Origin of the sequence: Streptomyces sp. GESEQ-35, assembly GCF_017948485.1 — a bacterium.
Lineage (GTDB): Bacteria > Actinomycetota > Actinomycetes > Streptomycetales > Streptomycetaceae > Streptomyces.
Genome location: NZ_JAFFSX010000022.1, coordinates 112785 through 170455, shown reverse-complemented (window position 1 = coordinate 170455; position 57671 = coordinate 112785). Strand labels below are relative to the sequence as shown.

Sequence of the window (57671 nt, the reverse complement as noted above, 5' to 3'; positions counted from 1 at the left end):
GTCGGGGTCGGGCAGCTGCGGGTAGGTGACGTGGTGGCCGAGTGCGGTGAGGCGGTCGGCGAGCCAGTGCTGCCAGTGGTCCTTGGGGCGGTGGTTCTGCCAGCCGTGGAGGATGAGGAAAGAGTGCGTGGTCATGGCGTTGATGGTTTCCGATCACGGGTCTGCTGGTCCAGTAAAGGGGCTGAGGGAGATCCCCCGCGGCTCCGCTCAGGACGCCAACGCCCTGGCCAGCCGGCCCTCCAGCCGTGCCCTGCACTCCGGCCACTCGTCCGCCGTGATCGAGTAGATCGCCGAGTCCCGCAACCGCCCCTCCTCCCCCGGCGCCGACGAGCGGGACCAGTTCCTCAGTACGCCCTCGAAGTGGGCGCCGGTCGCTGCGATGGCCGCCCGGGAGCGGGTGTTGCGGGCGTCGGTCTTCAGGTCCACCCGGGACACGTCCCACTCCTCGAAGGCGTGCCGGAAGAGGAGGAGTTTGGACTCTGTGTTCATCCCCGTGCCCTGAGCGGACGCGGCCAGCCAGGTGAAGCCGACCTCGATGGCGTCCAGTCGGTCGTCGGAGAGCCATGATCGTGGTTCCCAGTACGACGTCGTACCGACCGCTCGTCCCGAGGCGACCGACACCTGGGCATACGGGGCGAGCTTCCCTGCCGCCGCGCGGGCGAGCTGCGCGTCGACGTACGCGCCGACCTCCTCCGCCCGCGGCACCCACGTGAACTCGTACGTGCCCCGGTCCTCCTCGGCCGCCACAGCCAAGTCGACGGCGTGCCGGTGCTCCAGCGGCTCCAGACGCACCAACTCGCCCTCCAGAACCGGCCCTTCCAGCTTGAAGCTCAACGCGCGGTACCCCTCGATCTCTAGAGATTGAGCTCTGCGAACGCCTCATGGAAACCCGGGAAAGTCTTCCGTACGCAGCCGGGGTCGTCGAACGAAATACCCGGCACCCGCAACCCCGTCACCGCGAAGGACATGACGATGCGGTGGTCACCGTACGACTTGATCTCCGCGGGGACGGGCGATGAACCCGGCCTGATCTCGATCCAGTCCGGGCCCGTATCCACGTCCACCCCCAACCGCCGCAGATTCTCCGCGCACGCCTCCAGCCGGTCGCACTCCTTCACCCGCGTGTTCGCCACGTCCTCGATCCGCACCGGTCCGGAGGCGAAGGGTGCGATCGCGGCCAGGGTCGGCATGGTGTCGGAGATGTCCCGCATGTTGACCGTCAGGCCCTGGAGACCGGCCGTTCCGGTGACCGTCGTGCCGGACGGGCCCACCTCCACCTGTGCGCCCATCCGACGGAGAACGTCGACGAAGCCCAGGTCGCCCTGAAGCGCCCCCGCCCCCAGCCCGGGGACCGTCACCTCGCCGCCGGTCACCGCGGCCGCCGCGAAGAAGTAGCTCGCGGTCGAGGCGTCCGGTTCGATCGCGTAGGTCGTGGCGCGGTAGCCGCCCGGCGGGACCACGAAGACGTTCCCCTCCCGGCCGACCTCCACGCCGAACGCCCGCATCATCGCGATCGTGATCTCCACGTACGGCGCCGAGACCAGATCCGTGACCTTGATCCGCAGGCCCTTACGAGTGAGCGGCCCCAGCAACAGCAACGCGGTCAGGTACTGCGACGACTGGCCAGCGTCCAGCGTCACCTCGCCGCCCTCGACCCCCGCCGCCCGGACGGTCAGCGGATGGTGGCCCTCCGCCTCCTCGTGCCGCAGGTCGACGCCGAGGTCACGCAGGGCCCGGGTCAGCGGCAGCAGGGGGCGGCGGCGCATCTGTGCGGAGGCATCGAAGCGGTACGTCCCACGCCCCGTCGCCGCCAGCGTCGGCAGGAAACGGGCCGTCGTCGCGCCGTCCCGGCAGTACACGTCCGCCTCGCTCACCGTCGGGCCCTGCGGGCGGCCGTCGATCTGCCAGGTGTCCCGGGTCCGGCCCACGCGGTAGCCGAGGCGGGTCAGGCCTTCCGCGAAGCCTTCCGTGTCGTCGGAGCGGAGCGGGCGGACGAGGGTCGTGACCCCGTCGGCGGCCGCCGCCAGGAAGAGGGCACGGGCGGTGATGGACTTGGAGCCGGGGATGTCGACAACAGGCATGGCCTCATGATCGCCCGACCTTCACCTTCGGTGTCGTCGCGTCCACGGGATGGACCCGTACGCACGCCGCAACAGCATTGGCCCAAGGTCGCGGCCCACACGTCCCGTTGAACCCTGGGTCACCAACTTCCGGGAATCGGGCCGAACCGGGGAACCCGGCCACACCCCCGCCCGTCCAACCCGCATGCTGCCGGAGAGTCACCGTGGTCCGGTGTCGGCCTCGCTGCTGGCTGCGAACGCTGACGTACCCTCTCCGCCGAACCGCGGCCGGCAGCACGCCGCCATCGGCGCGCCCCCCTCCAACAGCGCCGATGGCGGCCCCTCGCTCCGCGGGTTGGCCGTCGGTCGTCTGCGGGTCCGTCGTGGCTGGTCGCGCAGTTCCCCGCGCCCCTTCGGGGCGCTGCCGACTTCACCCGACCTGCTTAACGTGCATGCCCTTGACTGGCAGAAACTTCCCGGATATTGGTGAATCTTCGGAAGTTTCCTTCAGCGGACCTCCTCCGGAAGGAGCGCACGTGCACAACATGAGCACGGCAGGCACGGGAAACACCGCCGCCCCCTCCAGACGCACCGTCCTCGCCGCCACCGCAGGTGTCAGCGCCTCGCTCGCGGTCGGGACCACAGCGCGTGCCGCCGTCGACGACGGGCTCAAGCGCCTCATCTCCCGTATGAGCCTGGAGGAGAAGGTCGGTCAGCTCTTCGTCTCGCGGGTCTACGGCCATTCCGCCACCGCCCCCGACCAGGCCGACATCGACGCCAACCTCGAGGAACTCGGCGTCCGCACCGCCGCCGAGCTGATCGCCAAGTACCGGCTCGGCGGCATCATCTACTTCGCCTGGGCGCACAACACCCGTGACCCGCACCAGATCGCCGCCCTCTCCAACGGCATCCAGCGGGCCTCCCTCGACCTCCCCCGCGGCCTGCCCATGCTCATCTCCACCGACCAGGAGCACGGCATCGTCGCCCGCGTCGGCAGGCCCGCGACCCTCTTCCCGGGCGCGATGGCGATCGGCGCCGGGGGATCCGGGACGGACGCCCGCACCCTCGGCCGTATCGCGGGCCGGGAGCTGCGTGCCATGGGCATCCGGCAGGACTACACGCCGGTGGCCGACGTGAACGTCAACCCGGCCAACCCGGTGATCGGCGTACGTTCCTTCGGCTCCGATCCGGACGCGGTGGCCGCGCTGGTCGCGGCGGAGACCCAGGGCTACGAGGCGTCCGGCGTCGCGGCGACCGCCAAGCACTTCCCGGGCCACGGCGACACCGAGGTGGACAGCCACTACGGCTTCCCGACCATCACGCACACCCGGGCGCAGTGGGAGACGCTGGACGCACCGCCATTCCGCGCCGCGATCGCCGCCGGCATCGACTCGATCATGACCGCGCACATCCTGGTCCCGGCCCTCGACGACTCCGGCGACCCGGCCACCCTCTCCCGCCCCATCCTCACCGGCATCCTGCGCGAGCGGCTCGGCTACGACGGGGTCGTGGTCACCGACGCCCTCGACATGGCGGGCGTCCGCCAGAAGTACGGCGACGACCGTGTGCCGGTGCTCGCGCTCAAGGCGGGCGTGGACCAGCTCCTGAACGCGCCCGAGCTGGACGTCGCGTGGAACGCGGTCCTGAAGGCCGTACAGGACGGTGAGCTGACCGAGGCGCGGCTCGAGGAATCCATCCTGCGGGTGCTGCGGCTGAAGGCGAAGCTGGGGTTGTTCGACGAGCCCTACGTCAGCGGGGGCGGCGTCGACCGCACCGTCGGCGTCAAGGGGCACCTGGCCGCCGCCGACCGTATCGCCGAGCGGACGACCACGCTCCTGGTCAATGAGGGCGACCTGCTGCCGCTGTCCCGCCGCACGCACCCCCGGCTGCTCGTCGTCGGCGCCGACCCCGCCTCCCCGTCGGGCACCACCGGACCGCCCACCGGCGTCCTCGCCGCCGCCCTCGCCGAGCTCGGCTTCACGACCACCGCCCTGTCCACCGGTACGGCACCCTCCGCGGCGACCGTCGCGGGCGCCGTCGCCGCGACCCGGGACGCGGATGCGGTGGTGGTCGGGACCTACAACGTCTCCGCGACGAGCACACAGAAGACGCTCGTCCAGCAACTGCTGGCGACCGGGAAGCCGGTGGTCGCCCTCGCCATCCGCAATCCGTACGACGTGGCCCAACTCCCTTCCGTACCGGCCTACTTGGCGTCGTACTCCTGGACGGACGTCGAACTGCGCGCCGCGGCACGTGTGATCGCCGGGCGGGTGCGGCCGCGCGGGAGGCTGCCGGTGCCGGTGCAGCGGGCCGACGATCCGGCGCGCGCGCTGTATCCGGTCGGTCACGGGCTGTCGTACCGGACGTAGCGCGCATACGTCATACGCCCGGCGTACGCCCGCCAACTGGCGCAAAGCACCACGCATGTCTGGCGTGCACCCGCCACGGCGGGTCACGCTGGGCAGGGGTGCCGGGGGGATGACGATGCGTGCGAGAGGTTCCGTGGGGGTGGTGTGCGCACTGGCGGTGCTGCTTGCCGCCCTGCTGACGGCATGTCAGGGCGATCCGCCCGCGACGGATGAGGAGACACCGGCCGGCAGCGGACGGGCGACCTCCACACAGCCCTCCGGCTATGGCGCGGTGTTCCTCGCCGTCGACGAGTGCAGCTCCTTCGGTACGACGACCTTCACCGAGGTGTCGTGCACCGGTGAGCGGGCGGCGGCCCGGGTCGTGGCGCGGTACGACAGCAAGGTGGACCAAGGGCCACTGTGCCCCGGGACCACGGACTTCGTCCTCCACATCAGCGAACAGGCACGGTCCTCCGACGAGGACGGCGACGGTGCCGTCCCGCAGGGCTACGCCTGTATGCGCAACCTCTCCCCGCCGCACCCGGGCGACCCCGGCGGCGGGGGCGGTCCCCGCACCATCGTCGGCGACTGCGTCTACAGCTCCGGCAACGGCGAGGTGCGTGAGACGTCATGCGAAGGCGAGGGGGAGGGGAAGAGCGAGCCCGAGTACGAGGTGACGAAGGCCGTCGGCAAGCGCACCCAGTGCCCGCCGTCGACCGCGCTGTACGTCCAGCTCGGCGGCGCGGATCCGGTGGGCTGCGCGCGGCCGTTGTGAGTGCGCCGGCCCGTGTGATCCGCCGTCGGGAAATGTGACCCATGCCAAACAGAAGGCTTCCCTTTCTCCGGAAGGCTTCATTCCGAATTCGCGGTCACCGCGGGATACTTGAACCCGGATAACGATGACCTGGGACTATCCGAGGACCAGGCCAATTGCCGATCACCGGGCGTGAGACCGCGCGTTCGCCGTCGCCGGAATCAGGCGCGCTCATCAGGACGAACCAGTCTTGAGATCATTTGTGCAGTCGGTAGGCTCCTGCTGTCATGACGCGGACCCTGCTTCCGGGCAGTCCGTCATCACTCACCGGCGGGGACTTCTGTGGCACTCCACGCACGAACCGCACGACAGCGGGCAGAGCAAGAGACGGGACACCGGCAGGCCGTCCAAGAGGCTGCCCCGGAGCGCCGGTTGTCGCTCCGGACGATTCTGCTCGTCCTGGCCCTGGTGCCCTGTGTCGCCCTGGTCGGTCTGGGAGCGATGAACTCGGCCCAGCTCTATGGAGACTGGAACCACGTCCACGACCGGAACGAGTCGGCGAAACGCTTCGGCGGGCCCCTTCTCGGCATTTTCGCCGAAGTGCAGGCGGAGCGGCGGCTGACTGCGGTGGCCCTCGCGGACCCTGATGGGGACCGGTCCGGGCTGACGCGTCAGCGGCAACTCACCGACAAGTCCGTACAGACCCTCGAAACGCTCTCCGACTCCGCCCCGGCAGATCTCTCCGTGGCATTCCGGGACCTCGACCGGGGCCTGAAGAAACTGCCCGAGTACCGGACCGCCGTGGACCGGCGCTCCGCCGACCCGCAGCAGACGTTCGACGGCTACACCGCGGTCATCGCCTCGGACATGGAGTTGTTCGAGGACTTCAGCAACATCGGCTTCGGCGAACAGACCGTCCTCGCCCGGCCCCTGCTCGACGCGCAGTGGGGCCTGGAGATGATCTCGCGCGAGGACGCGATCATCGCGGCAGGGGTGGCGAGCGGCCACCTCACCGGTGGGCAGCACTTCCAGCTCTCCGGGGCGATCGGCGCTCAGAACCACATCTACGACGACAAGGTCCTGCCGCAGCTGGCCGACGCACGGGCCAAGGACTATCAGAGCGTGCTGTCCGGCACCGCCTGGAAGCAGAAGGCCGGCATCGAGCAGAAGCTCCTCGGCACCCAGAAGACCGACAGCGCCGGCCGGACCGCCGTGGCCGCCGGTGTCGGCAAGGAGTGGCAGCAGAGCCTGACCGCGATCACCCCCGCGCTGGGGCAGGCCGCCGCCGCCTACTCCGACGACCTCGTCGCCTCCACCGAGGACGTACTCGGCGGCCTGATGACGAACATGCTCCTCAACACCGCCGTGAGCGCGGCGGCCGTCCTGCTGATGCTCTTCATCACGCTGCGCCTGACCGGCATCCTGCGCCGCCGGATCTTCGCCCTGCGCTCCGAGGCCCTGGAACTCCAGACCCGGCTGCCCGATCTGGTGGACCGGCTGCGCCAGGGCGAGAAGGTCGACACCGACGCCGAACTGCCCGAGATCCGCCACGGCGACGACGAACTCGGCCAGCTCGGCCAGGCCCTCAACCAGGCCCGCGGCACGTCCCTGGAGACCGCCGTGCGAGAGGTCGAGCTGTACCGCGGCTTCGAGCGGCTGCTGCAACGCATCGCCAGGCGCACCCAGTTGCTCATTGGCATGCAGATGAAGCGGCTCGGTGAGATGCAGCGGCAGCACGAGGACCCCGCGGTCCTGGAGGGGCTGTTCGACCTCGACCACCTGGCGGCCCGGCTGCGCCGCTACGAGGAGAACCTGGTGATCCTCGGCAACGGACAGCCGCAGCGCCGCTGGCGCAGACCCGTGCTCCTCATGGACGTCATGCGCTCCGCGCAGGGTGAGGTGCAGGACTACCGGCGCATCCGGATCGACACCGACGGCGAGACCTGGCTCTCCGAGCGCGCCGTCGGTCCCATGGTGCACGTCCTGGCGGAACTGATGGAGAACGCGGTGTCGTTCTCCCGGCCGCCGACCCCGGTCGAGGTGACCGCGTCCCAGGTGGGGCGTGGCGTCGCGATCGAGATCGAGGACCGCGGCATGGGCATGGACCCCGAGCAGTACGCCGAGGCCAACGCGCTGATGGCCGACCCGCCCCGCATGGACGTGATGTCCCGCGCCGACGACGCCCGTCTCGGCCTGTACGTCGTGGCCCGGCTGTCCGCCAACCTGGGTCTGCAAGTGGAGCTGCGGCCCTCGTCCTTCGGCGGCACCCGGGTGGTCGTCCTGGTGCCCGGGGAGCTGATAGCCGACGGCGGACCGCTCCCCGAGGAGCTCCCCGTCCCCTCCTTCCCCGACCAGCTCGCACTGCACGGCGCGCCCCGCTCGGACCGGACGGACGATCACTCCGGTCCCCGGACGTACCCCGGCGAGCAGGAGACGTTCACGCGTCCGCTCATCGGCCCCTGGATCGAGCCGCCGGCCCGCCCCGCCCCTGCCACCGGGCCGCCGAGCACCGGCCCACTGCCCCGGCGGGTACGGCAGGCCAGTCTCGCCAGCGAACTCCGGCAGCCTCCGCCCGCGTACCCGGATGCACCCGGCACGGACCCGGCCGAGGCGCAGCGGCCACTACCCCGGCGTACCGGGGCGCGCTCCGGCGCCACCGTCGGCGCCTTCCAGCGCCAGTCCCGGACGGCCCGGCTCAGGCCCGCCCCCGACCACCAACCCGACGAACCCGCACCGGGCCCCGACCGGACCCGGAAGGAAGACGGACGATGACTCTGCGAACCACGGCCACCAACTCCGACCTCGACTGGCTGCTCGACCGTCTGGTCGACCAGGTTCCGGGCACCCGGCACGCCGTCGTGCTGTCCGACGACGGGCTGGTCGTCAGCCAGTCCGGCAGCATCGTCCGGGTCGACGCCGAACGCCTGGCAGCCATCGCCACCGGCCACCAGAGCCTGGCCCGCGGAGTCGGCGAGGTCTTCGGCGGTGGCGCGGTCCACCAGGTCATCATCGAACTGGACGAGCTGTGGCTGTTCATCAGCTCCGCCGGCCGCGGGACCCATCTGGCGGTCGTCGCGGACCAGGAGGTGGACGCCGAGGTGATGGCCGTCGCGATGGACACCCTCGTACAGCAGGTGGGGCAGCATCTGGGTACCGAGATGCGGGTCGTCCAGGGGCATACGGAGGGCGGTGTACGTGAGTGAGGCACTGGGCCGACGCGGCGGCGGACGACGATGACGCGGAGGAGAGCCTCGTCAGGCCGTACACGATCACTCAGGGGCGTACGGCCTCGGCGCGGGACGACCTCACCCTCATCACCGTGATCGCCACCGTCAGCGCGCCCGGCGACCAGCACGCCGACCGCGGCCTGCAACCCGAGCACCGGCTGATCCTGAGGCAGTGCCGCACACCCGTGGCGCTCGCCGAGGTCGCCGCCGGGCTGCGGCTGCCCGTCGCGGTGACGAAGATCCTTGTCGACGACCTGCTCGTGCGGGGAAGGGTGACGGCGCGGCCGCCGCTCACGGTCGTGCTGGGCGAGGAACCGGACATGATTCTTCTTCAGGCGGTGAAGGATGCCCTACTCAGACTCTGACGACCAGCAGACCGGGGCACCCGCGTCCGCGGCGGACACCGCTTCTGCGCTCGCCGCCGTGAAGATACTGATCGCGGGCGGGTTCGGCGTCGGCAAGACCACCATGGTCGGGGCCGTGAGCGAGATACCGCCCCTGAACACGGAGGAGCAGCTGACCGTAGCGGGCCTCGGCGTGGACGACCTCGTCGGGGTGGAGGACAAGACCACCACGACCGTGGCGCTGGACTTCGGCCGGATCACGGTGAGTTCGCAGCTCGTCCTGTACCTCTTCGGCACCCCGGGTCAGGAACGCTTCTGGTTCATGTGGAACGACCTGGTGCACGGGGCCCTCGGTGCCGTCGTCCTCGCGGACACCCGGCGGCTGGAGAGCAGTTTCGCGTCCATCGACTTCTTCGAGAGCCGCGGCGTCCCGTTCGTCGTCGGCGTCAACTGCTTCCACGGTCTCCAGGACCGCACCGTGCCCGAGGTCAGGGACGCGCTGGACCTCGACCCGAACGTCCCCGTCCTCATGGGCGACCTGCGGGAACGCCGGGCGAGCCGGGACCTGCTGCTGGCGCTGGTCAACCGGCTGATGGGAGGCCGGGCACCGCTCCCGAGCCGCCGTTGAAAGCGGCACGGTCCGGTGGACGTCTGCCACCGGACCGCGCCGCGATCGTCCGCCCCGGCCGTTACGGCCGCAGCGTCGGCTCGCGCTCCACGTCACGCACGTCGAGCTTGGAGTCGAACTTGGCCAGCGGCTTGGCCGCCGCCGGGTCCGACTGGACGGCGCTGGAAGCGACGCCCGCCCACTTGAGGATCTTCGCCGTCGCGAGGGCCTTCTCGTCGGCGACGAGACCCGCGACGTTCGCGCCGTGGTTGAGGCCCGGCGCGGTGAAGACGTACGAGTCCTTCGCGCCCTTGCCGAGGCGGAACTGCTCGGCGCCCCACGGGTCGTTCTCGCCGTAGACGTAGAGCATCTGGTTCGCGTTGTGGCGGACCCAGTTGTCGACGTCCTTCATCGCGGACGGCTGGAACTTCATCGGGATCGACCGCGGCACGAAGTTCCGCGGCGGCAGGTAGCCGTAGCGGATGTACTTCTTCTCGATGTGCGGGAAGACGATCGTCGGCGCGCCCAGCTGGGTGCCCGCCTGGTAGAAGTACGGCGTGTACGGCTCCAGGCCCTGGTCCGTGTAGAAGGAGAACCCGGCGATCGTGTCGATCGAGCTCCAGATGTCGTCGTCGGTGGCGTTCTTGGCGTCGGCCGGGATCGTGTCGCAGTCGGAGAGCAGGCTGTACTGCCAGAAGCCCCAGACGTAGTCGAGCACGGTGGCCTCGTAGGCCTTGTCGAGGCTGCCGACGGTGTCGAAGGTGTAGCCGTTCTCGGCCGCGTACGCCTCGTACCGCTTCTCCATCGGCTCCCGGCGCACCAGGGCCTCGCGCTGCACGCCGTTCAGCCGGTCGCGGCACTCCTTGGTGCCGACGGTCGCGAAGAAGCGGTCGTACGCCGAGTCCTCGTTGTTCACCACGTCGTTGGGGGCGACGTAGGCGACGACGCCGTCCATGTCCCGCGGGTAGAAGCGCTCGTAGTAGGTGGCGGTCATGCCGCCCTTCGAACCGCCCGTGGAGACCCACTTCTCGGAGTAGATCTTCTTCAGCGCCTTGAAGATGCGGTGCTGGTCGCTGGCCGCCTGCCAGATGTCCAGCTTGGTCCAGTCGGCCGGGTCGGGCCGGGACGGGGTGAAGAAGCGGTACTCCATGGAGACCTGGTTGCCGTCCACGATCTGGGTCGGCTCGCTGCGGCGGGGCGTGGTGGAGACGTTGTAGCCGCCGGTGAAGAAGACCGTCGGGCGGGCTTCGTCCTTGTGCAGCACGGTGATCCGCTGCTGGAACGTGCCCTTGGACGGGTGCCGGTGGTCGACCGGCTGGGTGTAGTTGAGTACGAAGAAGCGGTAGCCGGTGTACGGCTTCTCCTCGACCAGGCTCATGCCCGGAACGGAGAGCAGCTTCTCCTTGATGTCAGTGGTGCCGGTGGCCTCCGGCCCGGCGGCGGTGGCCGCCCCAGCCGTGCTCAACGTGCCTATGAGCACGGTGAGCGCCAGCAACCATCTGAGCGCCTTGCGCATGCACCCTCCCGGTAATTACAGATGTGCGCCGGAAGCTAGCGCGGCAAGTCACCCGAGCACCAGGGGACATGACAGGTCGATGGGGAAAACCCTGTAGAAAACCTGTGGTTCAGTACGAGATCCAGCCGGTGCTGACCGATCCCCCGCCCACAGCACCCTTCACGCGCACGCTCCGGTGGCCCATGTGGACCAGCGGCGTGCTGATGCGGTGGGTGCGCTTGTCCTTGTAGGCGACCGGGCGGTGGCCGCGCACCTGCACACTCACCGACATCGTCCGTTTGGGGCCGGGGTTCTTGGCGAGCGTGACGGCGCAGATACGGCGCCCCTGCTTGAAGACCTGCACGGCGCCGGTGGAGAACGGGAGTGTCCTGACCTTGCGGCCGGCGCAGGGGGCGGCCGCGTGCGCCTCGGCGGGCACCGCGAGCGCGAGCAGTCCGGACGCGGTCAGCACGGCCATGCCGAGCGCGAGCCCCCGACGTATCGCACCACTGTCCACTGTCGCCCCTCCTGTACCCGGACCATGAGCGTACGGGTGTACGGACGCAGGACGTATGTCGGATGGTTGCACGACCGTCAGCGGGACGCGCCGACCGGTTCCTCCGGCTCGGACTGCCCGAGGAACGTCCGCCACAGCGCGGCGTACTGCCCGTCCCGCGCGAGGAGTTCCTCGTGTGTGCCGTCCTCGGCGACCCGGCCGTGTGCCATCAGCACGACCCGGTCCGCGCGGGCCGCGGTCGTCAGGCGGTGGGCGACGACGAGTGTCGTACGGCGGCCTGCGAGGCGGTCGGTGGCCTGGTTGACCAGGGCTTCGGAGGCCAGGTCCAGGGCGGCCGTCGCCTCGTCGAGGAGGAGGATGTCCGGGTCGACCAGCTCGGCGCGGGCCAGGGCGATCAGCTGACGCTGGCCCGCGGAGAGGTTGCGGCCGCGCTCGGCGACCTCGTGCAGATAGCCGCCGTCGAGCGTGGCGATCATGTCGTGCGCGCCGACCGCTCGGGCCGCCGCCTCCACCTCGGCGTCGGTGGCGTCCGGGCGGCCGTAGGCGATGGCGTCGCGGACGGTGCCCTGGAAGAGGTACGCCTCCTGCGGGACGACGCCCAGGCGGTGCCGGTACGAGGTGATGTCGAGGGCGCGGAGGTCCATGCCGTCGACGGTGACGCGGCCGCCCGTCGGGTCGTAGAAGCGGGCGACGAGCTTCACGAGCGTCGACTTGCCGGCGCCGGTCTCGCCGACGAAGGCGACGGTCTGGCCGGCGGGGATGGTCAACTCGATGCCGCCGAGGGCCTCTTCGTCATGGCCGTAGGCGAAGTGCACGTCCTCGAAGGCGACCTCTCCACGGAGCGAGAGGACGTCGAGCGGCTCGTCGGCGCTCTTCGTGGACGTCGGCTCCTGGAGCAGCTCCTGGATACGGCCCAGCGAGACGGTCGCCTGCTGGTAGCCGTCGAAGACCTGGGAGAGCTGCTGGACGGGGGCGAAGAACAGGTCGATGTACAGGAGGTACGCCACCAGCGCGCCGGTGGTGAGCGTCGCGTCGTCGATCCTTCCCGCGCCCGCGATCAGTACGGCCGCCGCGGCGACCGACGACAGCAGCTGCACGAACGGGAAGTAGATCGAGATCAGCCACTGGCCCCTTGTCCGGGCCTGCCGGTAGCTGTCACTCCGCTCCGCGAACCGCTGCCCGCCGTCCCGCTCGCGCCGGAAGGCCTGCACGATCCGCAGCCCGGACACCGACTCCTGGAGGTCGGCGTTGACCACCGAGACACGTTCACGGGCCAGTTCGTACGCCTTCACGCTCGCGCGGCGGAAGAAGACCGTGGCGATGATGAGGGGCGGGAGGGTCGCGAAGACGACCAGTGCGAGCTGGATGTCGATCACCAGCAGGGCGACCATGATGCCGAAGAAGGTGACGACCGAGACGAACGCCGTGACCAGGCCGGTCTGGAGGAAGGTCGACAGCGCGTCGACGTCCGTCGTCATCCTCGTCATGATCCGGCCGGTCAGCTCCCGCTCGTAGTAGTCGAGTCCGAGCCGCTGGAGCTGGGCGAAGATCTTCAGACGGAGTGAGTACAGAACCCGCTCCCCCGTCCGTCCGGTCATCCGGGTCTCGCCGATCTGCGCCGTCCACTGGACGAGCACGGCGAGCAGCCCGAGGAGCGAGGCCGCCCAGACCGCGCCGAGGGCGAGTTCCGAGACACCGCTGTCGATGCCGTGCCGGATCAGGACGGGCAGGAGCAGCCCCATCCCGGCGTCCACGGCGACGAGGCCGAGGCTGATGAGGAGGGGCAGACCGAAGCCGCGCAGCAGCCTGCGCAGGCCGTAGCTCTCCTCGGGTTTCACGGCCCGTGCCTCGTCGATCTCCGGGGTGTCGGTCGCCGGGGGCAGTGCGTCCACCTGGGCGAGGAGTTCGGGGGTGGCCGGGGTGCCCTCCATCGCGATGTCGCGCGGCGTCCGCTCCCCCGCCCACAGCCGGGGCGTGATGCCCCGCTCGGCGTCGAACTCGGCGTCCAGCTCGTCCCGTACGGACGTGTCCTCCCGTGGGCAGGCGGGCCGGGCGTGGCCGGGCGAGACGCCGCCGAGCTCGTCCGGGTCGGTGAGCAGACGGCGGTACAGCGGCGAGCGTTCCTGGAGTTCCTCGTGGGTGCCGATGTCGGCGAGCCGGCCGCCGTCGAGGACGGCGATGCGGTCGGCGAGGTTGAGGGTGGAGCGGCGGTGGGCGATGAGGAGGGTCGTCCGGCCCTCCATGACGTGCTTCAGCGCCTCGTGGATCTCGTGCTCTACGCGGGCGTCCACCGCGGAGGTCGCGTCGTCGAGGACGAGCAGCCGCGGGTCGGTGAGGATCGCGCGGGCGAGCGCGACGCGCTGGCGCTGGCCGCCGGAGAGGGTGAGGCCGTGCTCGCCGACCGTGGTGTCGTAGCCGTCGGGCAGTTCCCTGATGAAACGGTCAGCCTGGGCCGCGCGGGCAGCCGTCTCGATCTCGTCGTCCGTCGCGTCGGGACGGCCGTACGCGATGTTGCTGCGGACCGTGTCCGAGAAGAGGAAGGAGTCCTCGGGGACGAGCCCGATCGCGGCCCTCAGCGAGTCGAGGGTCAGCTCGCGGACGTCGTGGCCGCCGATGAGGACGGCGCCGTGGGTGACGTCGTAGAAGCGCGGGAGGAGGAGCGAGACCGTGGACTTGCCGGAGCCGGAGGAGCCGACGACGGCGAGGGTCTCGCCGGGGCGGATCTCGAAGGTCAGCCCGTCGAGGACGGGGCGGTCGTCCTCGTAACCGAAGGAGACGTCGTCGAACTCGACGGTGGCGGGCGCGTCCGCGGGAAGGGTCTTGTGGCCCTCCTCGATCGTCGGCTCGGTGTCGATCAGCTCCAGGACGCGTTCGGTGCCGGCGCGGGCCTGCTGGCCGACCGTGAGGACCACGGCGAGCATGCGGACCGGGCCGACGAGCTGGGCGAGGTAGGCGGAGAAGGCGACGAACGTGCCCAGCGTGATGTGGCCGCGCACGGCGAGCCAGCCGCCGAACGCCAGCATCGCGACCTGGCCGAGGGCGGGGACGGCCTGGAGGGCCGGGGTGTACTTGGAGTTGAACCGGACCGTGCGCAGCCGCCCCGCGAACAGCTTCCGGCCGACCTCCCTGAGCTTCCCGGTCTCCTGCTCCTCCTGCCCGAAGCCCTTCACCACGCGTACGCCGCTGACGGCGCCGTCGACGACGCCCGCGACGGCGGCGGCCTGGGCCTGGGCGTACCAGGTGGCGGGGTGCAGCCTGGCGCGGCTGCGCTTGGCGATGAACCAGATCGCGGGCGCGACCGCGACGGCGACCAGCGTGAGCGGCAGCGACAGCCACGCCATCACGACCAGGGAGATCAGGAAGAGCATGAAGTTCCCGATGGTCATCGGGAGCATGAAGAGCAGGCCCTGGATGAGCTGGAGGTCGCTGGTCGCCCGGCCGACGACCTGGCCGGTGGACAGCTCGTCCTGCCGGCGGCCGTCGAGCCGGGTGATCGTCCCGTACATCTCGGTCCGCAGGTCGTGCTGGACGTCGAGGGCGAGACGGCCGCCGTAGTAGCGGCGGATGAAGGTGAGGACGTAGACGATGACGGCCGCGCCCACCAGGGCGCCCGCCCACGTCGCCATGGACCGGCTGTTGTCGCCGACCACATCATCGATGATCACCTTGGTGATCAGCGGGACCAGCGCCATGACGGCCATGCCGACGAGGGAGGACCCGAGCGCCAGGACGACGTCCTGGGGGTGGCGCCAGGCGTACGCCCACAGTCTCCGCGCCCATCCCTGCCGCGCTGCCACGTCGGTGCCTCCCCGTTCTGTTGGATCTACGGAAGGCACCAACGCTGCGGCAAGCGGATTTCATCCCTCCGCAATGATCGCCGTAAAGGATCAGATACGTACGCGGAGGTCGTAGAACCGCGTCGTCTGCACCGCATTCTGGTTGTCGTCGCTCACCAGCAGCACCTTCAGGCGGCCCTTGCTCCAGCCCGTGACGGTCATGCCCTCGATGTTGTCGAGGAGGGGGTTGGGCTGGGGCTGCTTGGCGGTGGCGCCCAGTGACGGGCAGTTCACGATGTCGGCGAGGAGGGTCTTCTTGACCAGGCGTACGCCGTTCTGGCCGGTCAGGGTGTCGATGCCGCTGGTGTCGGTCGCGCGGCGCGGGTCGGCGAGATAGAGGCGGACCGTGTTGCCGACGCCGGCGGTGAAACCGCGCTCCAGGACGAGGATGCGGCCGTCGGGCAGCGCGGTGACCTCGGGGACGCCAAGGCCGGTGTCGGCCTGGTAGGCGTACTGGGCGCCGAGCTCGAAGGTGCCGTGGTGCCGCTGCCAGGTCTGCCAGCGGACGGTGCCCGTGGAGTCGCCGGAGAGCGCGTACTCCATCGACGCGAGCAGGGTGCGCCCGCCGGGCAGCAGGGTCAGGCCCTCGAAGGTGCCGTTGGAGACGCCCCGGCCGGCCGGAGCGACCTGGAGGGAGCCGGGCACGGGCAGACGGTCGAGGATCTTGCCGTCGCGCGAGTAGCGGCGTACGGACGGCTCGGTCTCGGAGCTGATCAGGCGGGTGCCGTCCCGGTCTGCGACCAGGCCCTCGGAGTCCAGCGCGGCGCCGCTCTCGTCGGCGAGCTGGACGACTGACTTCGGCTGGAGGGTCTCACCGTCCAGCGTGAACAGCGACGAGCGGTCCGACACCGCGGCGAGGTCGCCGTTCCGGTCCACGGCGAGCGCGGAGAAGTTGCCGACGTAAGTGCCCTGGTACGTCGTCTTGTCCAGGGCGTCGGAGAAGCCCTGGATGGCGACGGAGGGCGAACAGGCGTGGCCGGTCTGGATGTTGGTGCCCGCGCCGGCGGGCCCTGCGGCGGTGAGGCAGGTGGCCGCCGCCAGGCCGGCGGTGGCGGTCGCGAGCACGGTTCGTACGTTTCTCAGGCGCATGGGCGTCACCGTAGGGCGGGTCGGTGACGGACGGGAGACGGGCAGGCGTCAACTGCCGGACGCGGCCAGATCCCGGTGGATGACCTTGGCGACGCCCTGAATGGTCGTGATGCCGTAGTTCATGGTGCTGTTGCCGTGGGTGAGCACCGTGACCATGTAGTCGTGACCGCCGCCCTTGAACGTACCGACGCTGTGCACCCGCCAGCCGTGCGTGGCCCGCTGAAGCCAGCCGTTCTTGACGTGCACGGAGACGCCGGAGGGGACACCGTACGGAGTGCCCCAGCGCTGGGACGCGATGACCTGGCTCATCAACTTGACCATGTACGCACGCGCGTTGTCGCTCAGGACCGTGTTCTTGGCGGTGACGAGCTGGAGCAGCTTCTGCTCGTCGGTGACGGTGATCTGGGTGAGTCCCCAGTAGCCGCCCGTGCCCGGCTTGGTCTGCGTCATCTTGGCCGCGGTGAGGAAGCCCTTGATCTTCGTCAGGCCGAGCTGGCTCCAGAGGGTGCTGGTCGCCGCGTTGTCCGACTTGGTGATCATGGCCTTGGCGAGCGTGGCCTCGCGGTCGGTGAGATAGCGGTTGTGCTTCTTCGCGTCCCACAGCAGCGTGGCGAGCACGGTGACCTTGACGACGCTGGCGGAGTCGTAGGCGGTGGAGGGGCGAAGCGTGCACCTCGTCTTGGTGCTGCGGTCGTAGAGGCCGACGGCGACCGTCCCCGTGCGGTTCGTCACGGCCGCGGTGATGTCCTTCTGGAGCTTGACGGCAAGGCCCGCCTTCGCCGACGTACAGCTGACGGCGGGTGCGGTCGCCGCGGCGGCGGGCGAGACGGCGACCACGCACGGTATGAGGATTCCCGCGCCGAGAGCCAGCGACAGCGCTCTCGCACGTCCGAATGTCCGGTGAGTCATGCCCCTGTTGACTCATGAGTTCGAGGGAAAGGTTGTACGGCCAGGTAGGATCCCCACGTGAACATTTACTGGCACGCCGTCACTCCCCCTCCCTGCGCCTGACCGGGCGCAGACGCTGAGGGTTTGATCCTCGGATCCCCCGGCCCCCGACCGACCCGTACCGGGCGGTGAGGGGCCGTCGTCGTGCGCCCGTTTCGGACCCGGTCCCAGACGCAGACGCATTCGACGACGGAAGACCACGACTGTGCCGAACCGCACCACTTCCTTGATTTCCGCGCGCCCGGACGCGCGTCTCCTCAGCGGCCCCGCGCCCATCCTCATCTCCGCCGTGCTGTGGGGCACGACCGGAACCGCCAGTTCCCTGGCCCCGGCCGGCGCCCCGGCGGCGGCCATCGGCTGCGCCGGTCTCACCCTCGGCGGCCTCCTGCTGTTCCTCACCTCACGCGGCGCCCGCTCACTGCCCGCAGGCTGCACCCGCCGCGAACGGTGGCTGCTGGTGCTGGGCGCACTGGCGGTGGCCGGGTATCCGGTCACCTTCTATCCGGCGGTGGCCCGGACCGGCGTGGCGGTGACCACGGTGATCGCGCTCGGCAGCGCACCGGTCTTCGCCGGACTGCTGGCCTGGATCACCGGACAGGCCCGGCCCACGGCACGCTGGACCACCGCCACCGCGGCCGCCGTACTGGGCTGCACCCTGCTGGTGCTCGGTCCCGAACTCACCGGACACGCAACGCCGATGGATCTGACGGGCGTCGGGCTCGCCGCCGGAGCCGGACTGTCGTACGCCATCTACTCGTTGATCGGCGGCAGGCTCATCACCGACGGACACCCGTCCGACGCGGTGATGGGCGTGCTGTTCGGCGGGGCCGGGCTGCTCGTCCTGCCGCTCGTGCTGTTCCTGGACATGCAGTGGCTGACCGCGACGCGTGGCGCGGCGGTGGCCGGCTACCTCGCGCTGTTCACCGTCGCCCTGGCCTACCGGCTCTACGGGTACGGGCTACGCCACACGCCCGCGTCGACGGCCACGTCACTGACCCTCGCCGAGCCCGCCGTCGCCGCGGTCCTGGGCGTCGCCGTCCTCGGTGAACGCCTGCCGGCGGCCTCCTGGTGCGGGCTGGCCGTGCTCGCGCTGGGGCTGGTGTTCATCAGCGGTGACACCGACCGGTTGAAGAAGCACTGATTGAAGAAGCACTGATTGAAGGAACGCTGAACCAACCATGACCTGGCCCTTGGGCGATTCACAGCCCGGGGCCAGGTACGGCACAGCGCGCACCCACCCCCTCCATGCAGGCTGCCGCTCGTGACGTCTGCCACTGATCCACTCCCCCACACGACCGTGACCCCCGAAGAGCCGCCGCCGACACCTCCCGCGGCGCCCCCGGACACGGCACCCCGCTGGTCACTGCCCGCGCTCGTCGCGATCATGATCCTGGCGGGCGTGCTGTACTCCTGGAACCTGTCGTCGTCCAACCTCAACAGCTTCTACAGCGCGGCCGTGCTCAGCGGTACGCAGAGCTGGAAGGCGTGGTTCTTCGGCTCGTTGGACGCGGGCAACTTCCTCACCGTCGACAAGCCGCCGTTCGCGCTGATGGTCATGGGCCTGTCGTGCCGGATCTTCGGCTACGGCACCTGGCAGATGATGGCGCCGATGATCGCGGCGGCCCTCGGCACGATCTGGATCGTGCACTCCTCCGTGAAGCGGGTCTGGGGCCACGCCGCGGCGACCGTCGCCGCCCTCGTCCTGGCCCTCACCCCGATCACGGTCGCCATCAACCGGGACAACAACCCCGACACACTGCTCGTGCTCCTCATGGCCGCCGGGGCCGCACTCGCCCTCCGGGCCACCCGGGACGGCAAGCTGCTGCCGCTGCTCGGCTCCGCGGCCTGCTTCGGGCTCGCCTTCAACACCAAGATGCTCCAGGGCTACATCGCCCTCCCCGTCGTCTTCGCGGTCTACCTCTACGCGGCCAGGCCGAAGTTGGTGAAGCGGATCGTCAACCTGGCCCTCGCGGCCGTCGTCCTGGCGATCTCCAGCTTCTGGTGGGCGGCCGCGGTGTCGCTGGTGCCCGCGTCCGAAAGGCCCTACATCGGCGGCTCCACGGACGGCACCGCCTGGGACCTGATCATGGGCTACAACGGCCTCGGCCGGGTCCTCGGCGGCGAGGGCAACGGCGGAGGCGGCGGTGGCGGAGGCGGCGGCTTCTCCGGTACGGCGGGACTCGGCCGTCTCTTCAACGACATCCTCGGCGGCCAGATCTCCTGGCTGATCCCCTTCGCCGCGATCGCCTGCATCGGCGGCCTGGTGCTGTGCGGCCGCGCCCCGCGCACCGACATGACCCGCGCCGCGCTGGTGATGTGGGGCGGCTGGACCGCGCTGCACTATCTGACCTTCGCGATGGCCGAGGGCACCATGCACCCGTACTACACGACCGCGCTCGCACCCGGCATCGCGGCGCTCTGCGGAGGCGGCGGCGTGATGCTGCTGCGTGCCTTCCGCGCCGACAAGCGGTGGGTGTGGGTGCTGCCGGCCGGCCTGGCGGTCACCGGCATCTGGGCCGTCGTACTGCTGCGCCGTGCCTCCGACTGGAACACCTGGCTGTGGCCGACGGTCGCGGTCGTGATGGCTCTGGCGATCGTCGGCCTGTTCCTCTTCCGCTCAGGCAACCGCGCACGGCTGCTGGCAGCGTCCCTCACCGCGGCGATCGTCGCGGCGGTCGCGGGCCCGGCGGCGTACGCCTGGTCGGTGCCGTCCGGTTCGGGCGGCGGCATGGGCGGTACGAATCCGACGGCCGGTCCGTCGACGGGCGGCGGCATGGGCGGCGGCCCCGGCGGGGGTGGTGGCGGTGGTCGCGGCGGCTTCGGCGGCGGCGACATGCCGGGCGGCGGGCAGCAGGGCGGCCAGAACGGGCAGTCCGGACAGGCTGCCGGGGGCTTCCCGGGCGGAGGCACACCCAGCGGAGCGCCGAGTGGGGCGCCCAGCGGCGGTACGTCCGGCGGCACGCAGCAGGACGGCGCCCAGCAGGGCGGCGGCTTCCCCGGCGGCGACGCCCAGGCGGGCGGCACTCCTCCGAACGGCACCTCCCAGAGCGGCGGCCGCGGTGGCGGCATGGGCGGCGGTGGAGGCATGGGCGGCGGCGCCAGCACCGAGCTCATCTCCTACCTCAAGAAGCACCAGGACGGCGCCACGTGGCTGCTCGCCGTCTCCAGCTCGCAGAGCGCGGCCCAGCTCATCGTCAGCAGTGGCGAGCCCGTGATCTCGATGTGGGGCTGGTCGGGGTCCGACAAGGCGATGACCCTCGCCAAGCTCAAGGAGCTGGTGAAGAGCGGCAAGCTGCACTACATCCAGATCGGCGGCTCAGGGATGGGCGGCGGTGGCGGCATGGGCGGCGGCTCCACCCTCTCCACCGAGGTGACGGAGTGGGTGCAGAAGAACGGCACGGCGGTGAAGGAGAGCGAGTACAGCAACAGCTCGGCCTCCGACTCCGCGTCGGACACCAGCAGTACGTCCACCGAGTCGTCGATCTACCGTCTGGACCCGTCGGACGTCAGCTGACGATCCGGCCCCAACGGCCCCCGACCTTCCGGTCGGGGGCCGTTTCGCGTGTCAACTCGCGTAGACAAGGGGCGATTTGCCGGACTGGGCCACCTGATCGACATGTGCAGTTTATTTACAGGCACTCATGTCCATGTCACGCTCCCGTTTGCCCGCTCCATTCAACACGCGTAGAACGGACACCCCCACGATGCCCGTGACCCCCATACGCAAGCGCCATTGGAAGACCCTGGCGCTGACCGTCTCGGCCGTACTCGTAGGCCTCACCGCGCCGGCGCTGACCGCGACCCCCGCGGCCGCCACGACGACCGCGTACGACGACACGTACTACGCGGACGCGATCGGCAAGACCGGCACCGCCCTCAAGTCCTCGCTGCACACGATCATCAGCGACCAGAGCAAGATCTCGTACTCCGCGGTCTGGAACGCGCTCAAGGCCACCGACCAGGACCCGAACAACAGCAGCAACGTGGTCCTGCTGTACAGCGGTGCCTCGCGCAGCAAGTCCCTCAACGGCGGCGATGTCGGCGACTGGAACCGTGAGCACACCTGGGCCAAGTCGCACGGCGACTTCGGCGAGGCGACCGGCCCCGGCACGGACCTGCACCACCTGCGCCCCTGCGACGTGACGATCAACAGCACCCGGGGCAACCTGGACTTCGACAACGGCGGCAGCACGGTCACCAACGGCGGCGGCAGCCTCGTCGACTCCAACTCCTTCGAGCCGCGCGACGCGGACAAGGGCGACGTGGCCCGCATGATCCTCTACATGACCGTGCGCTACGAGGGCGGCGACGGCTGGGCCGACCTGGAGCCCAACGACTCGGTCGGCAACGGCAGCAACCCGTACATGGGCCGCCTCTCGGTCCTCAAGCAGTGGAACGACGAGGACCCGCCGAGCGCGTTCGAGGAGAACCGCAACGAGGTCATCTACGACACCTACCAGCACAACCGCAACCCGTTCATCGACCACCCGGAGTGGGTCGAGTCGATCTGGTAGTCCCGGTCGGCCCTACAGATGCGTAGGCGCGAACATCCGCAGCACAGCCGGGAGTACGACCACCGAGGGTCCCGGTGCCGCCAGCGCCTTCGCGAGGTCCGTCTCCAGGGTCTCGGGGGACGTGCGAACCCCCGGGACCCCGAACGACTCCGCCAGCGCCACATAGTCCGGCCGCGTCAGCTCCGTCGCCGTCGCCTCGCCGAAGGCGTCGTTCATGTACTCGCGGAGGATGCCGTAGCCGCCGTCGTCGACGATCAGCCAGGTGACCGGCAGGTCGTACTGCTTGGCCGTCGCCAGCTCGGCGATGGAGTAGAGGGCGCCGCCGTCGCCCGACACCGCCAGCACCGGGCGGGTCGGGTCGGCGGCGGCCGCGCCGAGCGCCGCCGGGAAGCCGTAGCCGAGGCCGCCGGCACCCTGGGCCGAGTGCAGGTGGTTGGGGCCCTTGGCGTCGAACGCCGACCAGGCCCAGTACGCGAGGATCGTCATGTCCCAGAAGGACGGGGAGTCGGCGGGCAGGGCCCTGCGCACCGAGGCCAACACGTCCTGTTCCAGGGTGAGTTCCTGGGCGGCGATACGCTCGGACACCTTCGCGAGCACCGTTCGTACGCGTTCCGGGGCCGAGGAGTCGGAACGCTCCTCCACCGTCTCCAGCAGCGCCTGAAGCGCAAGGCGCGCGTCCGCGTGGATGCCCAGCGCCGGATGGTTGGACTCCAGCTTGCCGAGGTCCGCCTCGATCTGGATCACCCGGCCGCGCGGCTTGAACGTGTGGTAGTTGGACGACACCTCGCCCAACCCCGAGCCCACCACCAGGAGTACGTCCGCGTCCTCCAGGAAGTCCGTGGTGTGCCGGTCCTCGATCCAGGACTGCAATGACAGCGGGTGCTTCCAGGGGAACGCGCCCTTGCCGCCGGGGGTCGTGACGACCGGCGCCTGGAGGACCTCCGCCAGCTGCTTCAGCTTGCCCGAGGCGTCCGCCCGTACCACTCCCCCGCCCGCGATGATCGCCGGGCGGGCCGCCTTCGACAGCAAGTCGGCTGCCACCGCCGTCAGTTCGGGGCGCGGAGGCAGCTCGTCGGGGAAGGCGTCGCCGCCCGTCACCACCGGGATCGAGGTCTCGGCCAGCAGCACGTCCTGCGGGATCTCCACCCATACCGGGCCGTGCGGAACCGTCAGCGCCGACTTCCAGGCCGCCTCGATCGCGGACGGGATCTGGGACTGCGTACGGACCGTGTGGACGGACTTGACCACGCCCCTGAACGAGGCCGCCTGGTCCGGGAGTTCATGCAGATACCCGTGCCGGCCGCCGCCCAGCCCCGCGGTCGGGATCTGGCTGCTGATCGCCAGCACGGGGGCGGAGGCCGCGGCCGCCTCCTGGAGCGCGGCCAGTGAGGTCAGCGCGCCCGGCCCCGTCGACAGCAGCAGCGGTGCCGCCTCGCCCGTGATCCGGCCGTACGCGTCGGCCGCGAACCCGGCGTTGTTCTCCACCCGCAGGCCGATGTACCGCAGGTCGCTGCGGCGCAGCGCGTCGAACATGCCCAGCGCGTGCTGGCCGGGCAGCCCGAACACCGTGGTCGCGCCGAGCCCGGCCAGCGTCTCCACGACCAGGTCCCCGCCGTTGCGGCCGGGGGGAGGGTTCAGCGCGGCCTCCGTCTGAGCGGCGGTGGGGCGGAGTACCAGGTCGTGGTCGTGAGTCACTTCGCGCGGGCCTCTGCAATCTGGCGGGACATGATCGTGGTCAGTTCGTACGCCGTGTGGGACGCGGCCACCGACGTGATCTCGGCGTGATCGTACGCGGGCGCCACCTCGACGACGTCGGCCGAGACCAGGTTGCAGGAGGCCAGCCCCCGCAGGATCTCCAGCAGCTCCCTCGACGTCATGCCGCCCGCCTCGGGCGTTCCGGTGCCGGGCGCGTGGGCCGGGTCCAGGCAGTCGATGTCGATGGAGATGTACAGCGGGCGGTCGCCGATGCGCTGCCGCAGCTGGTCGGCGACCTCGTCGACGCCGCGCCTCATGACGTCCGCCGACGTGACGATGCCGAAGCCCATCTTCTCGTCGTCGTCCAGATCCTGCTTGCCGTACAGCGGGCCGCGCGTACCGACGTGGGAGAGGGCGGCGGTGTCCAGGATCCCCTCCTCCACCGCCCGCCGGAAGGGCGTCCCGTGCGTGTACTCCGCGCCGAAGTACGTGTCCCAGGTGTCGAGGTGGGCATCGAAGTGCAGCAGCGCCACCGGCCCGTGCTTCTTGGCTACCGACCTCAGCAACGGCAGCGCGATCGTGTGGTCGCCGCCGAGGGTCATGAGCCTGGCCCCCGTCCCCAGCAGCTCGTCCGCCGCCGCCTCGACGGTCTCCACGGCCTCGTTGATGTTGAAGGGGTTCACCGCGATGTCCCCGCCGTCCGCGACCTGCGCCAGCGCGAACGGGGACGCGTCCTGCGCCGGGTTGTAGGGGCGCAGCAGCCGGGACGCCTCGCGGATCGCGTTGCCGCCGAAGCGGGCGCCCGGCCGGTACGAGACGCCCGAGTCGAACGGCACGCCGACCACGGCGACATCGGCACGGCCGACCTCGTCGAGTCGCGGCAGCCGGGCGAAGGTCGCGGGTCCGGCGTACCGCGGGACGCGGGAGGAGTCGACGGGGCCGCGGGGCGTCTCGTTGCTGCTCATGGACGTATGCCTTCTTTCCTGCACTTCATCACGTATGTACGACTCTACTGGTGGGCCGGAACCGGCTCGGAAGCGAGTTCGGGTGCCCGCCCGGCAAGTCGCTCGCGCCATGCGGCGAGTACGGCCGCATCGGTCGGCTTCGTCGCCAGGGACACGACGACGTAGGCGGCCAGGGAGGACAGCAGGCCGTAGTAGATGGGCTCGTTGGCGAGGATGCCGTACGTCGCCATCAGGCCGATGACGGAGAGACCGCCGACCGCGACGGAGGCGAGCGCGCCCGGGGCCGTGCCCCGCTTCCACAGCAGTCCGCCGAGGATCGGGACGAGGAGTCCGCCGACGAGCAGGTTGTACGCCACCGTCAGCGCCTCGACGACGTTGTTGAGCGCGATGGCCGTACCGATCACGGCGAGGCCCATGATGAGGATGAAGGCACGGTTGTCCTTGACCTCGTCACGGTCACCGGACGCGATCCTCCCCCGCAGCCGCGACCAGATGTCGTTGTTGGCGACGGTGGCACAGGCGATCAGCGCGCCGGAGGACGTCGACATCACCGCGGCCAGGGCGGCGGCCAGCACCAATCCCCTGACGCCGACCGGGAGTTCGTCCTTCACGATGGTCGCGAAGGCGTCGTCCGGGCTCCCCAGCTTCGGGTAGAGCACCTTGGCCGCCGTACCGATGACGGCACCGGCGAGGGCGTACGCGAGGCAGTAGGTGCCCGCGACCGTGCCGCCCCACTTCGCCGTCGTGTCGCTGCGCGCGGTGAAGACGCGCTGCCAGATGTCCTGACCGATGAGCATGCCGAAGGTGTAGATCAGCACGTAGGTGAAGATCGTCTCGCCGCCGATGCCCAGCGGGTCGAAGTACTCGGTGGGCAGCTGCGCCTTCATCTCGCTGAACCCGCCCGCCTTGACGACGGCGATGGGCAGCAGGAGCAGCAGCACGCCGATGGTCTTCACCACGAACTGCACCATGTCCGTCAGCGTGATCGACCACATGCCGCCGAGCGTCGAGTACGCGACGACGATCGAGCCGCCGAGGATGATCGCGACGGTCCGGTTCATGTCGAAGAGGACGTCGAAGATCGTGGCGTACGCGATGGTCGAGGTGACGGCGAGCATCAGGGTGTACGCCCACATGACCACGCCGGAGATGACGCCGGCCCGGCCGCCGTAGCGGAGATCCAGCATCTCGGAGACGGTGTAGACCTTCAGCCGGGCGATGCGGGCGGAGAAGAAGACGGACAGGGCGAGCAGGCCCAGCCCGATGGCGAACACCATCCACGCGCCCGACAGCCCGTACTGATACCCGAGCCCCACCCCACCGATGGTGGACGCGCCGCCGAGGACGATCGCGGCCATGGTGCCGGAGTACATGGTGGGTCCGAGACGGCGCCCGGCGACGAGGAACTCGCTCTTCGACCTGGCGCGGCGCATGCCCCACCAGCCCATGGCCAGCATGGCGGCCAGATAGACGACGATCACTGTGTAGTCGATGGCCACAGGGCCCTCCTTCGGTCGGTCTCGCCGGCGGGTGCTGAGGACTGACCCTAGGTGGCCGGAAAGCGACTGCGAAGTGTACGTTTCATCCATTCAAGGTGCTTCGAGTGGAGGGAACGCACACCATGCCGGACCCCGCCGTTCCCCCCACGCCACCCGTGCCCCTCGCGGCACTCCTGGCCCGCGAGGACCTCGCCCTGCGCCAGATCGCCGGGCCCACCGATCCGGACATCGTCATCCACTGGGCGCACACCTCGGAGATGGCGGACCCGTACCCGTATCTGCTGGGCGGCGAGCTGCTGCTGACCGCCGGGGTGCACATTCAGGACGCGGCGGGCTCGGGCACGTACTTCGACGACTATGTGTCCCGGATCGTCGCGGCGGGCGGCGCGGCCCTCGGCTTCGGTGTGGCACCGGTGCACGACACGGTGCCGCGGGCGCTGGTCGCGGCCTGCGAGGCGTACGAGCTGCCGCTGGTCGAGGTCCCGCCGCAGACCACCTTCTCCGGTGTGGCCCGCGCGGTCTGGCAGCTCATGGCCCAGGCCCGCCTGGCTGAGCTGCGCCGCGTGACGGAGGCCCAGCAGAGCCTGGCGGCCGCCGCGTCCCGCCCGGACCCGGTGCCGTCGGTCCTGCGACAGCTCGCCCAGCGGGTCGGCGGACGGGCCGTGCTGTACGGCCCGGACGGCGGGGAGATCGCGGAGGCGGGGCGGGGACCCGGGGCTGAGGTGAAGGAGGCGCTCGCGGATCTGGCGGGGGTGGTACGGCCGACGAGCGCGACCCGGCAGCCGACGGAGCCCGGAGCGACAGGCACGACTCGACAACCCGCGGGTCCCGACGCAACAGGCAAGGCTCGGCAACCCGCGGGTCCCGGCGCAACAGGCACAGCTCGACGACCGACAGAGCCCAGCGCGACAAACACGACTCGACAACCCGCGGGTCCCGGCCCGACAGGCACAGCTCGACGACCGACAGAGCCCGGCGCGACAGGCACGACTCGGCAACCCGCGGGTCCCGGCCCGACAGGCACAGCTCGGCAGCCACGTGAGCCCGGCGCGCCTGGCTCTCCCGTGCCCACCGAACGCCCACCCGCGAGCCGTCCCTCCCCCACCTCCGCCACCGACACCGTCGCCGGCACTCACCTCGCCGCCTACGCCCTCGGCTCCGGTCAGGGCTTCGTCCTCGGTATCGCGGCCCCGCAGCGCGACCCCGGTGACCACACCATCGCCTCCGTCGCCGCGGTGCTGCTCACCCTCCTCACCGGCGAACACCACAGCGGCGCGGGTGCGGCCCGGTCCTCCGCGCTGGTACGGCTGCTGCTGGGCAGCCCTCCCGAGGACGTCGCGCCGCTACTCAGCAGATCAGGTGAAGTCGGCTGCGGTTTGGCCGCGCCCCGAAGGGGCGCGGGGAACTGCGCGACCAGCCACGATGGCGCCGCAGCAGACCGACGGCACATCTCGGCACTTCCAGCGAAGCGTCCAGGCGGTGACCGGTGGCTGGTCGTGCATGCGCGGCCCGACGCGCACACCCCCGACGCGGTCGCCGCCTCCGCGCTGGGCGCCGCGCTCGGTTCGCCGTTGGTGGACCTCGCAGGGGATGTCGTACGAGTACTCGTACCGGTCCGTGAGATCGCCCCGCAGCCCGGCTGGACGCTCGGGGTCAGCGCGGCCGTCGCGCCGCAGGAGTGGCCGGCCGCCGACACTCAGGCGGCCCGTGCCCTGGCACGCGCGCGTGCCACCCGCACGGCCCTGATCCGGCACGGCGCCCACCGCAGTCTCACCGAACTCTTCCCGCAGGACGAGGCCGAGGCGCACGCCCGCACCCTCCTCGCCCCCGTCGCCGCCACCCCGGCCCTCACCGAGACCCTGCACACCTGGCTTTCCCTGCACGGGAGTTGGGACCGTACGGCCGTGGCGCTGTCCGTGCACCGAAACACCGTGCGGCAGCGGATCGCCCGGTGCGCGGCGCTGCTGGACGCCGACTTGGACGATCCCGACGTACGCATGGAACTGTGGTTCGCCCTGCGGAAACGGTGAGTGACGCACGTCCCAGCGGTCGGGACGCCGGGTGTTCGCACAGAGGTCTGCTCCACAATGGTTCTCATGCCGATACCCGGGACACCCAGCCGCGCCGAGCTCGTCGACCACCTCGTGAAGACCCGCATCGCGGGCGACGTGGCCACCCCTCGCGAGAACAACCTCTCCCACTACCGCAAGCTGGCGAACGGCGACCGGCATTACTGGCTCGGCCTCGAGCTCGGGGAGCGCTGGACGGACGAGCAGGACGTGCTCGCGGTGATGACGGAGCGGGTGGGTGTCCATGACGATCCGGAGTACCGGTACGGCCAGGACACCATCGACCCCGAGCTGACGGTCGACGCCCTGGACCGGATGGCGGCCCGGCTGCGCAAGGCGGCGGACGGCGAGCAGCGGGTGCTGTTCGCCACCGGCCACCCCGGCGGCCTGCTCGACGTGCACCGCGCCACGGCCGCCGCGCTGCGCACGGCCGGCTGCGAGATCGTCGTGATCCCGGACGGGCTCCAGACGGACGAGGGGTACGTCATGCAGTTCGCGGACGTGGCGATGCTGGAGCACGGCGCCACGCTGTGGCACACGCACTCCGGCGATCCGATGCGCGCCATCCTCACGAGCCTCGATCAGGAGGGCCGCCCGCTGCCCGACCTGGTCGTCGCCGACCACGGCTGGGCCGGTTACGCCGCCCAGCACGGCGTCGACTCCGTCGGTTACGCGGACTGCAACGACCCCGCCCTCTTCCTCGCCGAGTCCGAAGGCACCCTCCAGGTCGCGATCCCGCTCGACGACCACGTGCTCAGCCCGCGCTACTACGACCCGTTGACGGCGTATCTGCTGACGGAGGCGGGGCTGGCCTAGGGCCTGTCCGGCAGATCAGGTCGGTCGACGCGATGGGGGTCCCCCGCGCGAGCGCCTTCGAGCGTGGGGAGTCGGCAACCGGCGACAACACCGCAGATCGGCGTGGCGGGCCCCGCGTCTGCGACATGGTCCGCCGGACAGCCCCGAGCCTCGGCAAGCACGCGGACCGGCGTTCAGGGCCAGGGGTTGAGCCCCTCTTCCCGTCGCTGCGCATGCCCTGGCGTCGGATCCAGATACAGCCGGGTCACCGCGGGGAACGCCTCCCGCAGCCGCTGCTCGGCCTGCTCGCAGGCCCACTCGATCTGCGCGGCCGTCGAGATGTCCCGGAAGTCGATCTTCGCGGCGACCAGCGCCTCCCGCGGTCCCTGCACGAGTGTCGTCAGCTCCAGTACGGCCTCGATGTGCTCCACGGCCAGCAGCTCGGCGCGGATCCGCTCCCGCATGGGCTTCGGCAGCGGGCGGCCGATGAGGAGTTCGGCGTTGGAGCGGCCGAGGACCCAGGCGACGTACAGCAGGAGCAGGCCGATGCAGAGGGAGGCGATGCCGTCCCATACGCCCGACCCGGTGAGCTGCCCGCCGAGCAGGCCGCCCGCCGCCAGCAGCAGGCCCGCGAGCGCGGCCGTGTCCTCCAGGACGACGGCCTTCACGGCGGTGTCGGGGGTGTGCCGGAGGTAGACCTTGAAGGGCGCCTTGAAGCGGGCCGCCTCGCCGCGCGCCTGCTTCAGGCCGGTCCGCAGGGAGTAGCCCTCCAGCAGGAACGCGAGGGCGAGCACGATGTACGACACGAGCGGGTCACCCAGCTCCTCGCCCTCGACCAGGGTGTGGATCCCGTCGTAGATCGAGAAGACCGCGCCGCCGACGAAGGTGGCGACGGCGGCGAGCAGCGCCCAGATGTACCGCTCGGGGCCGTAGCCGAGCGGATGTTCCTCGTCGGCGGGTTTCTCGCTGCGCTTGAGGGCCGTGAGCAGCAGCAGCTCGGTGACGGTGTCGGCGACGGAGTGTGCGGCCTCGGAGAGCATCGCGCTGGATCCGCTGATGACGCCGGCGACGGCCTTGGCGGCCGCGATCCCGAGATTGGCGAGGGCGGCGACGATGACCGTGGTGGTGCTCTCGCCGCCGCCTTCCGGTGGACTCATGCCCCTCAGTGTGATCGAGGGGCGCGGACGACGCCCTCCTGTATCACCGAGATCGCGAGGTTTCCGTCCTGGGTGTAGATCCGGGCCTGGCCGAGGCCGCGGCCGCCGTGCGCGGACGGCGACTCCTGGTCGTACAGGAGCCACTCGTCGGCACGGAAGGGGCGGTGGAACCACATCGCGTGGTCGAGGGAGGCGCCGACGACGTCCCCGACGGCCCAGCCGCCGCGCCCGTGCGCGAGGAGGATCGAGTCGAGGAGCGTCATGTCGGAGACGTAGGTGGCGAGGACGACGTGCAGGAGAGGGTCGTCGGCCAGCTTGCCGTTGGTGCGGAACCAGACCTGGGAGTGCGGTTCGCGGGGCTCGCCGAACTTGCCGTACGGAGGTTCCTCGACGTAGCGCAGGTCGACGGCGGCGCGGGCCTCGGCGAACTTCTCCAGGACGTCGGGGGAGAGGTGGCCGTACCCGCTCATCCGCTCCTCGGCGGTGGGGAGCGTGGCGGGGTCGGGGGACGACGGCATCGGCGCCTGGTGGTCGAAGCCTTCCTCGTGTTTCTGGAAGGACGCGGACAGGGCGAAGATCGGCTGTCCGTGCTGGACCGCGACGACGCGGCGCGCGGTGAAGGAGCGGCCGTCGTTCATGCGGTCGACGGTGTAGACGATGGGCGCGCCGGGGTCGCCGGCGCGCAGGAAGTACGCGTGGAGGGAGTGGGCGAGACGGTCCTCGGGGACCGTACGCCCGGCGGCGACGAGCGCCTGGGCCGCGACCTGTCCGCCGAAGACGCGTGGGACGACGGCGGAGCGGGACTGGCCGCGGAAGATGTTCTCCTCGATCTGCTCAAGGTCGAGCAGATCGAGGAGACCCTGTAGTGCCTGGCTCATGGGATGAGTCTCCCAGCCCCGTGTTACGCCGGACCGCCGAATGTTACCCGCGAGTAGACATTTGGTTGAAGATCACACGACGCGGGGCCGTGAAGTCTTACAGCCCCATGTCCTTCGCGATGATCGTCTTCATGATCTCGCTGGTGCCGCCGTAGATACGGTTGACGCGGTTGTCGGCGTACAGGCGGGCGATCGGGTACTCGTTCATGAAGCCGTAGCCGCCGTGCAGCTGGAGGCAGCGGTCGATCACGCGGTGCGCGACCTCGGTGCAGAACAGCTTGGCGCTGGCGGCCTCGGCGGGGGTGAGCTCGTCGGCGTCCAGGGCCTCCAGCGCACGGTCGACGACGGCCTCGGCCGCGTCCACCTCGGCCTGGCAGGCGGCCAGCTCGAACTTGGTGTTCTGGAAGGAGGCGACGGGCTTGCCGAAGACGGTGCGCTCCTGCACGTACTCCTTGGCGAACCGGACCGCGGCCTTGGCCTGCGCGTAGGCGCCGAAGGCGATGCCCCAGCGCTCGGAGGCGAGGTTGTGGCCGAGGTAGGAGAAGCCCTTGTTCTCCTCGCCGAGGAGGTCCTCGACGGGCACCTTGACGTCGACGAACGCGAGCTCGGCGGTGTCGGAGGTCTTGAGGCCCAGCTTGTCGAGCTTCCGCCCGATCGAGTAGCCCTCGGACTTGGTGTCCACGGCGAAGAGGGAGATGCCGAAGCGGCGGTCCTCGGCGGTGGGCGCGGCGGTGCGGGCGCAGACGATGACCTTGTCGGCGTGGACACCACCGGTGATGAAGGTCTTGGCGCCGTTGAGGACGTAGTGCGTGCCGTCCTCGCTCAGCTTGGCGGTGGTCTTCATGCCCGCGAGGTCGGACCCGGTGCCCGGCTCGGTCATCGCCAGGGCCCACATCTCCTCACCGGAGACGAACTTCGGCAGGAACCGCTTCTTCTGCTCATCCGTGGCGAGCATCTTGATGTACGGCAGACCGAGCAGCACGTGCACACCGGAGCCGCCGAACTGGACACCCGCGCGAGCCGTCTCCTCGTACATCACGGCCTCGAACTTGTACGAGTCGATGCCGGCGCCGCCGAACTCCTCGTCCACGCGGATACCGAAGATGCCGAGCTCGGCGAGCTTGTAGTAGAAGTCGCGCGGCGCCTGGCCCGCGGCGAACCACTCGTCGTAGACCGGCACGACCTCGGCCTCGATGAAGGCGCGAAGGGTCTCCCGGAACGCCTCGTGATCCTCGTTGAACACAGTACGGCGCACGCCGCCACCCCTTCTGTGCGCCTAAACCGGCGCCGCTCTCGCGTACCTGGTTGCTCGCCGTGGGGGTTCCTCAATCGATGGTTGCGGTCCCATGGCTAAGCGCTTGCTCAGCAACCACCGTACCGGCGAGTACGAAGCCGCGTCCAGACCGGCCCGTACGTAACGCTCGTCACGCCCCCGCCGCCGCGAACGCCCCCCGCGCCATCCGGTGCAGCAGCTCCGCCGTGACCCCGCGCCCCGGCAAGGCCCCCGGCCGCCCCAGATGCGGGGTCGAGTTCAGCAGCCCGAAGACCGAGTGCACCGCCGACCGGGCCGTCGGTTCGTTCAACCCCGGGTACACCTCGCGCACCACCTCCACCCACAGCTCGACGTACTGCCGCTGAAGCTGCCGTACGAGCTTGCGGTCGCTGTCGCGGAGGCGGTCCAGCTCGCGGTCGTGCAGGGTGATGAGGGGACGGTCGTCGAGGGCGAAGTCGATGTGGCCCTCGATGAGGGAGTCGAGGAGCGCGTCGGCGTTGCCGTCCGTCTCGGCGACCCTGCGCTTCCCGCCCGTCAGCAGCTGGCCGCTGATGCCCACCAGCAGCTCGGCGAGCATCGCGTCCTTGCCCGCGAAGTGCCGGTAGAGACCGGGGCCGCTGATGCCCACCGCGGCACCTATCTCGTCGACTCCCACCCCGTGGAAGCCGCGCTCGGCGAAGAGTCGAGCCGCCTCCTTGAGGATCTGCTCACGGCGGGTGGGGGCGTCGGTTCTGGTGGCCATGAAGGCAATTCTAGACAGGGAGGTTAGTGGTCGTTAACCTGAAGGAAATGGGTTAACGCTCATTAACAAGGTGAGGGGACCGCAGGATGCAACAGGCACCGGAGCTCCACAGCGCGGCAGACCCCGCGTCGGAGGCCTGGCGGGCCAATGAGGCGGCGCAGCTGGCGCTCGTCGAGGAGCTGCGCGGCAAGCTGGCCGCCGCCCGGCTCGGCGGCGGCGAGAAGGCCCGTGCCCGCCACACCGCGCGCGGCAAGCTGCTGCCCCGCGACCGGGTCGACACCCTCCTCGACCCCGGCTCGCCCTTCCTGGAGCTGGCCCCGCTGGCGGCCGACGGGATGTACGACGGACAGGCCCCGGCGGCCGGTGTCATCGCCGGGATCGGGCGGGTCGGCGGGCGCGAGTGCGTGATCGTCGCCAATGACGCCACCGTGAAGGGGGGGACGTACTACCCCGTCACCGTGAAGAAGCATCTGCGGGCGCAGGAAGTCGCCCTGGAGAACCGGCTGCCCTGTCTCTACCTCGTCGACTCCGGCGGCGCCTTCCTCCCCATGCAGGACGAGGTCTTCCCCGACCGCGAGCACTTCGGGCGCATCTTCTACAACCAGGCCCGGATGTCGGCGGCCGGCATCCCGCAGATCGCCGCCGTCCTCGGCTCGTGCACGGCCGGCGGGGCGTACGTCCCCGCGATGAGCGACGAGGCCGTGATCGTCCGCAATCAGGGGACCATCTTTCTCGGCGGGCCCCCGCTCGTGAAGGCCGCCACCGGTGAGGTCGTCACCGCGGAGGAGCTCGGCGGCGGCGAGGTCCACGCGCGTGTGTCCGGCGTGACCGACCACCTCGCGGAGGACGACGCGCACGCGCTGCGCATCGTCCGCAACATCGTCGCCACGCTTCCCGCGCGCGGGCCGCTGCCCTGGAATGTGGAGCCCGCCACGGAACCCAAGGTCGACCCGTACGGGCTGTACGGCGCCGTGCCCGCCGACCCCCGTACTCCGTACGACGTCCGCGAGGTCATCGCGCGCGTCACCGACAGCTCCCGCTTCGCCGAGTTCAAGGCCGAGTTCGGGCAGACCCTGGTCACCGGCTTCGCCCGGATCCACGGCCACCCGGTCGGCATCGTCGCCAACAACGGCATCCTGTTCTCCGAGTCCGCCCAGAAGGGCGCCCACTTCATCGAGCTGTGCGACCAGCGCGGGATCCCGCTGGTGTTCCTCCAGAACATCTCCGGGTTCATGGTCGGGCGGGACTACGAGGCCGGTGGCATCGCCAAGCACGGCGCCAAGATGGTGACGGCGGTCGCCACGACCCGGGTGCCGAAACTGACCGTCGTGGTGGGCGGCTCGTACGGCGCCGGGAACTACTCGATGTGCGGCCGCGCCTACTCCCCCCGCTTCCTGTGGATGTGGCCGGGCGCCAAGATCTCCGTCATGGGCGGCGAGCAGGCCGCGTCCGTCCTCGCGACCGTCAAGCGGGACCAGTTGGAGGGCCGCGGGGAGTCCTGGCCACAGGACGAGGAAGAGGACTTCAAAGCGCCGATCCGTGCGCAGTACGAGCGTCAGGGGAACGCTTACTACGCCACCGCCCGCCTCTGGGACGACGGCGTCATCGACCCGCTGGAGACCCGTCAGGTGCTGGGCCTGGCCCTGACCGCGTGCGCCAACGCGCCCCTGGGCGAGCCCCAGTTCGGCGTCTTCCGGATGTGAGGGACCTTACGACGATGTTCGACACAGTGCTTGTCGCCAACCGGGGTGAGATCGCCGTCCGGGTCATCCGCACGCTGCGCGCTCTGGGCGTCCGCTCGGTCGCCGTCTTCTCCGACGCGGACGCCGACGCCCGGCACGTCCGGGAGGCCGACACGGCGGTACGGATCGGACCGGCCCCGGCGGCGCAGAGCTATCTGTCCGCGGAGCGCATCCTCGACGCCGCCGCCCGCACCGGCGCACAGGCGGTCCACCCCGGGTACGGCTTCCTCGCCGAGAACACCGCCTTCGCGCGCGCGTGCGACGCACAAGGGCTGGTCTTCATCGGACCGCCCGCGCAGGCCATCTCCCTGATGGGTGACAAGATCCGCGCGAAGGAGACGGTCGCGGCGGCCGGGGTGCCGGTGGTGCCCGGCGGACGCGACCCCGAACTGGCGGACGCGGCCCGCGAGTTGGGTGCACCCGTGCTGCTCAAGCCGTCGGCCGGCGGTGGCGGCAAGGGCATGCGGCTGGTGCGGGACCTGGCCGTCCTGGACGAGGAGATCGCGGCGGCCCGGCGCGAGGCCGCGGCCTCCTTCGGCGACGACACGCTGCTCGTCGAGCGGTGGATCGACCGGCCCCGGCACATCGAGATCCAGGTCCTGGCGGACTCCCACGGGAACGTGATCCACCTGGGCGAGCGCGAGTGCTCCCTCCAGCGCCGCCACCAGAAGATCATCGAGGAGGCGCCTTCCGTCCTGCTCGACGAGGCCACGCGTGCGTCCATGGGCGAGGCGGCGATCCAGGCGGCCCGTTCCTGCGGGTACGTCGGCGCGGGCACGGTCGAGTTCATCGTCCCCGGCGGCGATCCGTCGTCGTACTCCTTCATGGAGATGAACACCCGCCTCCAGGTCGAGCACCCGGTGACGGAGCTGATCACGGGCCTGGACCTGGTGGAGTGGCAGCTGCGGGTGGCGGCGGGCGAGCGACTGCCGTGGGCGCAGGAGGACATCTCGCTCACCGGGCACGCGATCGAGGCCCGCGTCTGCGCCGAGGACCCCGCGCGCGGGTTCCTCCCGACCGGCGGCACCGTGCTCGGTCTCCGCGAGCCCCAGGGCGACGGCGTCCGCACCGACTCCGGGCTCAGCGAGGGCACGGAGGTCGGCAGCCTGTACGACCCGATGCTGTCCAAGGTGATCGCGTACGGCCCCGATCGTGCGACCGCGATCAGGAAGCTCCGGGCGGCCCTCGCCGGGACGGTGACGCTGGGCGTGCAGACGAACGCGGGGTTCCTGCGGAGGCTGCTGGGTCATCCGGCCGTGGTCGCGGGCGAGTTGGACACGGGGCTGGTCGAACGGGTTGTGCCCGACCTCGTCTCCACCGACGTACCCGAAGAGGTCTACGAGGCGGCAGCGGCCGTACGCCTGGAAGCCCTCCGGCCGCGCGGCGACGGCTGGACCGACCCGTTCTCGGTGCCGAGCGGCTGGCGGCTGGGCGGGGAGGCCAAGCCGGTCGGCTTCCACCTCCGGGTGAACGACCCCGTGGAGTACGTCCCGCGCGGCACCCACACCGTCACCGACGACGAGGTGTCGGTGCTGCTGGACGGTGTCCGGCACACCTTCCACCGGGCCGGCGACTGGTTGGGCCGCGACGGCGACGTCTGGCAGGTGCGGGACCACGATCCGGTGGCCGCGTCGCTCACCCGGGCCGCGCACTCCGGTGCCGACTCGCTCACCGCGCCCATGCCCGGGACGGTGACGGTCGTGAAGGTCGCCGTCGGCGACGAGGTGAGCGCGGGCCAGAGCCTGCTGGTCGTGGAGGCGATGAAGATGGAGCACGTCATCTCCGCCCCGCACGCCGGCACGGTCGCCGAGCTGGACGTGGCGCCGGGCACGACGGTCGCCATGGACCAGGTACTGGCGGTCGTCTCACCGCACGAGGAGGCAGCGGAATGACGGTTCAGGGACTCCCCATGGTCGTACCGGCCCAGGACCTGCCCCCACGGGTAAGGATCTTCGAGGTCGGCGCGCGCGACGGTCTCCAGAACGAGAAGTCGACCGTGCCGACCGAGATCAAGGCGGAGTTCATCCGCCGCCTGGCCGACGCGGGCCTGACGACGATCGAGGCCACCAGCTTCGTCCACCCCGAGTGGGTGCCCCAACTGGCGGACGCGGAACAGCTGTTCCCGCTCGTGCGCGAGCTGCCGGTCGCGCTCCCGGTCCTGGTGCCGAACGCCCGCGGGCTCGACCGGGCGCTGGCCCTGCACGCGCGTCGCGTCGCCGTCTTCGCCAGCGCCACCGAGTCCTTCGCGAAGGCCAACCTCAACCGCACGGTCGACGAGGCGCTGGCCATGTTCGAGCCGGTGGTCGCGCGGGCGAAGGACCACAAGGTCCATGTCCGCGGCTATCTGTCGATGTGCTTCGGCGACCCCTGGGAGGGCCCGGTCCCGGTCCACCAGGTCGTGCGGATCAGCAAGGCGCTGATGGACATGGGCTGCGACGAGCTGAGCCTCGGCGACACGATCGGCGTGGCGACCCCGGCGCACGTCCAGAACCTGCTGGCCGAGCTGAACGAAGAGGGCGTGCCGACCTCCGCGATCGGTGTGCACTTCCACGACACGTACGGCCAGGCACTCGCCAACACCCTGGCCGCGCTGCAACACGGCGTCACCACCGTCGACGCCTCGGCGGGCGGCCTCGGCGGCTGCCCGTTCGCCAAGTCCGCCACCGGCAACCTCGCCACCGAAGACCTCGTGTGGATGCTCCAGGGACTCGGCATCGACACCGGAGTAGACCTCGGCCGCCTCGTCGCCACCAGCGTGTGGATGGCCGACCGACTGGGCCGACCCAGCCCGTCCCGCACCGTCCGTGCACTCGCCAAAACGACACAGCCCCACAAGGAGCAGTGATCTGCCATGGACCACCGTCTCTCCCCCGAACTCGAAGAACTCCGGCGTACGGTCGAGCAGTTCGCGCACGACGTGGTCGCACCCAAGATCGGCGAGTTCTACGAACACCATGAATTCCCGTACGAGATCGTCCGCGAGATGGGCCGCATGGGCCTGTTCGGGCTGCCGTTCCCGGAGGAGTACGGCGGTATGGGCGGCGACTATCTGGCGCTGGGCGTGGCTCTGGAGGAGCTGGCCCGGGTCGACTCCTCGGTGGCCATCACCCTGGAGGCGGGCGTCTCGCTCGGCGCGATGCCGATCCACCTCTTCGGCACGGAGGAGCAGAAGCGCGAGTGGCTCCCCCGCCTCTGCACCGGCGAGATCCTCGGCGCCTTCGGCCTGACCGAGCCGGACGGCGGCAGCGACGCGGGCGCGACGCGTACGACGGCCCGTCTGGACGCCGAGACGAACGAATGGGTGATCAACGGCACGAAGTGCTTCATCACCAACTCCGGCACGGACATCACGAAGTTGGTGACGGTCACGGCGGTCACGGGCCGCAAGCCGGACGGCAGGCCGCTGATCTCCGCGATCATCGTCCCGTCCGGCACGCCCGGTTTCACGGTCGCCGCCCCCTACTCGAAGGTCGGCTGGAACGCCTCGGACACCCGCGAGCTGTCCTTCGCGGACGTCCGGGTCCCGGCCGCGAACCTCCTGGGCGAGGAGGGCCGCGGCTACGCCCAGTTCCTGCGCATCCTCGACGAGGGCCGTATCGCGATCGCGGCGCTGGCGACCGGCCTGGCCCAGGGCTGCGTCGACGAGTCCCTGAAGTACGCCAGGGAACGCCAGGCCTTCGGCCGTCCCATCGGCGCCAACCAGGCGATCCAGTTCAAGCTCGCCGACATGGAGATGAAGGCCCACACCTCCCGCCTGGCCTGGCGCGACGCCGCCTCCCGTCTGGTGACCGGGGACCCCTTCAAGAAGGAGGCGGCACTGGCCAAGCTCTACTCGTCCACCATCGCCGTCGACAACGCCCGCGAGGCGACCCAGATCCACGGCGGCTACGGCTTCATGAACGAGTACCCGGTGGCGCGAATGTGGCGTGACTCGAAGATCCTGGAGATCGGCGAGGGCACGAGTGAAGTCCAACGGATGCTGATCGCACGGGAGTTGGGGCTGACGGGCTGAGCCGCAGGTCACCGGCTTCGCACAGGCTTGAGCAAGGGGGTTGCCCGCCCCCTGGACAAGTAATGAGGTTAGGCTAACCTACTTTCGCAATGTCCAGCAGGTGATCCACCCCGTTCGAAAGCAGCGTACCCATGCCCAACGCCAGAGCCACCCACCTCACCCGCCGCGGCATCCTCGCCGCGGGCGGCGCCCTCGGCCTCGGCGCCGTGCTCGCAGCCTGCGGCGACGACGACTCGGGCAGCGAGGGCTCGGACGCGAAGGCATCCGCCAACACCTCCGGCCCCTGGTCGTTCAAGGACGACCGCGGTACGACGGTGAAGCTCGACAAGGCCCCGGCGAACATCGTCGCGTTCACCGGCGTCGCCGCCGCACTGTACGACTACGGCATCTCCGTCAAGGGCGTTTTCGGCCCGACGAAGACCACGGACGGCAAGGCCGACGTCCAGGCCGGCGACATGGACATCAGCAAGGTGACCATTCTCGGCAACGCCTGGGACCAGTTCAACGTCGAGAAGTACGCCGCCCTCGCCCCGGACGTCCTCATCTCCACGATGTTCGACGACGCCGGCACCCTCTGGTACGTCCCCGAGGCGTCCAAGGACAAGATCGCCAAGCTCGCCCCGAGCGTCGGTATCTCCGTCTACGACCGCCAGATCACCGAGCCGCTGGAGCGCATGTGGGCGCTCGCGGAGTCGCTCGGCGGGGACATGAAGGCCGCCGCGGTCACCGAGGCCAAGAAGAAGTTCGAGGACGCGGCCGCGCGGCTGCGTGCCGCCGCCAAGGCCAAGCCCGACATCAAGGTGATGGCCGGCTCCGCCAGCCAGGACCTGTTCTACGTCTCCGGCACGAACCTCTCCATCGACCTCGAGTACTTCAAGGCCCTCGGCGTGAACTTCGTCGAGCCCCCCGAGAAGGCCAAGGCCGTGGGCGGTGGCTGGTTCGAGAGCCTCAGCTGGGAGAACGTCGACAAGTACAAGGCCGACATCATCATGATGGACGACCGGACTTCGACGATTCAGCCGGCGGACATCACTGAGGCGACGTGGAAGAAGCTGCCTGCGGTGAAGGCGGGGCAGGTCATCGCGCGGTCGCCGGAGCCGATCCTGTCGTACGACAAGTGCACGCCGCTTCTGGAGAACCTCGCTGAGGCCCTTGAGAACGCGAAGAAGGTCAGCTGAATTAGGGGTGGCTGAGCTTTGCGGGTGACTGCGGGTCCGTTGTGGCTGGTCGCGCAGTTCCCCGCGCCCCTAAAAGACAAGGACGTCACCCCGCCGCCTGATCACAGGAGCGCCCCGATGACCACCGCCGTAGCCGCCCCGTTCCGTTTCTTCTCCCTGCACGTCGTGCGGACTCGGCGGCTCGGGCCGTCTCTGGTCCGGGTCAGCTTCACAGGCGAAGACCTCCAGCAGTTCTTCTCCGACGGGTGCGACCAGTCGCTGTCGCTGTTCATCCCCGCCGAGGGCCGGACCGAGCCCCGCGTCCCCGTCGAGCTCGGTGACGGCTGGTGGCAGGCGTGGCGCGAACAGCCCGACGACGTGCGGGCCGTGATGCGGTCGTACACGCTCCGGGCGTTGCGGCGGGATCCCGACGAGATCGACATCGACTTCGTGCTGCACGAGCCCGCCGGGCCTGCCTCCCGGTGGGCCGCGCGGGCCGCCGCCGGGGACAAGGTGCAGCTGCTCGGACCGGCGATCGCCGACAACCGGGCCATCCGCTTCCGGCCGCCCGCCGACACGGACCTGGTCGTGATCTGGGGCGACGAGACGGCCGTACCCGCGGTCTCCGCCATCGTCGAGTCGCTGCCGGCCGGCACCCGCGCCCGGGTCTGGCTGGAGGTGCACCACGCCGGTGACATCCAGGACCTGGCGACCGAGGCGGACGTGGAGATCAACTGGCTGGTCGCCGAGAAGCCGGGCATTGAGGGGTCCCCCATGGCCCTCGGCGCCCTGCGCGACGCCCAACTCCCGCCCGCCGAGCACCCGTACGTCTGGATCGCGGGCGAGTCCGGCTGTGTGAAGCAGCTGCGCCGGCACTTTGTGGGCGAGCGCGGGATCGACCGCCGCCGGGTCACGTTCGTGGGCTACTGGCGGCAGGGGCTGACCGAGGAGCAGCTGCGCGAGCGCGGCGAGTGATGCGACAGCGACAGGAGTGATCACCGTCACGGGCGGGGTTGGGTTTCCCTTGCGTAAAATCTGGCTAACTTAGGTTAGGCTAACCTAAGTTGAAGCCCATACTCCGCTTCGCCCGTCCCGCACGGATCGTCCCACCGGAGGACCCCCTCATGCGCTCGCACCTGCTCAATGACACGACCGCGGAGCGGTACCGCAGCTCCGTGACCGAAGGAATCGAGCGGGTGGCGGCCAAACTCGCCACCACCGACCGTCCGTTCACCGGCGTCACCGTCGACGCGCTCGCCCCCCGTGTCGACGCGATCGACCTCGACCGGCCGCTGCTCGACACCGCCGCGGCCCTCGACGAACTGGAGGACGTCTACCTCCGGGACGCGATCTACTTCCACCACCCCCGCTACCTCGCCCACCTCAACTGCCCGGTCGTCATCCCGGCCGTGCTCGGCGAGGCGATCCTCTCCGCCGTCAACTCCTCCCTGGACACCTGGGACCAGTCGGCCGGCGGCACCCTCATCGAGCGCAAGCTCATCGACTGGACGACCGCCCGAATAGGCCTCGGACCGGCCGCCGACGGCGTGTTCACCTCGGGCGGTACGCAGTCCAACCTCCAGGCGCTGCTGCTGGCCCGTGAGGAGGCGAAGTCCGACTCCTTCGCCAAACTGCGCATCTTCGCCTCCGAGGTGAGCCACTTCAGCGTGAAGAAGTCGGCCAAACTCCTCGGTCTGAGCCCGGACTCCGTGGTCTCCGTCCCCGTCGACCACGACAAGCGCATGCAGACGGTCGCCCTCGCCCACGAGCTGGAGCGCTGCAAGAAGGACGGCCTGGTGCCCATGGCGGTCGTCGCCACGAGCGGCACCACCGACTTCGGCTCCATCGATCCGCTGCCCGAGATCGCCGAGCTGTGCGAGCAGTACAACACCTGGATGCACGTCGACGCCGCCTACGGCTGCGGGCTCCTCGCCTCGCTCAAGTACCGCCACCGCATCGACGGCATCGAGCGCGCCGACTCCGTCACCGTCGACTACCACAAGTCCTTCTTCCAGCCGGTGAGTTCGTCGGCCGTGCTGGTCCGGGACGCCGCGACGCTCCGCCACGCCACCTATCACGCGGAGTACCTCAACCCGCGCCGCATGGTGCAGGAGCGCATACCCAACCAGGTCGACAAGTCGCTCCAGACCACCCGCCGCTTCGACGCGCTCAAGCTGTGGATGACGCTGCGCGTCATGGGCGCCGACGGCATCGGCGAGCTCTTCGACGAGGTCTGCGACCTGGCCGCCGAGGGCTGGCAGCTGCTCGCCGCCGACCCGCGCTTCGACGTGGTCGTTCAGCCCTCGCTCTCCACCCTCGTCTTCCGCTACATCCCGGCCGCCGTCACCGACCCCGCCGAGATCGACCGGGCCAACCTGTACGCCCGCAAGGCCGTGTTCGCCTCCGGTGACGCGGTGGTCGCGGGCACCAAGGTCGGCGGCCGCCACTACCTGAAGTTCACCCTGCTCAACCCCGAGACCACGACGGCCGACATCGCCGCCGTCCTCGATCTGATCGCCGGCCACGCCGAGCAGTACCTGGGAGAGACCGTTGTCCGCGCTTCCTGAAGCCCCTGAAAAGATCGAAGCCGCTGAAAAGCTCCTCGACTTCGTCGGGATAGGCCTCGGCCCCTTCAACCTCGGCCTGGCCTGTCTGACCGAGCCCATCGACGAACTCGACGGGGTCTTCCTGGAGTCGAAGCCCGACTTCGAGTGGCACGCGGGCATGTTCCTGGACGGCGCCCACCTCCAGACCCCGTTCATGTCGGACCTGGTCACCCTCGCCGACCCGACGTCGCCGTACTCCTTCCTCAACTACCTCAAAGAACAGGGGCGGTTGTACTCGTTCTACATCCGCGAGAACTTCTATCCCCTGCGCGTCGAGTACGACGACTACTGCCGCTGGGCCGCGAACAAACTCAGCAGCGTCCGCTTCAGCACGACGGTGGCGGACGTGACGTACGACGAAGGGGACGGCCTGTACGTCGTACGCACCACGAAGAACGAGATCTTCCGCGCCCGCCACCTGGTCCTCGGCACCGGCACGTCGCCGTACTTCCCGGAGGCCGTGCGCGGCCTGGGCGGCGACTTCTTCCACAACTCCCGCTACATGCAGAACAAGGCGGAGCTTCAGAAGAAGGAGTCGATCACGCTCGTCGGCTCCGGCCAGTCAGCCGCCGAGATCTACTACGACCTCCTCAGCGAGATCGACGTCCACGGCTACCGGCTGAACTGGGTGACCCGCTCCCCGCGCTTCTTCCCGCTCGAATACACCAAGCTCACGCTGGAGATGACCTCCCCGGAGTACATCGACTACTTCCGCGAGCTGCCCGAGGCCACCCGCTACCGGCTCACGGCCGAGCAGAAGGGCCTGTTCAAGGGCATCGACGGTGACCTGATCAACGAGATCTTCGACCTGCTGTACCAGAAGAACCTCGGCGGCCCGGTGCCCACGCGTCTGCTCACCAACTCCTCGCTGGGCGACGCGCGTTACGAGAACGGCACGTACACCCTCTCCTTCCGGCAGGAGGAGCAGGGTAAGGACTACGAGATCGAGTCCCAGGGCCTGGTGCTGGCCACCGGCTACAAGTACGCCGAGCCGGAGTTCCTGAAGCCCGTGCGCGACCGTCTGGTCTACGACTCGCAGGGCAACTTCGACGTCGCCCGCAACTACTCGATCGACACCACGGGCCGCGGCGTCTTCCTCCAGAACGCCGGCGTGCACACCCACAGCATCACGTCCCCGGACCTGGGCATGGGCGCGTACCGCAACAGCTACATCATCGGTGAGCTGCTCGGCAGCGAGTACTACCCGGTCGAGAAGACCATCGCGTTCCAGGAGTTCACCGTATGAGCACCGCGACCGACCTCGGCACCTTCACCTTCCGTCCGCTCGACCCCCTGAAGGACGCCGAGCTGCTGCACACCTGGGTCACGCACCCCAAGGCGGCCTTCTGGATGATGCAGGACGCCAGGCTGGAGGACGTCGAACGCGCCTACATGGAGGTCGCGGCCGACGAGCACCACCACGCCCTGCTCGGGCTGCTCGACGGCGAGCCCGCGTTCCTCATGGAGCACTACGACCCGGCCCACCGCGAACTGGTCGGCCTGTACGAGCCGCAGCCCGGCGACGTCGGCATGCACTTCCTCACGCCGGCGACCGACGCGCCCGTGCACGGCTTCACCAAGGCTGTCATCACCGCCGTGATGGCCCATCTCTTCGAGGACCCGCGCACCGCCCGCGTCGTCGTCGAGCCGGACGTGACCAACAAGGCCGTCCACGCCCTGAACGCAGCCGTCGGGTTCGTGCCCGAGCGAGAGATACAGAAGCCGGAGAAAGAAGCGTTGCTGAGTTTCTGCACCCGCGAGCAGTTCGAGAAGGCGGTGTCCGCATGACCCTCGCCGACGCCACGGCCCACCTCTCCCCCGAACACTGGGAGACGGCCAACCGCCTGCTGATCCGCAAGGCCCTCGCCGAGTTCGCGCACGAGCGGCTGCTCACCCCCGAGAAGGACGGTGACCAGTACGTCGTACGCAGCGACGACGGCCTGACCCGCTACCGCTTCACCGCCACCCGCCGCGCCCTCGACCACTGGCAGGTGGACGCCGACTCCGTCACCCGTCACCGCGACGGCGCCGAACTCCCCCTCGCCGCCCTGGACTTCTTCATCGAGCTGAAGAAGTCCCTGGGCCTGAGCGACGAGGTCCTGCCGGTCTACCTGGAGGAGATCTCCTCCACCCTCTCCGGCACCTGCTACAAGCTCACCAAGCCGAGGACAGCCTCCGCCGAGCTGGCGAACAGCGGCTTCCAGGACATCGAGACCGGTATGACCGAGGGCCACCCCTGCTTCGTGGCCAACAACGGACGACTCGGCTTCGGCATCCACGAGTACCTGTCGTACGCCCCCGAGACCGCGAGCCCCGTCCGGCTGGTGTGGCTGGCCGCGCACCGCTCACGGGCGGCGTTCACGGCGGGGGTCGGGATCGAGTACGAGTCGTTCGTACGCGAGGAGTTGGGCGCGGAGACCGTCGAGCGCTTCAACGAGACCCTGACGGCGAAGGGCCTGGCCCCGGACGACTACCTCCTCATCCCCGTCCACCCCTGGCAGTGGTGGAACAAGCTCGCCGTCACCTTCGCCGCCGAGGTCGCCCGCGGGCTCCTGGTCTGCCTGGGCGAGGGCGACGACGAGTACCTGGCCCAGCAGTCCATCCGGACCTTCTTCAACAAGTCCGCCCCCGAGAAGCACTACGTCAAAACCGCCCTCTCGGTCCTCAACATGGGCTTCATGCGCGGGCTCTCGGCCGCCTACATGGAGGCCACGCCCGCGATCAACGACTGGCTCGCCCAGCTCATCGACAACGACCCGGTGCTGAAGTCGACCGGCCTGTCGATCATCCGCGAGCGGGCGGCCGTCGGCTACCGGCACCTGGAGTACGAGAAGGCGACGGACCGCTACTCGCCATACCGCAAAATGCTCGCCGCGCTGTGGCGCGAGAGCCCGGTGTCATCGCTCCAGGACGGCGAGTCGCTCGCCACCATGGCGTCCCTCGTCCATGTGGACCACGAGGGCGCCTCCTTCGCGGGCGCGCTGATCGAGCAGTCGGGACTGGCCCCCAAGGAGTGGCTGCGCCGCTACCTCAAGGCCTACTTCACCCCGCTCCTGCACAGCTTCTACGCCTACGACCTGGTCTACATGCCGCACGGCGAGAACGTGATCCTCGTCCTCAAGGACGGCGTGGTCGAGCGCGCGATCTACAAGGACATCGCCGAGGAGATCGCCGTCATGGACCCGGACGCGGTGCTGCCGCCGACGGTCGAGCGGCTGCGCGTGGAGGTCCCGGAGGAGAAGAAGCTCCTCTCCATCTTCACCGACGTCTTCGACTGCTTCTTCCGCTTCCTCGCCGCGAACCTCGCCGCCGAGGGGATCATCGAGGAGGACGACTTCTGGCGGACGGTCGCCGAGGTCACCCGCGACTACCAGCACTCGGTCCCCGAACTCGCCGACAAGTTCAAGCAGTACGACATGTTCGCCCCCGATTTCGCCCTGTCCTGCCTCAACCGCCTCCAACTGCGCAACAACAAGCAGATGGTGGACCTGGCCGACCCGGCGGGCGCACTGCAACTGATCGGCACCCTCAAGAACCCCATAGCAGGGCTGTAGCGGCCCTTCACAGACAGACGGGCCCCCGGAGTACGGTCCTCCGGGGGCCCGTCGTCACTTCTGGACGCCCTTGACGGCCACGCCCTTCTTTAGGGGCGCGGGGAACTGCGCGACCAGCCCCCACCGACCCGCAGCCGAATCACGACCCAGAACCCCAGGGAACCTGCGGCGACGGGTAATACCCGATCCCCAACGCATCCCACCGCGGCCCCTGCGCAGCAAGCCGCACCTTGTACCCGTCCCAGCCATGGGTAGAGGCAGGCGACCACCCCAACTCCGCCACCCCCGGCAACCGCGGAAACGCCATGTACTCGATGTCCGCGGACTTCGTGAGCGTCTCGCTCCACAGCGGCGCCTCGACACCCCGGATCGCCGAAGCGGGCGCCCCGGCCAGGTAGGCACCCGGATCCCAGTCGTACGACCGCTGCACCTCGACGTACCCCGCCCAGGACAGCCCCAGCGGAGTGTTCGCGTCGTACTTCATGTCGAGGTAGAGCCGGTCGGCAGGAGAAAGGATCAGTCCCGTGCCATTCCGAGCCGCTTCCGCGACCTGCTCTTTCTCCGCGGCACTGGTGTCATCCAGCCCCCAGTACTGCGCGAGCGCCCCCTTCGCCGGCGTCGCCCCGGTCAGCTGGTGCCAACCCACCACCGTCTTCCCGTACTTGGCGACGATCGGCTGCACCCGGTCCATGAACTTCACATAGTCCGCATGGCTGGTGGAGTGCGCCTCGTCGCCGCCGATGTGGAGATAGCGGCCCGGGGTGAGCGCGGCCAGCTCACGCACCACGTCGTCCACGAAGTCGTACGTGATCTCCTTGTCCACGCACAGCGAGCTGAAGCCGACCTCCGTGCCGGTGTAGAGCGGGGGCGCCACGCCGTCGCAGTTCAGGTCGGCGTAGGAGGCCAACGCGGCATTCGTGTGGCCCGGCATGTCTATCTCGGGGACGACCTCCAGATAGCGGGAGCCCGCGTACCGGACGATCTCCTTGTAGTCGGCCTTCGTGTAGTAGCCGCCGGCGCCGCCGCCCACCTGCGTCGAGCCGCCGTAGGTCGCAAGCCTCGGCCAGGAGTCGATGGCGATGCGCCAGCCCTGGTCGTCGCTGAGATGCAGATGCAGCTTGTTGACCTTGTACAACGCCAACTGGTCGATATAGCGCTTGACCTGGTCGACGGTGAAGAAGTGCCGGGAGACGTCGAGCATGGCGCCGCGCCAGCCGTAGCGCGGGGTGTCCTTGATCGTGCCGCCCGCGATCAGCCATGGCCCGGGCTGCCGGGAGTCCTTCTCGACGGCGGCCGGGAGGAGCTGGCGCAGGGTCTGGACACCGTGGAAGAGTCCTGCGGGCTTGGCGGCCGTGAGGGTGACGCCCTTGCTTCCACTGTCGAGGCGGTAGCCCTCGGCGCCGAAGGAGCCCTTGCCGAGCCGGAGTTGGATGGATCCGGAGCCATCGGTCGTGACCGGCAGATGATATCCGGTCGACGGCCGCAGGATATCCGCCAGATACTCGCCGACCCGGCGGGTCTCCCGCGAGCCGTCGACGCGGATGCGGGTGGAGTCGGTGATGCGGTACGGCGATCCGCCCGCGTCGACCGAGGCGGGGGCCGGAATCACCCGGTCGAGGGGCGTCGCGGGGGCCTGCGGGGCCGGTGCCGCGCCGACCGTGAAGGCTCCGGCCGCCGCAACCAGCAGCAGCGAACCGAGGAGCCGGGACATACGGGGAGTCGTTCTGTGGCGCCGTCTCACATGCGCTCCCTTCAGGATTGGTAGAGACCACTCTCTCGCAGAAGCGATGAAACAATCCCTCTCATGGCGGAAATCATCCAGAAGGACGGCACCTGGACCTTCGACGGCGACGCCCTGCGGCTGACCCCCGGACGGGACAAGAACGTCAGTCTGCTCCGCAAGACCCTGGGTGAACTCGTCGTCCCCCTGGGGGCGTTGGCGGGCATCTCCTTCGAGCAGGGCAGGAAGTCCGGGCGGCTGCGGCTCCGGCTGCGGGACGGCGCCGACCCGCTGCTGCACGCCACCGGCGGCCGGCTCGCCGAACCCCACGACCCCTATCAGCTGACCGTCGAGTCCGACCGCTACGGCGTCGCCGAGTACTTCACGGACGAGGTCCGCAACGCCCTGCTTCTGGACGAGGTGCCGTCCGACCCGGTGTCCGAGTACCTGTTGCCGGGTCCGGCCGTTCCGCTGTCGGTCTCCGCGGGCGACGGCACCGCGAGCTTCGACGGCGAGCGCATCCGCCTGGAGTGGAACTGGAAGACCGAGGACGCCAAGGCCGCCGCCGGCACCCGCACGCTCACCATGTCCGACCTGACCGCCGTGGAATGGCACCCGTCGGCCGGCCTGGAGAACGGCTACCTCCGTTTCACCGTGAAGAACGCCCCCACCAAGGCGCCGCCCAAGTACGACCCCAACTCCGTCGAACTGTGGGGCTTCAAGAAGGACCCGCTGATGGCTCTGGTCGCCGCCGCCGTACAGGCCCGGCTCCCGCATCCCGCCGCGGCCGCCGCCACGGACGTACGACAGCTGGAAGCCGTGACCCCGGCGCCGCCGGGCGGTGAGGACGACCACGACGCGCTGCTACGACGACTGCGCGAACTGGGCGAACTGCACCGCTCCGGCGTGCTGACGGACGAGGAGTTCACCCTGGCCAAGCAGGCGATCCTCAAACGGATGTGAGGGTCTACTTCGCCTTGCGCGCCACCGTGAAGTGGTCGATGCGGTCACCGGTCTCGGCGATGCCCGACACCTTCAGCCTGGCGTAGTGGCCGCGCGGCGCGGGCTCGACGTCCACGCGCAGGAACGAGTAGTTGAGGTAGCGCACCCGGGACCAGGTGACGGTCTCGTTGACCTTGCCGTCCTTGGTGTTGATGAAGGAGGCCACGGAGTCGACCTCGTTCAGGTGCCCCTCGTAGGAGTCCGGCGCGCTGAACGCGTACAGGCTGCGGCCCGCCGCGCCCGCCGTGACGTACACGACGCCCTCGGTCTCGGAGTACGCGGTCTCGCCGATCGGCAGCTTCTTGACGACCTTGTTGCCCTTGAGGACGTCGGTGCGCTCGTACTGGTGGTTGTGGCCGTTGATGACCAGGTCCACCGTGTACTTCTCGAACAGCGGCACCCACTCCTGGCGCACGCCCCCCTCCGAGGCGTGCGCGGTGGAGGTGCAGTAGGCGCAGTGGTGGAAGAACACGATGATGAAGTCGATGTCGTGCGCGGCCCGGTACTTCTTCAGCTGGGCCTCGAACCACGTCGTCTGCGTGCCGCCGGAGATGCCGAGGTTGGCCGGGATCTCGAAGGAGACGTCGTTCGGGTCCAGCGAGATGATCGCGGTGTTGCCGTAGACGAAGGAGTACACGCCCGGCAGGTTCTTCTTGTCCGGCCCGTTGTCGGGGAGCGAGAAGCGGGCCTCCTCGCCGCCGTAGCCGTTGGGCGAGTACCAGGCCTCCATGTCGTGGTTGCCGTAACTCACCATCCACGGCACGGACTTGGCGACCGATTCGGTCTGGGCGAGGAACTGGTCCCACACCCGCGAGTCGAAGCCGGTGTCGGCGGTCTGGCCCGCGCCGGCCGGGTCGGCGTAGGCGATGTCGCCGGCGTGCAGGTGGAAGACCGGGCCCTGGCCGAGGATCAGGCTGTCGTTGGCGAGGCCGTGGTAGCTGACGCCCTGGTCACCGAAGGCCGTGAAGGTGAACGGCTTCTTGCAGTCGGGCGCGGTGGTGAAGGTGCCCAGGGTGCCGACCAGGTGCGACTCGGCCGGGTCGAAGCCCTGGTGGCCGACGCCGTAGTAGTACGTCTGCCCCGGGCGCAGGTGGGTCAGCTTGGCGTGCACGTAGTACTGGGTGTGATCGGCGCTGGCGCCGACCCCGGCCGGGGTGTACAGCGTGCGCACCTCGGCGTCGATCTTGCGGGAGAGGTCCCAGGGGTGAGCACCGATGCGGACGAAGGGCTTCTTGACGGCGACCGGGACCTGCCAGGAGACGGTCATCTCGGTGGCCGCGTCGTTGCCGTAGGAGAGGTGACGGCCGAACGGGGCGACCAGCGCGCCGTCGACGGTCTCGGTGCTCGTCCGCTGCGTCGGAACCGCGGCTTGGGCGGTGGCGCCCGGTACGAACGCGCCACCGGCGACGGCACCGAGCGTGACGGCGCCGCCTCTGATCATCGTGCGCCGCGAGAACTTGGCGCGCAGATATTCGTGCTGCTCGGCCATGCTCATGCGCTCGGCAAGCTGCTCGGGTACGCCCATGCGAGGAATGTCCATGGCGTCTGAAACTCGTCCCCCCGGGCAACGAGCCGAGTTCCGCAGGATGGACAGCGTGCGAACAGGTGCTCATGACGGATTCAACGTTCTCCCAAAGAGTTTCAACAGGCAGTTGCCCGATATCGGGCAGGATTCTTGCGAAACAGTCGTCGGTACCCCAGGATCTACCGGGTGCACGATGAACTTGTTGATCACTTGACGCGGTCCTCGCCCCTCAGCCGGGGCGAGGCGCTGCGCGTGATACAGGACGTGCTCGCCTACTTCGACGAGACGACCGAGGACTACGTCCGTCGCCGCCACCGTGAGCTACAGGCCCAGGGCCTGGTGAACTCGGAGATCTTCGAACGGATCGAGGCGGACCTCAAATACAGAGCGGTCGCACCCCCGGAACTCACACTCCGGCAGCTGCGCCGCATCGTCTACGGCTAGGAATACCTCTACATGTGCGGAATTGTCGGATACATCGGCAGGCGTGACGTGGCTCCCCTGCTCCTGGAGGGCCTCCAGCGCCTGGAGTACCGCGGCTACGACTCGGCCGGCATCGTCGTGACCACCCCCAAGTCGTCCGGTCTGAAGATGGTCAAGGCCAAGGGCCGGGTCCGCGACCTGGAGGCCAAGGTGCCGGCCCGTTTCAAGGGCACCACCGGCATCGCCCACACCCGCTGGGCCACCCACGGCGCCCCCTCCGACGTGAACGCCCACCCGCACCTCGACGCCGAGGGCAAGGTCGCCGTCGTCCACAACGGCATCATCGACAACGCCTCCGACCTGCGCCGCAAGCTGGAGGCCGACGGCGTCGAGTTCCTCTCCGAGACCGACACCGAGGTCCTCGTCCACCTCATCTCCCGCTCGCAGGCGGAGAAGCTGGAGGACAAGGTCCGCGAGACGCTGCGCCTCATCGAGGGCACGTACGGCATCGCGGTCCTGCACGCCGACTTCCCCGACCGCATCGTCGTCGCCCGCAACGGCTCCCCGGTCGTCCTCGGCATCGGCGAGAAGGAGATGTTCGTCGCCTCGGACATCGCCGCGCTGGTCACCCACACGCGCCAGATAGTGACGCTGGACGACGGCGAGATGGCCACCCTCAAGGCCGACGACTTCCGCACGTACACGACGGAGGGCACCCGCACCACGGCGGAGCCCACCACCGTCGAATGGGAAGCGGCGTCCTACGACATGGGCGGCCACGACACCTACATGCACAAGGAGATCCACGAGCAGGCCGACGCCGTGGACCGCGTGCTGCGCGGCCGCATCGACGACCGCTTCTCCACCGTGCACCTCGGCGGCCTGAACCTGGACGCCCGTGAGGCCCGCAAGATCCGCCGCGTGAAGATCCTCGGCTGCGGCACCTCGTACCACGCGGGCATGATCGGCGCCCAGATGATCGAGGAGCTGGCCCGCATCCCCGCGGACGCCGAGCCCGCCTCCGAGTTCCGCTACCGCAACGCGGTCGTCGACCCCGACACGCTCTACATCGCCGTGTCCCAGTCCGGTGAGACGTACGACGTCCTGGCCGCCGTCCAGGAGCTGAAGCGCAAGGGCGCGAGGGTGCTGGGCGTGGTGAACGTCGTCGGCTCGGCGATCGCCCGCGAGGCCGACGGCGGCGTCTACGTCCACGCGGGCCCCGAGGTCTGCGTGGTCTCGACGAAGTGCTTCACCAACACGACGGTGGCCTTCGCCCTGCTGGCCCTGCACCTCGGCCGCACCCGGGACCTCTCGGTCCGCGACGGCAAGCGCATCATCGAGGGCCTGCGCAAGCTCCCCGCCCAGATCGCCGAGATCATGGAGCAGGAGGGCGAGATCGAGAAGCTGGCCCAGAGTTACGCCGACGCCCGCTCGATGCTCTTCATCGGCCGCGTCCGCGGCTACCCGGTCGCCCGCGAGGCCTCCCTGAAGCTCAAGGAGGTCTCCTACATCCACGCCGAGGCCTACCCCGCCTCGGAGTTGAAGCACGGCCCGCTCGCCCTCATCGAGCCCGCCCTGCCCACGGTCGCCATCGTCCCCGACGACGACCTCCTGGAGAAGAACCGCGCCGCCATGGAGGAGATCAAGGCCCGCAGCGGCAAAATCCTCGCGGTCGCCCACCAGCACCAGGAGAAGGCCGACCAGACACTCGTAGTCCCGAAGAACGAGGACGAGTTGGACCCCATCCTCATGGGCATCCCCCTCCAACTCCTCGCCTACCACACGGCATTGGCGCTCGGGCGGGACATCGACAAGCCGAGGAACCTGGCCAAGTCAGTAACGGTGGAGTAGAGGCTTTTATCTTTTAGGGGCGCGGGGAACTGCGCGACAAGCCCCCACGCACCCGCAGAGGTCAGACAACAGAACGGACCCCCACGTGTTGCCACCAAACACAGGGGGTCCGTCCATTCGCCGGGGGCCGCCCAAACCCCCAGCCTGCGCAGCTAGCCGTGGGCCGTCACGCCCCGACCGGCAGCACGCCGAGGAAGAACAGTCGGCCAGTGAGCCAGCGCAGCAGTCGCGGCATACCAAGCCACCGCCCCCGCCGCGACGGCGAACCAGCCACCGACCTTGGTGAGACCGTCGTTGTCGGCGAAGTTGGCGATAGCCATGAGCACCAGGGCGACGAAGAACAGCCCGTACATACCCTGACCCAGCTGGTCGCCACCCGCGAAGGTGAGGGACAGCGCCACGAGGGCGAAGAGCAACAGGAACAACCCGGCAGCGTTGGCGGAGACTTGGGCGTCGGCAGAGACGGCCCAGGTGAACCAGAGCGCACCGAGCGCCGAGAAGGCCGTACCCGAGACGGTGTCACGGTCACGGAAAGCCATCAGGCCGGCGACGAACAAGGCTACGCCGCCCACGTATTGGGCCACTGATACGGCGTCGGCCGCCGTCACACCGTCGATCACGTCGGTGTACCCGAGCCCGAAGGCCAGGAGGGTGATCCCAAGAGCGAGTCGGCCGACGATCGTGGTGGTGCTTCCCGCAGAGACGTCATTGTCCACGGCGGGCTCCCTTCATGCATGTGCAGTTGCGCGGTGACCGATATATGCCCTTCACAAGGGCACAAACACCTCTACGCGTCAGTAGATTTACGCACTGCCACAAAGGGGATCGACTACGCCAACTCCACATCTCACCTGGGACAACGGCGAGTTACGGAATAACAACGACGGGCCGCTTCGCACGCTTGGCCAGCCGCCCGGCGACGGATCCGAAAATCCGTCCGACGATGCCCTGCGTGGACCCGACGACGATCGCGTCCGCCTCGTACTCCCGCCCGACCTCTTCGAGTTCGTGGCAGATGTCGCCGCCGCGCTCGACGAGGATCCAAGGCACTTCGGCGAGATAGTCCGCACAGGCGAGCTCAAGACCCAGCACCTCGGTGCGATGGTCCGGGACGTCCACGAAGACGGGTGGCTCGCAGCCGGCCCACACCGTGGTGGGCAGCCGGTTGGCCACATGGACGATGATCAGGCCCGACCCGGAGCGATGGGCCATCCCGATGGCGTACGCCAGGGCGCGCTCACTGGACGTGGACCCGTCGAAGCCGACGACTACGCCGTGCTTGAAAGCGGGGTCGCAGGAATGACGTGACTCTTCCGCCGCCAGGGGCTCGGACGCCGTGTGGTCGGCGACCGGCCGCTTGCGGTCCGCTGGTTCGAAGAATTCGTGACCGGCCATGGCTGTCTCGGCGTTGCGATCCTTTTGGGAGGGACGACAGTGTGCGGCGGAGCTGTGTCCGGGAATCATCTTCCCAACCCCATACCCCCAAGGGTACGGCGGCACGCCTCCTTAGCCCAGATCCCGCACAACCGCTGCGGGGGTTCCAGGGAGCATGCACGAGGGCACGCCCGTAACGCAATGGTTGCTGCGCTGTACAGGCGGTTTGCACAGCATTCACTTACCCGGCCCCCGTCCGGCCCGGGCGCCCCCTAGAGTGACCGACGCCTCGAACAGGCGTTGAACCCGGCGACCGACCAACCCCGGGAGCACGCACATGTCCGGCCCACGCCCCACCCCCGAGACGCCCCACTCCCAGGACACCGCCACCGACGTGGTCCGCTGGGCGGCCTTCAGCTGCGTCCTCGTCCCCGTCGTGCTCCTCGTCTACGGCACCTCCCTCGCCGGCGCCACCGGCACGGCGCTCGGCCTGGCGGCCGTCACCGGCGTCTGCCGGGTTCTGCTGCGCCACTCCGAGCGCGGCGCGGCCCGGCTGCTCGCCGACGAACCGGCCCCGCACCGTGGCCGTCATCACAGGAGCGGCACCGGGGCCCACAGGGGCGGACGGCATGCTGGGGGAAACACACCGGTCGACTGACCGGTTTCCGCGCACGGACCCGCTTCTTTTCAGCCAACTTCTGGCCACCGCGCATCCCTTGCCCTGAACACCCCCCACGCCCTGTTCCACCTGCACCGAAAGGGCCCAAGAGGGCTTGCGCACCCTACAGGGATTGGCCACTGCGACGAGGCGCACTTCCCTGCACGGCCCACGAGTGCAACGCTTCGTGATCGAATGCTTCACGCCAAGTTGCCAAGTCGACAATGTGCCGGGTGGTGAACTGGTCACCTCGGCACCGCGGGACGCAGTAGATTCGATCTTGACTGTCTTACGGCGGGGGACTCGTGCAGGACCGAGGGGAAACGTGCAGGAGCGACACAACCGAGGAGCCGCGACCACCGAGGGGGGCTTAGCAGTATGAGCCACGACTCCACTGCCGCGCCGGAAGCCGCGGCCCGGAAACTTTCCGGGCGACGCCGCAAGGAGATCGTCGCGGTGCTGCTGTTCAGCGGCGGCCCCATCTTCGAGAGTTCCATACCGCTGTCGGTGTTCGGAATCGACCGCCAGGACGCCGGCGTGCCGCGCTACCGCCTGCTTGTGTGCGGCGGCGAGGACGGCCCGCTGCGGACCACAGGGGGGCTGGAACTCACCGCGCCACATGGCCTGGAAGCGATCTCGCGGGCAGGCACGGTCGTCGTGCCGGCCTGGCGCTCGATCACTTCCCCGCCACCGGAGGAAGCGCTCGACGCACTGCGCCGGGCACACGAAGAGGGGGCCCGCATAGTCGGGCTGTGCACCGGCGCCTTCGTCCTCGCGGCGGCGGGCCTGCTGGACGGCCGCCCCGCGACAACACACTGGATGTACGCGCCGACGCTGGCCAAGCGCTACCCGTCGGTGCACGTCGATCCACGGGAACTCTTCGTGGACGACGGCGACGTACTGACCTCCGCAGGCACAGCGGCCGGAATCGATCTGTGCCTGCACATCGTGCGGACGGACCACGGCAACGAGGCGGCCGGCGCGCTCGCCCGGCGCCTGGTGGTCCCGCCGCGCCGCAGCGGCGGTCAGGAGCGCTACCTCGATCGATCTTTACCAGAGGAGATCGGCGCCGACCCGCTCGCCGAGGTCGTCGCCTGGGCGCTGGAGCATCTCCACGAGCAGTTCGACGTGGAGACGCTCGCCGCGCGCGCGTACATGAGCCGTCGTACGTTCGACCGCCGCTTCCGCTCGCTCACGGGAAGCGCCCCGCTGCAATGGCTGATCACGCAGCGGGTACTCCAGGCGCAACGCCTTCTGGAGACGTCGGACTACTCGGTGGACGAGGTCGCGGGCCGCTGCGGCTTCCGTTCACCGGTGGCGCTGCGCGGGCACTTCCGCCGCCAGCTCGGCTCGTCGCCCGCCGCCTACCGGGCCGCCTACCGGGCCCGCAGGCCGCAGGGCGAGAGGACGGCTGACACCGACGGAGCGCCGATGCCGACCGGCTCACCGGGCCCCCCGAGCCCGGCGCCGGCCCTGCATCCGGACGGCCCGGGCCCGGTCCCGCTACAGACCCGCCGTTCACCGGCGGCGAGCGCGGTCGGACCGTCGTCGTCCCTGGCGGCGACAGGCTCCGGCGAGCACGGCCGCGAGGCGTACGCGGGAAGCCGCGCGAGCGTTCCGGGGCAGCGCAGCGGATCGTGAGCCGATGGTGAGGGGCGGGGATGTCCGCGCCCCTCACCGTCGCGACCGGCGTGATCCCGGCAGCACCGCGGGGCACCCATAAGCGGACGTCGGCTTTAGGGTGGTCGCATGAACGATCGCATGGTGTGGATCGACTGCGAGATGACCGGCCTCTCGCTGTCCGACGACGCGCTCATCGAGGTGGCCGCCCTCGTCACCGACTCCGAGCTGAACGTACTCGGTGAGGGCGTGGACATCGTCATCCGTCCGCCGGACTCCGCGCTCGAGACGATGCCGGAAGTGGTGCGTCAGATGCACACCGCGTCCGGGCTGCTCGACGAACTCCCGGCCGGTACGACACTGGCGGACGCCGAGGAGCAGGTGCTCGCCTACGTCCGGGAACACGTCAAGGAGCCCGGCAAGGCGCCCCTGTGCGGCAACTCCGTCGGCACCGACCGCGGCTTCCTGCTGCGCGACATGCCGAAGGTCGAGGAGTACCTGCACTACCGCATCGTCGATGTGTCGTCGATCAAGGAGCTGGCCCGGCGCTGGTACCCACGGGCGTACTTCAACAGCCCCGAGAAGAACGGCAATCACCGCGCCCTCGCCGACATCCGGGAGTCCATCGCGGAACTGCGCTACTACCGCGAGGCCGTCTTCGTCCCCCAGCCTGGCCCCGACTCGGACACCGCGAAAGCGATCGCCGCGAAGCACGTTCTGCCTGCTCAGTAGGCAGGTCAGCAGCCTTGATCGGGGTGCCGCGAAAGCCAGGCGCGAGCACCCCTTCGGACCCTGTACACTTTTTCTCGGCCGGTCGGGGAAACACTCGTCGAACCGGTCATGGTGGGTGTAGCTCAGCTGGTAGAGCACCTGGTTGTGGTCCAGGATGCCGCGGGTTCGAGTCCCGTCACTCACCCTGAGTGATCAGCCGGTGGCTTCGAGAGATCGAAGCCACCGGCTGATTCTTTATCCGGGGGTCCTGATGCACGCTGAGTCCATCGCCACCGCCCGCCTCGACCTCCTCCCCCTGCGCGTCGAACACGCCGCCGAGATGACCGCCGTACTCTCCGACCCGGCCCTGCACACCTATATCGGCGACACCCCGAGCACCCCCGAGGCCCTCCGCACCCGCTACGAACGCCTGGTCGCCGGCTCCCCCGATCCGGCCGTCTCCTGGTGCAACTGGGTGCTACGCCACCGCGCCGACTCCCACCTCATAGGCACCGTCCAAGCCACGGTGACCGCCCACACCACCGCCGAGATCGCGTGGGTGATCGGCACCCCCTGGCAGGGCCACGGCTACGCCTCCGAAGCGGCCCGTGCCCTCGTCGCCCACCTGCGCCTCCACTCCCTGCAGACGGTCATCGCCCACATCCACCCTGACCACACCGCGTCGGCATCCGTCGCCACCGCGGCCGGTCTGTCCCCGACGGACGAGACCCACGACGGCGAAACCCGCTGGCGACTGAAGCTAGGCAGCTGACGGCACGGAACCGGGCCTGCCTACGACGACGCGCGCGGCACCAGTTCTGTCGCCAGTACCACCTGCCGTCGCTCCAGTCCCCGGGATGCCGGTGGGCGGCGGTCGGCTATCTCTGTGAGGAGGAGGTCGATC

The 57671-nt window shown here is 69.8% G+C and carries 48 protein-coding genes and 1 tRNA gene (2 of these 49 cut by a window edge); 29 read left to right on the top strand and 20 right to left on the bottom strand.

Annotation, left to right across the window (positions count from 1 at the left end):
- The 3 genes from KCH87_RS34140 to aroA all read right to left on the bottom strand — a co-directional run.
- Nucleotides 1–135 carry the start of an alpha/beta hydrolase gene (locus KCH87_RS34140; RefSeq protein WP_210591324.1) on the bottom strand. The gene continues 450 nt to the left of window position 1, outside the view, so 135 of the gene's 585 nt are visible here — the first part of the coding sequence; it begins with the start codon at nucleotides 133–135; the stop codon falls past the left edge of the window.
- Nucleotides 136–207: 72 nt separating this feature from the next.
- Nucleotides 208–834 (bottom strand): GNAT family N-acetyltransferase, encoded by a 627-nt coding sequence (locus KCH87_RS34135; protein ID WP_210591322.1) that lies wholly within the window; start codon nucleotides 832–834, stop codon nucleotides 208–210.
- A gap of 20 nt (nucleotides 835–854) precedes the next feature.
- Nucleotides 855–2081, bottom strand: coding sequence for a 3-phosphoshikimate 1-carboxyvinyltransferase (aroA, locus tag KCH87_RS34130; RefSeq protein ID WP_210591320.1), 1227 nt, complete (start codon nucleotides 2079–2081; stop codon nucleotides 855–857).
- Nucleotides 2082–2605: 524 nt separating this feature from the next.
- Between aroA and KCH87_RS34125 the strand changes: the two genes are divergently transcribed.
- The 6 genes from KCH87_RS34125 to KCH87_RS34100 all read left to right on the top strand — a co-directional run bounded on the left by KCH87_RS34125 (nucleotide 2606) and on the right by KCH87_RS34100 (nucleotide 9361).
- A complete protein-coding gene (locus KCH87_RS34125) occupies nucleotides 2606–4429 on the top strand; it encodes a glycoside hydrolase family 3 protein (protein ID WP_247197221.1) in 1824 nt (607 codons plus the stop codon).
- Nucleotides 4430–4544: 115 nt separating this feature from the next.
- Entirely contained in the window at nucleotides 4545–5183 is a 639-nt protein-coding gene (locus KCH87_RS34120; protein ID WP_210591411.1) for a hypothetical protein, read from the top strand.
- A gap of 411 nt (nucleotides 5184–5594) precedes the next feature.
- Entirely contained in the window at nucleotides 5595–7934 is a 2340-nt protein-coding gene (locus tag KCH87_RS34115) for a nitrate- and nitrite sensing domain-containing protein (RefSeq protein WP_210591316.1), read from the top strand.
- On the top strand, nucleotides 7931–8365 hold the full coding sequence (locus KCH87_RS34110) for a roadblock/LC7 domain-containing protein (RefSeq protein WP_210591314.1): 435 nt from the start codon (nucleotides 7931–7933) through the stop codon (nucleotides 8363–8365). The genes KCH87_RS34115 and KCH87_RS34110 overlap by 4 nt, the downstream gene beginning before the upstream one ends.
- Nucleotides 8362–8754 (top strand): DUF742 domain-containing protein, encoded by a 393-nt coding sequence (locus tag KCH87_RS34105; protein WP_210591311.1) that lies wholly within the window; start codon nucleotides 8362–8364, stop codon nucleotides 8752–8754. Before KCH87_RS34110 ends, KCH87_RS34105 begins: the two co-directional genes overlap by 4 nt.
- Nucleotides 8735–9361: an ATP/GTP-binding protein gene (locus KCH87_RS34100; protein WP_210591309.1), complete on the top strand. Its 627-nt coding sequence runs from the start codon at nucleotides 8735–8737 to the stop codon at nucleotides 9359–9361. The genes KCH87_RS34105 and KCH87_RS34100 overlap by 20 nt, the downstream gene beginning before the upstream one ends.
- 61 nt (nucleotides 9362–9422) lie before the next feature.
- Here the strand turns inward: KCH87_RS34100 and KCH87_RS34095 are convergent, their stop codons facing one another.
- From KCH87_RS34095 to KCH87_RS34075, 5 genes are all read right to left on the bottom strand, one after another.
- Nucleotides 9423–10856, bottom strand: coding sequence for a S28 family serine protease (locus KCH87_RS34095; protein ID WP_210591306.1), 1434 nt, complete (start codon nucleotides 10854–10856; stop codon nucleotides 9423–9425).
- Between the two features lie 109 nt (nucleotides 10857–10965).
- Nucleotides 10966–11352 (bottom strand): hypothetical protein, encoded by a 387-nt coding sequence (locus tag KCH87_RS34090; protein ID WP_210591303.1) that lies wholly within the window; start codon nucleotides 11350–11352, stop codon nucleotides 10966–10968.
- A gap of 77 nt (nucleotides 11353–11429) precedes the next feature.
- Nucleotides 11430–15149 carry an ABC transporter ATP-binding protein gene (locus tag KCH87_RS34085; RefSeq protein WP_210591300.1) on the bottom strand — a complete coding sequence of 1240 codons (3720 nt, stop codon included), beginning with the start codon at nucleotides 15147–15149 and terminating at the stop codon, nucleotides 11430–11432.
- Between the two features lie 90 nt (nucleotides 15150–15239).
- Nucleotides 15240–16277 (bottom strand): esterase-like activity of phytase family protein, encoded by a 1038-nt coding sequence (locus tag KCH87_RS34080; protein ID WP_210591297.1) that lies wholly within the window; start codon nucleotides 16275–16277, stop codon nucleotides 15240–15242.
- Between the two features lie 48 nt (nucleotides 16278–16325).
- The gene (locus tag KCH87_RS34075; protein ID WP_210591294.1) at nucleotides 16326–17186 is read right to left on the bottom strand and encodes a serine hydrolase; all 861 of its coding nucleotides are present in this window, start codon (nucleotides 17184–17186) and stop codon (nucleotides 16326–16328) included.
- A gap of 244 nt (nucleotides 17187–17430) precedes the next feature.
- Between KCH87_RS34075 and KCH87_RS34070 the strand changes: the two genes are divergently transcribed.
- The 3 genes from KCH87_RS34070 to KCH87_RS34060 all read left to right on the top strand — a co-directional run bounded on the left by KCH87_RS34070 (nucleotide 17431) and on the right by KCH87_RS34060 (nucleotide 21739).
- Nucleotides 17431–18366 (top strand): EamA family transporter, encoded by a 936-nt coding sequence (locus tag KCH87_RS34070; RefSeq protein WP_308298987.1) that lies wholly within the window; start codon nucleotides 17431–17433, stop codon nucleotides 18364–18366.
- Between the two features lie 120 nt (nucleotides 18367–18486).
- Nucleotides 18487–20739 carry a glycosyltransferase family 39 protein gene (locus tag KCH87_RS34065; RefSeq protein ID WP_210591291.1) on the top strand — a complete coding sequence of 751 codons (2253 nt, stop codon included), beginning with the start codon at nucleotides 18487–18489 and terminating at the stop codon, nucleotides 20737–20739.
- Nucleotides 20740–20929: 190 nt separating this feature from the next.
- On the top strand, nucleotides 20930–21739 hold the full coding sequence (locus KCH87_RS34060; protein ID WP_210591289.1) for an endonuclease I family protein: 810 nt from the start codon (nucleotides 20930–20932) through the stop codon (nucleotides 21737–21739).
- A 12-nt stretch (nucleotides 21740–21751) separates the two neighbouring features.
- Here the strand turns inward: KCH87_RS34060 and KCH87_RS34055 are convergent, their stop codons facing one another.
- From KCH87_RS34055 to KCH87_RS34045, 3 genes are read right to left on the bottom strand one after another with little or no spacing between them, the layout of a single operon-like run.
- Complete coding sequence (locus KCH87_RS34055) at nucleotides 21752–23434, bottom strand: thiamine pyrophosphate-binding protein (RefSeq protein ID WP_210591286.1); 1683 nt, start codon at nucleotides 23432–23434, stop codon at nucleotides 21752–21754.
- Nucleotides 23431–24399 (bottom strand): agmatinase, encoded by a 969-nt coding sequence (speB, locus tag KCH87_RS34050; protein ID WP_210591284.1) that lies wholly within the window; start codon nucleotides 24397–24399, stop codon nucleotides 23431–23433. Before speB ends, KCH87_RS34055 begins: the two co-directional genes overlap by 4 nt.
- A gap of 44 nt (nucleotides 24400–24443) precedes the next feature.
- Nucleotides 24444–25898 carry a sodium:solute symporter gene (locus tag KCH87_RS34045; protein WP_210591281.1) on the bottom strand — a complete coding sequence of 485 codons (1455 nt, stop codon included), beginning with the start codon at nucleotides 25896–25898 and terminating at the stop codon, nucleotides 24444–24446.
- 122 nt (nucleotides 25899–26020) lie between these two features.
- Here KCH87_RS34045 and KCH87_RS34040 point away from each other — a divergent pair, with 122 nt between their 5' ends.
- Together KCH87_RS34040 and KCH87_RS34035 are read left to right on the top strand one after the other, a co-directional pair.
- Nucleotides 26021–27928, top strand: a complete 1908-nt coding sequence (locus KCH87_RS34040) for a PucR family transcriptional regulator ligand-binding domain-containing protein (RefSeq protein ID WP_210591278.1) — start codon at nucleotides 26021–26023, stop codon at nucleotides 27926–27928.
- Between the two features lie 66 nt (nucleotides 27929–27994).
- On the top strand, nucleotides 27995–28783 hold the full coding sequence (locus tag KCH87_RS34035; RefSeq protein WP_210591275.1) for a phosphatase: 789 nt from the start codon (nucleotides 27995–27997) through the stop codon (nucleotides 28781–28783).
- Nucleotides 28784–28956: 173 nt separating this feature from the next.
- Here the strand turns inward: KCH87_RS34035 and KCH87_RS34030 are convergent, their stop codons facing one another.
- The 4 genes from KCH87_RS34030 to KCH87_RS34015 all read right to left on the bottom strand — a co-directional run bounded on the left by KCH87_RS34030 (nucleotide 28957) and on the right by KCH87_RS34015 (nucleotide 32812).
- Entirely contained in the window at nucleotides 28957–29919 is a 963-nt protein-coding gene (locus tag KCH87_RS34030; protein WP_210591271.1) for a cation diffusion facilitator family transporter, read from the bottom strand.
- A 5-nt stretch (nucleotides 29920–29924) separates the two neighbouring features.
- On the bottom strand, nucleotides 29925–30797 hold the full coding sequence (locus tag KCH87_RS34025; RefSeq protein ID WP_210591268.1) for an acyl-CoA thioesterase II: 873 nt from the start codon (nucleotides 30795–30797) through the stop codon (nucleotides 29925–29927).
- Between the two features lie 97 nt (nucleotides 30798–30894).
- Nucleotides 30895–32052, bottom strand: coding sequence for an acyl-CoA dehydrogenase family protein (locus KCH87_RS34020; RefSeq protein ID WP_210591265.1), 1158 nt, complete (start codon nucleotides 32050–32052; stop codon nucleotides 30895–30897).
- Nucleotides 32053–32221: 169 nt separating this feature from the next.
- Nucleotides 32222–32812 (bottom strand): TetR/AcrR family transcriptional regulator, encoded by a 591-nt coding sequence (locus KCH87_RS34015; protein ID WP_210591262.1) that lies wholly within the window; start codon nucleotides 32810–32812, stop codon nucleotides 32222–32224.
- An 86-nt stretch (nucleotides 32813–32898) separates the two neighbouring features.
- Between KCH87_RS34015 and KCH87_RS34010 the strand changes: the two genes are divergently transcribed.
- The 10 genes from KCH87_RS34010 to KCH87_RS33965 all read left to right on the top strand — a co-directional run bounded on the left by KCH87_RS34010 (nucleotide 32899) and on the right by KCH87_RS33965 (nucleotide 45883).
- Nucleotides 32899–34515 (top strand): carboxyl transferase domain-containing protein, encoded by a 1617-nt coding sequence (locus KCH87_RS34010; protein WP_210591259.1) that lies wholly within the window; start codon nucleotides 32899–32901, stop codon nucleotides 34513–34515.
- Nucleotides 34516–34529: 14 nt separating this feature from the next.
- On the top strand, nucleotides 34530–36446 hold the full coding sequence (locus tag KCH87_RS34005) for a biotin carboxylase N-terminal domain-containing protein (protein ID WP_210591257.1): 1917 nt from the start codon (nucleotides 34530–34532) through the stop codon (nucleotides 36444–36446).
- The gene (locus KCH87_RS34000) at nucleotides 36443–37399 is read left to right on the top strand and encodes a hydroxymethylglutaryl-CoA lyase (RefSeq protein WP_210591254.1); all 957 of its coding nucleotides are present in this window, start codon (nucleotides 36443–36445) and stop codon (nucleotides 37397–37399) included. The genes KCH87_RS34005 and KCH87_RS34000 overlap by 4 nt, the downstream gene beginning before the upstream one ends.
- Before the next feature lie 6 nt (nucleotides 37400–37405).
- Nucleotides 37406–38566 carry an acyl-CoA dehydrogenase family protein gene (locus tag KCH87_RS33995; RefSeq protein WP_210591252.1) on the top strand — a complete coding sequence of 387 codons (1161 nt, stop codon included), beginning with the start codon at nucleotides 37406–37408 and terminating at the stop codon, nucleotides 38564–38566.
- A gap of 131 nt (nucleotides 38567–38697) precedes the next feature.
- Nucleotides 38698–39744, top strand: coding sequence for an ABC transporter substrate-binding protein (locus KCH87_RS33990; RefSeq protein ID WP_210591251.1), 1047 nt, complete (start codon nucleotides 38698–38700; stop codon nucleotides 39742–39744).
- A 117-nt stretch (nucleotides 39745–39861) separates the two neighbouring features.
- Nucleotides 39862–40698 (top strand): siderophore-interacting protein, encoded by an 837-nt coding sequence (locus tag KCH87_RS33985; RefSeq protein ID WP_210591249.1) that lies wholly within the window; start codon nucleotides 39862–39864, stop codon nucleotides 40696–40698.
- 149 nt (nucleotides 40699–40847) lie between these two features.
- Nucleotides 40848–42290 carry a lysine decarboxylase DesA gene (desA, locus tag KCH87_RS33980; protein ID WP_210591405.1) on the top strand — a complete coding sequence of 481 codons (1443 nt, stop codon included), beginning with the start codon at nucleotides 40848–40850 and terminating at the stop codon, nucleotides 42288–42290.
- Complete coding sequence (locus KCH87_RS33975; protein ID WP_210591247.1) at nucleotides 42274–43575, top strand: lysine N(6)-hydroxylase/L-ornithine N(5)-oxygenase family protein; 1302 nt, start codon at nucleotides 42274–42276, stop codon at nucleotides 43573–43575. The genes desA and KCH87_RS33975 overlap by 17 nt, the downstream gene beginning before the upstream one ends.
- Nucleotides 43572–44117 (top strand): GNAT family N-acetyltransferase, encoded by a 546-nt coding sequence (locus KCH87_RS33970; RefSeq protein WP_210591245.1) that lies wholly within the window; start codon nucleotides 43572–43574, stop codon nucleotides 44115–44117. Before KCH87_RS33975 ends, KCH87_RS33970 begins: the two co-directional genes overlap by 4 nt.
- The gene (locus KCH87_RS33965; protein ID WP_210591243.1) at nucleotides 44114–45883 is read left to right on the top strand and encodes an IucA/IucC family siderophore biosynthesis protein; all 1770 of its coding nucleotides are present in this window, start codon (nucleotides 44114–44116) and stop codon (nucleotides 45881–45883) included. The genes KCH87_RS33970 and KCH87_RS33965 overlap by 4 nt, the downstream gene beginning before the upstream one ends.
- Before the next feature lie 139 nt (nucleotides 45884–46022).
- Here KCH87_RS33965 and KCH87_RS33960 read toward each other — a convergent pair whose 3' ends face one another.
- Complete coding sequence (locus KCH87_RS33960) at nucleotides 46023–47594, bottom strand: beta-N-acetylhexosaminidase (protein WP_210591241.1); 1572 nt, start codon at nucleotides 47592–47594, stop codon at nucleotides 46023–46025.
- A gap of 93 nt (nucleotides 47595–47687) precedes the next feature.
- On the opposite strand from KCH87_RS33960, the gene KCH87_RS33955 reads away from it, so the two are divergent.
- Nucleotides 47688–48566 carry a DUF4429 domain-containing protein gene (locus KCH87_RS33955; protein WP_210591239.1) on the top strand — a complete coding sequence of 293 codons (879 nt, stop codon included), beginning with the start codon at nucleotides 47688–47690 and terminating at the stop codon, nucleotides 48564–48566.
- A gap of 4 nt (nucleotides 48567–48570) precedes the next feature.
- Here KCH87_RS33955 and KCH87_RS33950 read toward each other — a convergent pair whose 3' ends face one another.
- Nucleotides 48571–50130 carry a metallophosphoesterase family protein gene (locus KCH87_RS33950; protein ID WP_210591237.1) on the bottom strand — a complete coding sequence of 520 codons (1560 nt, stop codon included), beginning with the start codon at nucleotides 50128–50130 and terminating at the stop codon, nucleotides 48571–48573.
- Between the two features lie 186 nt (nucleotides 50131–50316).
- Here KCH87_RS33950 and KCH87_RS33945 point away from each other — a divergent pair, with 186 nt between their 5' ends.
- Nucleotides 50317–50574 (top strand): hypothetical protein, encoded by a 258-nt coding sequence (locus tag KCH87_RS33945; RefSeq protein WP_210591234.1) that lies wholly within the window; start codon nucleotides 50317–50319, stop codon nucleotides 50572–50574.
- A gap of 12 nt (nucleotides 50575–50586) precedes the next feature.
- Nucleotides 50587–52404, top strand: a complete 1818-nt coding sequence (glmS, locus tag KCH87_RS33940; RefSeq protein WP_210591232.1) for a glutamine--fructose-6-phosphate transaminase (isomerizing) — start codon at nucleotides 50587–50589, stop codon at nucleotides 52402–52404.
- A 152-nt stretch (nucleotides 52405–52556) separates the two neighbouring features.
- On the opposite strand, the gene KCH87_RS33935 is transcribed toward glmS, so the two are convergent.
- Together KCH87_RS33935 and KCH87_RS33930 are read right to left on the bottom strand one after the other, a co-directional pair.
- Nucleotides 52557–53120, bottom strand: a complete 564-nt coding sequence (locus KCH87_RS33935) for a GPR1/FUN34/YaaH family transporter (RefSeq protein ID WP_210591229.1) — start codon at nucleotides 53118–53120, stop codon at nucleotides 52557–52559.
- A gap of 151 nt (nucleotides 53121–53271) precedes the next feature.
- Nucleotides 53272–53799 (bottom strand): universal stress protein, encoded by a 528-nt coding sequence (locus tag KCH87_RS33930; RefSeq protein ID WP_210591226.1) that lies wholly within the window; start codon nucleotides 53797–53799, stop codon nucleotides 53272–53274.
- Nucleotides 53800–54115: 316 nt separating this feature from the next.
- Between KCH87_RS33930 and KCH87_RS33925 the strand changes: the two genes are divergently transcribed.
- From KCH87_RS33925 to KCH87_RS33905, 5 genes are all read left to right on the top strand, one after another.
- Entirely contained in the window at nucleotides 54116–54436 is a 321-nt protein-coding gene (locus KCH87_RS33925; protein WP_210591223.1) for a hypothetical protein, read from the top strand.
- A 378-nt stretch (nucleotides 54437–54814) separates the two neighbouring features.
- Nucleotides 54815–56077: a helix-turn-helix domain-containing protein gene (locus tag KCH87_RS33920; RefSeq protein WP_210591221.1), complete on the top strand. Its 1263-nt coding sequence runs from the start codon at nucleotides 54815–54817 to the stop codon at nucleotides 56075–56077.
- A 108-nt stretch (nucleotides 56078–56185) separates the two neighbouring features.
- Nucleotides 56186–56788, top strand: coding sequence for an oligoribonuclease (gene orn, locus KCH87_RS33915; protein ID WP_210591218.1), 603 nt, complete (start codon nucleotides 56186–56188; stop codon nucleotides 56786–56788).
- Nucleotides 56789–56899: 111 nt separating this feature from the next.
- Nucleotides 56900–56972: transfer RNA gene (locus KCH87_RS33910), tRNA-His, on the top strand.
- Between the two features lie 66 nt (nucleotides 56973–57038).
- Entirely contained in the window at nucleotides 57039–57539 is a 501-nt protein-coding gene (locus tag KCH87_RS33905) for a GNAT family N-acetyltransferase (protein ID WP_210591200.1), read from the top strand.
- Between the two features lie 20 nt (nucleotides 57540–57559).
- Here the strand turns inward: KCH87_RS33905 and KCH87_RS33900 are convergent, their stop codons facing one another.
- Nucleotides 57560–57671: the 3' end of a LacI family DNA-binding transcriptional regulator gene (locus KCH87_RS33900; protein ID WP_210591198.1), read on the bottom strand. Its footprint extends 944 nt past the window's final position; 112 of the gene's 1056 nt are visible here — the last part of the coding sequence; its start codon lies beyond the right edge, outside the window; its stop codon occupies nucleotides 57560–57562.

Bases quoted from the DNA above. Each gene is read 5' to 3' on its own strand.
- aroA (WP_210591320.1), bottom strand. From the start codon at position 2,081: ATGCCTGTTGTCGACATCCCCGGCTCCAAGTCCATCACCGCCCGTGCC.
- KCH87_RS34125 (WP_247197221.1), top strand. From the start codon at position 2,606: ATGAGCACGGCAGGCACGGGAAACACCGCCGCCCCCTCCAGACGCACC.
- KCH87_RS34120 (WP_210591411.1), top strand. From the start codon at position 4,545: ATGCGTGCGAGAGGTTCCGTGGGGGTGGTGTGCGCACTGGCGGTGCTG.
- KCH87_RS34110 (WP_210591314.1), top strand. From the start codon at position 7,931: ATGACTCTGCGAACCACGGCCACCAACTCCGACCTCGACTGGCTGCTC.
- KCH87_RS34100 (WP_210591309.1), top strand. From the start codon at position 8,735: ATGCCCTACTCAGACTCTGACGACCAGCAGACCGGGGCACCCGCGTCC.
- KCH87_RS34095 (WP_210591306.1), bottom strand. From the start codon at position 10,856: ATGCGCAAGGCGCTCAGATGGTTGCTGGCGCTCACCGTGCTCATAGGC.
- KCH87_RS34080 (WP_210591297.1), bottom strand. From the start codon at position 16,277: ATGCGCCTGAGAAACGTACGAACCGTGCTCGCGACCGCCACCGCCGGC.
- KCH87_RS34075 (WP_210591294.1), bottom strand. From the start codon at position 17,186: ATGACTCACCGGACATTCGGACGTGCGAGAGCGCTGTCGCTGGCTCTC.
- KCH87_RS34060 (WP_210591289.1), top strand. From the start codon at position 20,930: ATGCCCGTGACCCCCATACGCAAGCGCCATTGGAAGACCCTGGCGCTG.
- speB (WP_210591284.1), bottom strand. From the start codon at position 24,399: ATGAGCAGCAACGAGACGCCCCGCGGCCCCGTCGACTCCTCCCGCGTC.
- KCH87_RS34040 (WP_210591278.1), top strand. From the start codon at position 26,021: ATGCCGGACCCCGCCGTTCCCCCCACGCCACCCGTGCCCCTCGCGGCA.
- KCH87_RS34035 (WP_210591275.1), top strand. From the start codon at position 27,995: ATGCCGATACCCGGGACACCCAGCCGCGCCGAGCTCGTCGACCACCTC.
- KCH87_RS34030 (WP_210591271.1), bottom strand. From the start codon at position 29,919: ATGAGTCCACCGGAAGGCGGCGGCGAGAGCACCACCACGGTCATCGTC.
- KCH87_RS34025 (WP_210591268.1), bottom strand. From the start codon at position 30,797: ATGAGCCAGGCACTACAGGGTCTCCTCGATCTGCTCGACCTTGAGCAG.
- KCH87_RS34015 (WP_210591262.1), bottom strand. From the start codon at position 32,812: ATGGCCACCAGAACCGACGCCCCCACCCGCCGTGAGCAGATCCTCAAG.
- KCH87_RS34010 (WP_210591259.1), top strand. From the start codon at position 32,899: ATGCAACAGGCACCGGAGCTCCACAGCGCGGCAGACCCCGCGTCGGAG.
- KCH87_RS34005 (WP_210591257.1), top strand. From the start codon at position 34,530: ATGTTCGACACAGTGCTTGTCGCCAACCGGGGTGAGATCGCCGTCCGG.
- KCH87_RS34000 (WP_210591254.1), top strand. From the start codon at position 36,443: ATGACGGTTCAGGGACTCCCCATGGTCGTACCGGCCCAGGACCTGCCC.
- KCH87_RS33995 (WP_210591252.1), top strand. From the start codon at position 37,406: ATGGACCACCGTCTCTCCCCCGAACTCGAAGAACTCCGGCGTACGGTC.
- KCH87_RS33990 (WP_210591251.1), top strand. From the start codon at position 38,698: ATGCCCAACGCCAGAGCCACCCACCTCACCCGCCGCGGCATCCTCGCC.
- KCH87_RS33985 (WP_210591249.1), top strand. From the start codon at position 39,862: ATGACCACCGCCGTAGCCGCCCCGTTCCGTTTCTTCTCCCTGCACGTC.
- desA (WP_210591405.1), top strand. From the start codon at position 40,848: ATGCGCTCGCACCTGCTCAATGACACGACCGCGGAGCGGTACCGCAGC.
- KCH87_RS33970 (WP_210591245.1), top strand. From the start codon at position 43,572: ATGAGCACCGCGACCGACCTCGGCACCTTCACCTTCCGTCCGCTCGAC.
- KCH87_RS33965 (WP_210591243.1), top strand. From the start codon at position 44,114: ATGACCCTCGCCGACGCCACGGCCCACCTCTCCCCCGAACACTGGGAG.
- KCH87_RS33960 (WP_210591241.1), bottom strand. From the start codon at position 47,594: ATGTCCCGGCTCCTCGGTTCGCTGCTGCTGGTTGCGGCGGCCGGAGCC.
- KCH87_RS33955 (WP_210591239.1), top strand. From the start codon at position 47,688: ATGGCGGAAATCATCCAGAAGGACGGCACCTGGACCTTCGACGGCGAC.
- KCH87_RS33950 (WP_210591237.1), bottom strand. From the start codon at position 50,130: ATGGGCGTACCCGAGCAGCTTGCCGAGCGCATGAGCATGGCCGAGCAG.
- glmS (WP_210591232.1), top strand. From the start codon at position 50,587: ATGTGCGGAATTGTCGGATACATCGGCAGGCGTGACGTGGCTCCCCTG.
- KCH87_RS33930 (WP_210591226.1), bottom strand. From the start codon at position 53,799: ATGGCCGGTCACGAATTCTTCGAACCAGCGGACCGCAAGCGGCCGGTC.
- KCH87_RS33925 (WP_210591223.1), top strand. From the start codon at position 54,116: ATGTCCGGCCCACGCCCCACCCCCGAGACGCCCCACTCCCAGGACACC.
- KCH87_RS33920 (WP_210591221.1), top strand. From the start codon at position 54,815: ATGAGCCACGACTCCACTGCCGCGCCGGAAGCCGCGGCCCGGAAACTT.
- orn (WP_210591218.1), top strand. From the start codon at position 56,186: ATGAACGATCGCATGGTGTGGATCGACTGCGAGATGACCGGCCTCTCG.
- KCH87_RS33905 (WP_210591200.1), top strand. From the start codon at position 57,039: ATGCACGCTGAGTCCATCGCCACCGCCCGCCTCGACCTCCTCCCCCTG.